Raw genomic sequence first — 45,167 nt, forward strand, 5'->3', positions numbered from 1 at the left:
CAAATTAGCGGGACTTGCCCTCCCTTTTTTTATTGCCCTCGTGAATAATTCAGGTTAAGATGTTTTTTCAGGTTCCCCTGTAAAAAAGCGCCCAAAAGCTGTGGCGATACAACAAAATTATACACCGGGGCACCCAGGATAACAATATCAAACTCCTTGACAAAACTGTAATCCGCAGTAGCTATGCACTTCGCTTTTTCAACATAAAGACCGGATTCGGCAAGGAGCTGACCGATGGAATCAATCAACACTTCAGTTGAACCCCCTTGGGTTTTACTGTCGTACAAGATAACGGCTTTCATTATTTCCGGATTAAGATACGATTTTAAGTAAATAAAAAGTATTTTTTACCTATAAAAGGAGTAATACTCCCGGCAAGAGTTACAGTCATTGAACGAATAATAACAGACTCCTCCCGTAAATCAAATAAAACCAGCATAAAAGAATAACCTGCTGATACCTGGCGACTGTGCCTGAGTATCTTTTTCCATTTGTTCAGCAGCAGAAAATGTATTAAATTATAAAAAATAAAAAATCCCGTAAAAGAGGGTTAAACTGTTTCAGTTATATAACTTCTCAATAAACCTAAATCATAACCCACTATGTCAAACGGAACAAGCAACGATTTGTCTGGAGCTATCACCAATCTGATGGATACGCTCGGCAAACTTGGCCAGCAGCAGGTTGAAATGCTCAACAGCGGCATCAAAACCTCATCCCAAATGATTGAGCCACTTGGCAAAACAGCTACCGATCTTGCCGGTAACGTGCTGAACACAGTCAATCAGGTACTGCAGAGCGTCTCTTCAGCTCTTGCTCCGAAAAAGTAAGCACCTTTTCTTTTCTGAAGCACCTTATACCTCAAGGGATAAGGTGCTTTTTTTTTGTCCTGCTGCAGGGTGCGCCTGTTCAGGTATCCGGTTTTTGCCGACCCTTGCCGGCACAAGACATTCTTATACGCTCCAGAATGAATACCGAGCACCATATACGGGGCTTTTACAGCCCGGAAGATCGAAATCAGCTTCATATCACCCCGATACAGGGCGATGCCTCCACCCGGCGCTATTACCGGGTCTCGGGTCCGAAAGGCAGCGCAATCGCCTGCTGCGACCCCCTGCTTCGCGAAACGAACCCTGACGACTACCCGTTCCTGATTGTGTACGACCTCCTGCGCCGCAATGACCTGCCGGTTCCGGAAGTCATTGCCGTCAATGCCGGAGAGGGCCTTCTGCTGATCGAGGACTGCGGAACGGTGCAGCTGCAGGACCTCGTCGCCATGGACAGAGAGCGCCTCTCCGCGGAGATATACCGGGAGGTGATCGATACGCTTGCCGGAATTCAGTCCATAACCGGCGATCCCCGTCGGCTGCCATTCAGGCTCAGCTTCGACAGGGAAAAACTGATGTTTGAATTCGATTTTTTCATCGAACACGCCCTGTTCGGTTATTTCGGGGCGGATTTCGACAGCAGCAAAGCCGGAGAGCTTCGCTGCGAGTTCGAATCCATAACTGAAATCCTCGTCCAGCCGGAGCATTTCGTACTCAATCATCGCGACTTTCACAGCCGCAACATCATGGTCCGTAACGGAATGCCCGTTATCATAGATTTTCAGGATGCACGCATGGGGCTGCCGCAGTACGATGCCGTCTCGCTCATCCGCGACTCCTATGTCGTACTCGAACAGTCCCTTGCCGACGAACTGTTTCAATCCACGCGCCCGCGCGGGGCGCGACAGCACCCGCGAAACACACTCCAGATTGTCTGGAGTTTCAATCCACGCGCCCGCGCGGGGCGCGACCCGCCATGCTCTCCCTCGATCTCTCCGATATCCTGTTTCAATCCACGCGCCCGCGCGGGGCGCGACGGTGATAGCTGAAGCCGAATTCTTCATGCTTTTGTTTCAATCCACGCGCCCGCGCGGGGCGCGACGGAGGGTCAAAAGAGGCAATTGGTGAGGTAATCCGTTTCAATCCACGCGCCCGCGCGGGGCGCGACTGAGGAGTTGGAGAATGCAATTGCTCGCAAAATTGTTTCAATCCACGCGCCCGCGCGGGGCGCGACAGAGCTTGGACTCTTGAAGATCGACATTCTTGGTTTGTTTCAATCCACGCGCCCGCGCGGGGCGCGACCCAATTCGGCATTTCCACGTACAACTGTCAAAGAGTTTCAATCCACGCGCCCGCGCGGGGCGCGACAAGAGGAAAACGCTCTTGATCTTCTTCGTGAGTTGTTTCAATCCACGCGCCCGCGCGGGGCGCGACTAGCATGATCAAATACACTGCACGGGTTTTTGCCGTTTCAATCCACGCGCCCGCGCGGGGCGCGACATTGCCAAGTCCGGTTTCCACTTTGATAAACAGGGGTTTCAATCCACGCGCCCGCGCGGGGCGCGACAATAAAAGCAAATTAATTTTTCACTTTTTCAAAGTTTCAATCCACGCGCCCGCGCGGGGCGCGACATACCGTGAGAAAAGAGTTTACTACAACTACACGTTTCAATCCACGCGCCCGCGCGGGGCGCGACGTTTCGCTTCAGGTGTACAAATTGTTGTACACCTGTTTCAATCCACGCGCCCGCGCGGGGCGCGACATGGGTGGACGGCAAGCAAGAACTCAGCGCATATGTTTCAATCCACGCGCCCGCGCGGGGCGCGACGCGCAAAATGCGACCGTCTTTTTGCCTTTTGCGCGTTTCAATCCACGCGCCCGCGCGGGGCGCGACAAAGGATCATGTACACCCCTGTATCAAAATCACGGTTTCAATCCACGCGCCCGCGCGGGGCGCGACGCTGAAACCGGTTGTCGTAATCAAGCTGCTCAAGTTTCAATCCACGCGCCCGCGCGGGGCGCGACCAACCGGAGAGTGATGGTAACCGACAAGGAAACTGTTTCAATCCACGCGCCCGCGCGGGGCGCGACCACTCCTTTTCTTACCGCATGCTTTTCACGGTCTGTTTCAATCCACGCGCCCGCGCGGGGCGCGACACTGTCGGGAGCCCAAGCGATGCGTTTCTCGGGTCGTTTCAATCCACGCGCCCGCGCGGGGCGCGACCGCCATAGGTTGCGGTCTCACCGGTGTACTCGAGTTTCAATCCACGCGCCCGCGCGGGGCGCGACAGCGCTGCTTTTGCTGCTACTGTCGTAACGTTTGTTTCAATCCACGCGCCCGCGCGGGGCGCGACAGCAATGGCGATTAAGCTTGCCCGCTTGACCGGCGTTTCAATCCACGCGCCCGCGCGGGGCGCGAAACTTTATTAGAGGACTATCTGACAATATTGAAAGTTTCAATCCACGCGCCCGCGCGGGGCGCGATTGTAGTTGCAGATTCACAGACAATTAAACCCCAGTTTCAATCCACGCGCCCGCGCGGGGCGCGAACCGCTCCCCCGCGCTTCAGGTACATCCCCATCGGTTTCAATCCACGCGCCCGCGCGGGGCGCGAAGTCTATCTTTGTAATCAGGTATTTCGTGGTCTCAACGTCGAATAAACGCGAACCACTCTTTATGTCAAACAACATTTTACGAAAACCTGACAAGAGAATCTATAAGTTTATAATTATTTGATAGTTACATCAATCGCGAACGAGGGCGTTTTTTAGGTACAGCTTTACGTTCGCGCATTACAAAATCAACGGACCTTCGAGATCACGGGGCTCTTTTGCTCCTTCGTGTTCAATATGATTCTGCCAGTTTGACCCAAGAAAGTAAAAGCGAAGGCTATCGAATTTATGATCCATCTCATGAACCAGCTTTCCCCGTAATTTTGTCCATTGTGCCGGATCGACATTACATTCAAAAACAGAAAACTGAACCCGTTGGCCATAGTTCTGACAGGTCTTTGCAATGCGCCGCAATCTTCGTCGTCCTGCCGGAGTTTCAGTATTGACATCATAGGTTACAAGCACAAGCATAGTTTACCTCCAGACAAATGGCGGATAGGCTTCGATATCTCCCCGGATGTGCCGGGCAAGAAGCATGGCCTGCATATGCCACAGTAAACCAATGGCCATTTTTTCCTTGACGAATGGATGCTCTATCTCTTCCTGCTTCCGGTTTTGATAAGCCGTTAAAACTGTTTTCCGGGCATCATCTTTCAGAAGCACTGCTCCGGTTTCAGAGACTGTAAAATCTTTTGATTGAATCTGACCTCGATTGATAAGCGACAGAACCAGACGATCTGCAATGTAGGATCGGAACTCTTCAAGCAAGTCAAGAGCAAGGCTTGGTCGTCCTGGCCTGTCTTTATGTAAAAATCCGGCGGCAGGGTCAAGCCCGCATGACTCAAGCGCCGAGCGGATATCATGGGTAAGCAGTGTATAGAGAAAGGAGAGCAGGCAATTAACCCTGTCAAGGGGCGGACGACGGTTCCGACCGGTAAAACGAAGTAACGGGTCAGGAGATGTGATACACTCGTTGAATACCTCAAAATATATCCTGGCTGCATCCCCTTCAATCCCCCTGATCCGCTCCTGATCGGTTTCATTCTGTAACCGCTTTATGCAACCGGCAAGAAGATGCTGGGCATTTTTGAGAAGTGCACCATCTACTTTTTCTGGATGATCTCTCAGGGTTCGAGCCAGGGTTACCCGAGCATTGCCGATTTTTCCGATTACAAATGAACGGGCAAGAGCAGCAGTCTGCATGTAGTTATCAGCCATCCGGTACTGGGTTCTGCGCAGCAAAATATTACCGCGTATCGGCCCCTGCATCTGGCAAAGAAATCTTCCATATTCGGTCAAAAATGTGACAGTTACTCCTATCTCTGCGCAGTGACCCATTAAAAACGGACTGCATGAAACCTGACCGAAACACATAATGCCATCAAGCATATGCAACGGCAACCTTACTTTTTCATCCCTGTCAACTTTTATAACAGCACACTCCCCTTCTTTTGAGAGGTATGTGCCCTGTGTTGTGACAAACAGTGTGTTGAGATGTTTTTTCAAATCTCCTCCTCAGAGAGTGTCTGTACCAGTTTATTCAGGTATATCTTTGCTGACCGGCCATGGACAATCACATCCGGCATGCACTCTTCCCTGAGCGAACAGAGTTTGCATTTTGGCCCCGGATCAGGTGGAGGCGTTACTCCATTCCGAAAAAGTTCATGCACTCCGGTCGCCGCAAGCATTGTTTTTTCTCGCAAATCCGCATCGAACTCAACATCATACCGGTGTTTTGTCTGACCATAAAAGAGTGCACCGGCAGGAATCAGAATACCAAGCATCTCTTCAAGGCAGACTGCCTGGGCACAAAGCTGGATTTTATCAGCATCGTGCTTTTTCGGTTTTCCCCGCTTGTACTCAACCGGAAACGGCTCTTCGTGATCATTCCGCTTATGCCACTCGACAACGTCAGCCATACCGGAAACCCCAAGTACAGAGCTGCGTAACGCCTCGCTTCTCGTGATACGCACACCGGTTCGGTACGAAGTTTTGCCATCGTCTACCCGTTCATGCATCTCCCGACCTTCGGCAGTGTAGCCATTCTCACTCCAAATCTGCTCCAGATGGATCAACGCACACTGCCGGGGGCAATAGACAAAATGCTGCAATGCCGACAGCATCACGAAATCGGATTCGGAGTACAGGACTTCTATGTTATCCTTCTCAGCCAAGTTTTCGTATCAAATTGACTTCGCCAAGATTATCAGCATTTACCTTGACTTCATAATCCTCAAATGAACGGGCAGGGCCAGTCATTGTATTTTTACGATCCACAGTAATCCTGTCAAACAAACTGTACGCAGGTGCGTTGCCAAGTGCCGTACTATGCTCAAAAACATACAAACCACGAGTTGCCATCATTCCTCGTGCTGCAGAACGATCATGCTCAAACATGTTAAGAAGTGAGTCCCAGAAAAGATTAAGATCATCTTCAGAAAATCCGGTCTGGTTTGCCAGATGAGCAGAAACAAAACCATGTGACCTGTAAAGGCCATAAGGAACGGTATATTTACGACCCATCGTCCTGTTGTCACCGCTTTGTTTTTCTGCCTCGGCTTCCGTCGCGACAGCCATTCTGGTAATGCTGTGCTCCAAGGCAACTATCGGGTCAATAGAACGAGCAAAAGTTATCTGAACTGGCCCGCGAACCTGCCCCGCATTTTTACCAGTACTCATCACGGCACCAAATGTCCGAATGTCATAATATTTTGAACACATCCATTTTCGAGCCGCCTCTGTCTTCTCTCCCTTCTCTTTCGATTTGACAGCTTCTTGTTCGTGGGCTTCATCAATCAGCGTATTGAGTACCCCCTTTTCTTTGATAAAGATATCTTGACCCGAAAGCTGCACATAATTCCGAACTTTTCTTTTCAGGCATACGTCAGTCACCAGACCCATCCCTGTCTCAGCATCCATACGAGGGAGATTACCGGCATCAGGGTCTCCGTTGGGGTTGCCGTCTTTTACATCAAACAACAGAACGAAGTCATACCTTTTAGTGAGATTACTCATAGTGATCACCCCTCTTGTTTGTTTTCATTGTTTGAAGAACTTGAAAATAATGCCTGCCGCTGATGGTAATACCCGATGGCAAATCGCGATTGATCTTCCATAGCTAAATGAGAAGGCATTACAGATCCGATACCATCAAAAATCTCCGTCAGCATTCGCTCAAAATTGATCTTTCTGCCTACATTCTCAAGTTTTGCAAGATGATGGTTTTTAAGCTTCAATAACTGAGGAAAAACCGTAACCGGTGATGAAGAAGCTGCACCATAGAAGCGATCACGAATCGTTGCATTCAAACCTGGATTTGCCTCTTCCTGAATCTTTTCAAGCACGGCAAAGAGACGTCCGAGACGATAACCCGGATTATTATTGGCAGTATCAAGAGCCACAATGATCTCCTTTTCTTTGGTTGTATGAATTCGATAATAACGATTGAGATAAGCTTTCAGAATACCAGCTTGCATTCTGGAAACATCCCTTGTAGCACGAATACGACGAATAGTTTGCTGAAGCATACTTGTAGGATAGAGTGAACCTGTCAGTACAGCCTGAACGATTTGACCCGATAGATTAGGTGGAACATTATCGACCTTGTTTTCCAAAGCCATAGCCGAAAGAATCCAGAACAAAGCGTAACGTCCGGTATCCTTTGGTGAACGAATGATGTTAAGGTCATCAAAATGTCGCCGAATTTTTTCCGCAAAGTCTTGCACTTCGCCTTCATTCCAGAATCTTACAGAAATACGGGCCGCGTTTGGAGCGAGCCCGAGAACATAAAATCTCGTTTGAGAATCACTGCCTGTGCGCCCTGTAAACACACCGTCATAAAGTGCTTTGACAGCACGAACATCAGCATCAGGATCATCTTTTGGCGGGAGTGCAAAAAATGACTGGAATATGTCCTCAAACCCTGTTTTCTTTTGCGCCCAAAATACTGTTGTCGCATCACCAACTTGCACCTTGTTCTTCGAATCTTTGGCGAGTAACACATTTAAGGCTGTGGTATAAGCAAAAGCTCCAGACTCGCCGATCGGTGCATTGTAATTCTGGGTTTTTCCATATGACTCAAAAGCTTTCAGATTAAATGACACCAAAGCGGCTCCTGATGATTGTGCATCACGAACGCCTTTTATTGATGCATTAAGTCGTGCTATTGGTTCTTTTTCCCCTGACACAAGGCAAATTCCCCCACGTTCAACTTCAGATTTCTTTGTGGTGTAGCGCTTCATTGTCTCGCAAAGACTTGCATCCGGCGACCCCAAATACCTGAATATGATATTGGCATTATTTTCAAACGCTTCTTCCCAAATCGCTTTTGATACCCCTTTAGACGTAATCTGTGCTATGGGATCGTTTTGAAGGAAAGTCAAAAGAGGAACAACAAGCAAAGTTGAGGCTTCATCTGCAAAAGCCTCTTTTATTCGGGTTAAAAAGGCCTCTTGTCGAGTAACGATATCATTTCGGTTGCGGGGATTCGCACCGAGTGAATATTCGACATTATCCCAAAGCAAGTTTGCTTTTACTCCTACTGTTTTTTTCTCTGCTGCAGGTACTAAAAACGGTTTTGCCTTTTTCTTTTTCCCATCACTTTCACGAGTATCTTCAAGCGTCACAAAATGCCCATCTTCATCGATGACAATCACAAAAGGAATTTCTTTCCACTCAAATCCTTCCGGAGCAATGTTACTTTCCGGGTCAGCGGCCTTGCGCTGATAGTATTCGTAGAGAGCTTGCAGGATCATTTTCTCACCTCTTCACTTCCCCATGCGGGCACAGTTATTATCCCCTTTTCCATGAAAACCCTGAAAAATGCCGGTGTTGGATTTTCCTGATCGTTGAAGTCATGATCATAGAGCATGAATCCAAGATCGCGGGTCTCATGAACAGAATCAGGCTCATTTTGCAGGTCATCAATCAGTCGAAAATCACAACTGAATTCACGACAACCGAGATAGGGCTGGTTAAAGCACTGACCCTTGCGAGCCCGACGCTCAAACATGGCGTTGTATTTTCCGGGGTTCTCATCTTTTTGCCATAAATCCTGTTCGTCTTCCTCGTACAAGTATTCAGGTAATGGCCGGATAACTTTCGTTCTTGCTGGAGGAGGAATAAACTCAAGCTCGGCATGAATGCGATATGCAACATCCTTCAGAAAAAGTCCTGCTCGTTGTTGGCGGTTATCTTCTATAAAAATACCGGAACTCCTTTCGCTGGCTACGGAACCAACTTCGTTGCGACGAACTGAAACCCATTTGATTGGATTTAAAACCTCAATTTTCAGAATATTCCATTTGATTGCAGGTTTCCAGAAAATCGCCTCAAAGATGGCACGTGCTGCCGATGGAGTAATCACATCATAGCTGACTCGCTCAACCTTCATCTCCGGTCTTGTAAAACAGGCATAATCGCCTTTGACTTCAAGACAAAATATTTTATTGATGTATTCCATTGTATCAATGCCTTTTTATTCAGTTACCAGTACAAATTCGGCGTTGCCTTGACATCAAGGCCGAATACCGGGTCATACAAATTCTTGTCAGTCTGCACCCAGATGCCATTTACGTCTTCAATCATCCCGTTTTTTCGCAATTCCTGTAAATCACGGTCATAGACGTTGACTGAAAAGCGCTGCAATTTCCTCATTAAACCTCTACTTGGTCCGGCAAAACGCAGTTGATCGATCAATTTTTCGTTATTGATGGCGCCTGATTGATATCGGACAACAAGACCGTGTTGTTGAGCATCATCAATGAGCTTGAAGTGAAGCGCTGCCGTACGAAACTGAATCTTGAAATGCCTGGAATCAGGCCCGGCAAGAAGATCCACGATGTGCTTTTTGTCAAAATCATTCAACCTGTTAAAGTACAAGTGAAAATACTTTCGAAAGGCTTCCGGCATCAATGAAGCGGCAAGTTCGGGATAAACGCGGAACATCTCCTGACCTGCCTGCTCTGCTTTCAGCATCATTCCTGCGGGTGGTGGTTTTGGCGGATTAAAAATAAAAACCTGGCCTTTATCCAGGCGGCCTTCGCGGTTGCACCGACCGGCAGCCTGTGCTATGCTGTCGAGCCCGGTAAATGCCCTGAAAACAATAGGGAAGTCAATATCTACACCTGCTTCGAGCAGTTGAGTACTGATAACACGAACAGGTATGTTCTCTTTTAGTTTAAATTTTATTTCCGCAATAATCAGACTGCGATGTTCAGGGCACATCAAGGCAGATAGATGAACCGTTCCTTCCGGCATAAGAGCATGCAACTCACGACAGTCATTCCGGGTATTGACAATACACAACACCTGTTGATATCGGTGGAGCTGTTCAGCAACAGTTGGCCACTCCTGACGTTCATCTGAACTGCCAAGCATCTGAATATCTACCCGCTGAAAAACCCTGAACAGATTTTCAGGATCAGTCATCAATTCCCTAACGCTGCCTTCACTGAATCCTTTTAACACATTCTGCCCTGAGCCGATTCTGCCTGATAGCACCGGCTGTGTTGCCGTACAAAGCACGACAGAGGTTTTAAAGTAATCTGCCAATACTTTTATAACTGATACGATTGGCTGAAGATATTCTGTAGGTAGCATCTGTGCTTCGTCAAGCACAATGACAGAATTAACAATATTATGCAGTTTTCGGCAGGCTGAGCTCTTGGAAGCAAAAAGGGACTCAAACAACTGGACATTAGTTGTAACTATAATCGGTGCATCCCAATTATCAACAGCATGATTTGCTTTTGAATTTTCTTTTTCAGGATCAAAATTACTGTGATGCTCAAGTACCGCGTCATTACCAAACACTTTTCGGTAAATCGCTGCCGTCTGTTCGATAATACTTGTGTAGGGTATGGCAATAATAATGCGCTTTTTGCCGTACCTTATTGCATGATTAAGGGCAAAAGCCATAGATGAAAGGGTTTTGCCTCCACCGGTCGGAACGGTAAGCGAAAACAAACCCGATTCCAGCTCTGCCTTGTTTCGACAATCATCAAGAATCGCTTTCCTTGCTTCATTAACCGGACTCGTTTGCGCCTTTTCCTGCATCTCCTTCATAAAAAGGTCAAAAACATCCTTGAGACCCTCAAGCGTGCATGCACTTGTACGACTGTCGGTCTTGTCCGGATTCATAAATGCTTCGGTATCAAGAAAATCAGCATCAACCAGACAGGAATAGAGCATTCTCAACCACACATGCACAGCATCATAGTCTTTGAAGGCAGTGTTGCATGGTCTCGAAGATGGTAATGATACATCAAGAATTTCCTGAGGTGGATTTCCATTCAATGCTTTCTGAAGATTCTCGACAGAACTTAAGCGGTCTGAAAGAGCTCCACCAACACCCGCTTCGTGTTCCCAATCCGGTAATCCCGCATGATGGCCCGCAATGAGGTAAGCAAGAATTTTCCCAACCCCTGCGTTTTTCTGGACAGCATGAATGGCGCCAGCCGCAGAGTGATCAATCTTGCCCATTTTCCTCCTCGGAATAGTCCCCGTTGCTTCTGCGAATATATTCCTGCCACTGAGGATTGTATTTCCCGAGATCATGTAAAAGACCGGCAGCCCTTAGCCAATCACCATTACCGAATTCATCAGCAAATCGGGCGGCTCGTTCGGCAACATGGATGAGATGATCTTTCAGGTCATGGACCTCCCATGAACCATCTGGATTTGGCCGAAGATGGGCAACTGCTTTATGGTGAAGTGAAGGCATAAGAATGATCGTCGTGAATCAATGATGCCAGTTTGAACCGCAGAACAGAATCAAATTGTGCAAAAGGGATAAAAAATCACCTGCTCGCAATTCAGGCTGATCACACTTCCTATTTACAAAATATTCACACCAAGCGCAAGAAATGGCTTGCGTTACCGGCTTGCATGGCTTGCCCACCGGCTTTCGACCCTTCACGATGCCGTGTGTGTTAGGGGACGTTCACAACAAACCACACAAAAACGCCAACAGCAATCATCCGTGGAATCAAATGAGGGGACGGTATTCACCGGTAACAGTTACAGAAGCACTAACCGCATAGCACAGAGATGCCTCCCTTCGGTTCGGCATGACACCCTGAGGTGATTTTGCATGCTGAATGCCGGATTTTGAGTATAGCCCCTCAGGGACGATCATGATTTTCTGTATTTACCCGACAATTCCCGAGCCGAATCGAGTTGATGTTGGGAGCAGAGGGCGGGACGGTATTCAGGCCGCCTTCCGGGACGACATTCATTCCTTTCAGAAACCAGTGCACTCCCACCTATACTCCATCCTGTGAATGTTGCGGGATATATCATTATTTTATCCGGATCGAACAAACTGCCGTTTCAAATACAGTAATCACTCTTCTCTTTCATGACGGAATCTCCCGGAATCTTTGAACCTGCGCATATCGGAAAGATGAACTGCTTCCTTCACGGCATTGAGGATTTCCGCATAGAACGCGACGATACGCTTGCCAATCCGCCCTGCTCCATCAAGCAGTGGGATCGAAGCGCCTGGGCTACTTATCCATTTGAGCGGAACATTTATGGTACCCCGTCACAGGGACGTGCTGATTATGCTTTCTGGAAGCACATTTTCAAGCGTATGAACACCAGCTCAGGTCGTTGTACCATTCTTTTTCCCCACGGCATTCTCTTCCGCAACGAAGAGTCAGTCATGCGCGAAAAGCTGATAGCTCATGATGTCAATGCGCATATTGAGCGCATTGACGAAGCCTGTCAGATATTTTCCGATGAAGATGGTTTTTCGCATGTGGCAAGAAATGATGAAATTCGTAAGAGAGAAAGCAATCTCAGTATTCCCCTCTATATACGAACGACAAATATTCAACAGATGACGCTATCTGAAGCTCCTGACACTTACGCTCATGAGACTCTGAATCATGCAGCGACTGCATGGCAGGAAAGTTCGATGGCTTTGCGAAAGTCAATGGATAGTCTTTTTGGTATATTTGAAAGCAATAACAGGAGTGGAAGATGAAGGGAAAGAAAAAACTCATCATCATGGTCTCTTCAACGGTGTATGGCATTGAAGAGCTTCTTGATCGCATCTATACCCTTCTGACCAGTTACGGTTACGAAGTCTGGATGTCTCATAAAGGCACCGTACCTGTTTTATCCAGCCGCACAGCTTTTGACAACTGCCTTGCTGCTGTTGAAAAATGTAACCTCTTTTTGGGTATTATTACCACACGCTACGGAAGTGGTCAGGATGAGCAAGATCCACAAAGCCTTTCCATTACCCATCAGGAGATTCGCAAAGCCATTGAAATGAACAAAAACCGCTGGCTTTTGGCTCATGACCATGTTGTTTTTGCATGGTCACTGTTAAAAAACCTCCAGTATAATGGAAAAGCTGGCAGGGAAATACTTACGCTCAGAAAAAGTGATATCATGGATGACCTTAGAGTGCTTGACCTTTATGAGGAAGCTATAGCTCATGGTATTCCCTTGCCAGAACGGCAAGGCAACTGGGTTCAGAAATATCGGAACGTTGAAGAGAGTTCGCTCTTTGTCACCTCACAGTTTTCCCGATATCAGGAGGTGGAGATGTTTATTGAGGAGAACTTCAAAAATGGATTTTCCCTGTTTGATGAAGGAGGTCAATCATGAATCAGCACAAGATTCGGAAACTGCTGCTTCTTGGTGAAAGTCAGCGTATCGAATACAAAGCATCGGCAAAAAGCTCTCTTGTAGGACGGGATGTCTGCGGCTTTCTCAACTCGGGAGGAGGCTATGTGGTATGCGGTGTTGATGATAATGGCAATATTAGCGGTGTTGATAACGATAGCCTTGAGATGCTGGAAAAACAGATTCATGAGAAACTGTCACCAAAAGCTCTTGTATCTGTTGAAATGTACATACTGGAAAATAAACCGGTTTTTGTGCTCGAAGTACCATCCGGAAAAGATCTGCCTTACGCATTCCAGGACACGATATATGTTCGTTCCGGTTCAACCACAAAAAAAGCCGATGTTGAAACCATCCGTGACATGGTAATGCGCCGTCAAATTGAACCCGAACGATGGGAACGACGCTTTTCAATGGCCGAACTAAACTCCGATCTTGACCGAGCAGAGGTTTCGGCAACCATACGTGATGCCCAAAAGGTTCATCGGGCTTTTTTCCGAAATACTGAAAATCTGGTTGACGTGCTTGAAGATCTTTCTTTGGCGCGCTATGGTCGCCTTACGCAAGGAGGCGATGTGCTTTTTGCCAGCAATCCGGCTCTTCGTTTTCCTCAGCTCCGTGTTCGTGCAATCTGTTACCAGTCAGATAAAACCGGGGATACCTTTTCTGACATGAAATCGCTGGAAGGCCCACTGCACAAGGTATTTGAGCAAGCTTTTGCATTTATTGTCCGTAATACACAAACACGATCTCATTTCAGAAAAGGAACCACGCAACGGGAAGACATTCCCGTTTATCCTGAATTTGCTGTTCGTGAAGCACTCATCAACGCATTTGCACATCGTGATTACAGCGCGCCGTCGGGAGGAATAGATATCCATGTTTATCCTCATCACATGGATATCCGGAACTCAGGAACTCTGCCCGATGGAGTAACGATAGAATCGCTTTCCAAACCCCACATCTCGGTGCTCAGAAACCCGGATATCGCACATGTGCTTTATTTGCGAGGCTTTATGGAAAAAGCTGGCCGTGGAATTAGTCAGATCATCAAGGAGTGCAATGAAGCCGGGCTGCCCGCTCCAACATGGATATCAAGTGACAACATCGGCGTAACGATTACCTTTACAGCCCCCCAGGCTACCACCCAAGCTACCCCCCAGGCTACCCCCCAGGCTACCCCCCAGGCTTTGAGACTTGTAGCGCTGCTTGATCATGAAAAGAGTGCCACTGAACTGATGGAAGCCTTGCATATCAAAGACCGCAAACACTTCCGAGATGCGTTCCTGCAACCATCTCTGAATGGTAACTTTGTAGAGATGACAATTCCCGAAAAACCGAGCAGCCCTCTCCAAAAATACCGCATGACTGAAACGGGGCGGATAGCGTTCAAAATAAGCCGTGCGCAGCAGCAAGGCTGATGCGAAAGCTGCGCAAATGAGGGGGCCGGTAACAGTTACACAAGCACTAACCGCATTGCACAGAGATGCCTCCTTGCAGTTCGGCATGACACCTTGAGGTGATTTTGCATACTGAATGCCGGATTTTGAATGGAACAATAGAAAAAGAGTAAACGATCAGGTTACTGTACCCAGTTCTCTATCTGCAGAGCAGGAACACGGATAAACTCTTTGCTGTTGTTGGTAACCAGAATCAGGCCTTCGCTGCGGGCGTGAGCGGCGATATGAAGATCATTAACCCCGATTGTCTGACCCGTTTTTGCAAGGGTTGCACGTATAGCTCCATAATGCCATGATGCATCAGGGCCATATGGCAAAACCTCAAGCCTGCTACAAAAATCTTCAATCACCGAAAGATTCGCACTCACATTGCTGCTCTTTTCCGCACCATAACAGAGTTCGGACAATGTAATTGCCGAGATGGCCATTCGCTCTGCGTTTCTGTTGAACACCTCCAATACTTCGATTGGACGACGCTTAAGAGTATAAATGACTATGTTGGTATCAAGAAGATAGCGCAGCATTACAATGCTTCCCGTTCTGATTGTTCCTGATCGTCACGTTCCTCCATAAAATCATCCGTCACCTTTTGCGTGCCCAGGAAAAAACTCTCCCACGACTGGCCGGCAGGAGCTATTATCCGTTCATTGCCTTTTACCCTGATCGTTACCTTTTTAACATTTTCCGGTAATCGAACATCAACAGGTAATCGGACTGCCTGAGAGCGATTATTGATAAATACGGTAGTTGTAGTCATTTTTGCCTCATGAGTCAATGGATATACTCAGAGTATATAGCAAATAATCACCACAAAGGCAATCGTCATTCAAACGAGCTCGGCGGTCCAGGTTATTTTGCATCCGGAGCCGCGAAGCATGGAGGCGACGCTGCAGTACTTCTCCATGGAGGGCCGCATTCCGGAACAACATTCATTCCTTTCAGAAACCAGTGCACTCCCACCTATGCTCCATCCTGTGAATGTTGCGGGATATATCATTATTTTACCCGGACAAAACAGAATGTCTCCTTCAAAAGCAATCTTCACTCTTCTCTTTCATGACGGAATCTCCCGGAATCTTTGAACCTGCGCATATCGGCGGCATAGCCCTTCGCAACCGTTTTATCCGTTCGGCGACGCATGAGGGCATGGCCGATGCTGAGGGTGCTCCGCTGGAGTCGCTTGAAAAGCTCTACCTCCGCCTCGCACGGGGCGGCGCCGGCGCTATTGTGACCGGATATGCGGGAGTAAATCCGCAGGGCAGGTGCAGTTTCCCCGGAATGCTGATGATGCATAGCGATGCGCTGGTCCCCGCTTACCGGAGGCTCGTTGAGGCGGTGCATCGTGAAGGGGTGCCGATAATCATGCAGCTTGCCCATTGCGGTGCTCAAACCCGTTCGGCTGTCACCGGTACGAGAACAGTTGCTCCCTCGCCGGTACGGGACCGGTATTTCAGCGAAGAGCTGCCTATGGAGCTGACAGAGGATGGAATCAGGGAGATCATCAATGCATTTATTAATGCTGCTGTGAGAGCGCAGACCACAGGTTTCGACGGGGTGCAGTTGCATCTGGCGCACGGGTATCTGCTCGCGCAGTTTCTCTCCGGCTACACCAACCGACGGAGGGACCGCTGGGGCGGCTCTCCTGAGAACCGCTTCAGGATCGTTTCGGAGATTATGGCGGGCATCCGCCAAAAACTCGGAAATTATCCGGTGCTGGCAAAGATAAACGGTTATGACGACATGCCCGGCGGGATGAGACCGGAAGAGGCTGTAAAGGTCGCCTTGATGCTTGAGGCTTCCGGGTGCTGTGCTGTGGAAATCTCTTCCGGCACCATTGGCGAAGGACTGGCGATCATGAGAGGCCCCCGGATACCGACTGAGGCGCTCTTTGCTGCAAATTTCAGGCTGACATCCCTGCCTAAGCTGTTGCGGCCTGTGATTGCCCGAATCCTGCCGCTGATCACTCCGGCAAGCCCGAAACCATACCGTAACTACAACCTTGAGGCCGCCTCAACTATCAGAAAGGGTGTTTCGATACCGGTCATCGCCGTCGGTGGCATTCACACCCTCGAAGATGCCTCAAAGGCTATCGCGGATGGAGCCGCAGATTTCGTATCGATGTCGCGCCCCTTCATCAATGATCCCTCTATCGTGAAAAAGTTTGAGGATGGAAGCTGGAGTGCCTCGCGATGCACCATGTGCAACTATTGCGCAATCATGATCGAAAAAGAGCCCCTCCGTTGCTGGCATGGCCGGATACCCCAGAGGGTGTAACTTCAAACAGACTTCAGGGTTTTCGCTACAGGCTTTTTCACAGCGGTTTTTTGGGGCACATTGGCGGTTTTGGAAGGTTTATCACCGGTGATCTCGCCTGACGGTGGCAGCGTCAAAAGCACAACATCAAGGGCCGTTTCAAGCTTTGCAATGGTTTCAAGCGTGAGGTTTTCCCTGCCTTTAACAATTTTATTAACCTGCTGGGGTGAAACGCCGATTTTTTCAGCCAGCTCTTTCTGTGAGATGTTTTTTGCGCGCAACGTTCTCAAAATCCGCAGAGCTATAGCCTGTGAATGTTTTAACCACGCCCTGTTTTCAACTCGCCACTCTGCATCTTTCAACCAACCGGAGAGTTCTTTTGAGGCTATGGCTGCAATTTTTTCATGAATGTTGTCAACGGCCATAATTGATAGTTATTATGTTTTCAGGTATTCAAAATCATCTTTATCCAAAAGCCCCTGATCAAATAAATAATTCTTGACAAGATCAAGCTTGCAGAGTTCTTGTTGGGTATGTTCCCGCTCTTCCATCAACTTTGTAAGTTTTATCGCGCCACCGGTAATGACAAACAGGTCAGAAGCAATACGAACTGCATATAAACGAAGCCAAGGGCTCTTTTTGTACTTCGCCTTGCTCTTCTGCATACTCACAAGATGTGTTTCGTGACTGTTCAGTGGTTGGAAAAGCGTCTGCAAACTGAAAGGATCTCTGAATGAACGTGCTGCAAGGTACAGCAAATAATCCTCAAGAGATTCAGCGTCGTTAATGGTTTTTTCAACTGCTGCGTCAACAGATTGGTACCGGTAGTAACCTTTTGAAAGATCTTCCGGATTGTCCTGAAAAAACCTTTCAAGGTACTCGACGTCACTCCACAGATCGAATATCCGGTGGTATTCGTCTGCTGATTCCCCATCATATTTAACCGCAAATAATCTTGGGTTTTCTTTTGGAAATATAGGATCAGCTCCATCACAATCAACCTATAAGCTTATTATCCGGATTTTATCGAGCAATCGGGTTCTGATAACTCTAATATCGTTGGCTATCGCAATGAAGTGCCAACGACCAAATCCGTACTTTTCATGCACGGCACTAACTGATACTCATTATTTACATATTTTTTACATCTCACACAAAAAAACAGCTTGCGTTACAGGCTTCTGGCCCTTAACGTTTATTCAAATGAGGGGACGGTATTCTCCGGTAACAGTTACATAACACTAACCGCATTGCACAGAGATGCCTCCTTGCAGTTCGGCATGACACCTTGAGGAGATATGGAATGCTGAATGCCGGATTTTGAGTAAATTTGCTATCAATCACACGCTATCTGAATTGCCCTGCGACCTGCCCCGTCAGGAAGCAAATTTTCCGTTGTGTAACAACAATCCTGACCGTGAGGGTTAAAATCCGGCTCACTCAATACGTCGTTATAGCGCCAGGTGAATGTGTGGCCTTTTCACGCTGTGTGCTACCGCAAATTCAATTGCCTTCCGATTATCTTGATTATGAAACGATTTCATGCAACACTAAAGTTGAACTTTAATATTGCATGAAATGTTTGCATGTCAGCTCTTGGCTACCCTGCAGAACAGGGCTACACAATATCCTGTTGTTACGCTTACCGGTCCAAGGCAATCAGGTAAAACGACTCTTTGCAGAACAGCTTTTCCTGAAACACCTTACCGTAATCTGGAACGACCCGATATTCGTAATTTTGCACAGCATGATCCGGCAGGATTTTTGGTAAAGTTTCCGGATGGCGCCATTCTTGATAAAGCGCAGCGTGTGCCTGAATTACTTTCATGGACCTGGTACGTGCCGATGAACACAAAACCGCTGGCGAATTCATACTGACCGGAAGCCATCAATTTGAACTGAACCGCCAGATCAGCCAGTCACTTGCAGGAAGATCCGCACTGCTGAAGCTTCTGCCGTTATCAATTGCAGAACTCTGCGACGCAGGACACCTCTCCCCGGCTGCTATTACAGGACTCATTGCAACGACATCAGGATTTTATATTTTATGCGGAAGAACGCAGATAACCGCAAACCCATGCAAAACAAAATGAACGTCATAGCGATCAACGGCAGTCCGAAACAGGATGGCAACACCTTTCATGCGCTCGCCGGTGTCGGCAGCGAGTTGCAGAAAAACGGCATCGGGTTTGAAATTATCCATGTCGGCAACAAGCCGGTCAGAGGGTGCATGGCCTGCGGAGCATGCGCCAGAAATCGGGATGAGAAGTGCAGTATCACCACCGATCCGCTGAATGAATGGATCCAGCAGCTCAAAAACGCTGACGGAATTATTCTTGGTTCGCCGGTCTATTTTGCCGGTGTCGCCGGAACCATGAAATGCTTTCTCGACAGGGCATTCTATATTGCAGCATGCAATGGCGGTCTCTTTCGTCAGAAAGTAGCCGCTTCAGTTGTAGCTGTTCGGCGTACGGGCGGCTCATCCACATTTGACTGCCTCAACCACTATCTCACCTTTGCGGAGATGATTCAGGCCACTTCAAACTACTGGAACATCACCCACGGAAGGACACCGGGAGAGGTGTTGCAGGATAGTGAGGGTGTGCAGATTATGGAGGTGCTCGGTCGCAATATGGCGTGGCTGCTCAGGATGCGTGAAGCAACAAAAAACACGCTTCCGGGGCCGGAACCGGTCAGCAAAATTATGACCAGCTTCATCAGGTAGAAGAGGGCGTACGTCATTCATCCACTATGCAATCATGACCAAAGTAAACACCCCAGGAGAGGAACACTCCGGCTGTTCGGATTGCGGGCTCCTGAACTGCTATCGGCAGGATCGCCATTTTCCGGATTTCTGCCCGACTGAAGCTGTCGGGAGTGAAGAGCTTGACTCGGTAACCGGGCAGTACCGGGGAGAAACGCTTGATGCTAAAATAGCACGCGCCTCCGCCGAGGTTGAAGGCACTTACTACGGCAAGCTGACCCGTGTGGAAGAGATTATTGCCTTTGCCAACCGGATAGGGGCAAAAAAGATCGGCCTTGCAACATGCATTGGCTTATCGGAGGAGTCACGGATTTTTGCCAGGGTACTTGAAATCAACGATCTCGAACCCTTCTCGGTTATCTGCAAGGTCGGCTCTGTCGATAAATGCGAGATTGGAATCGACGAGAATCTGAAAATCCAGAAGGGATCGCATGAATCCCTTTGCAATCCGATCCTGCAGGCGAAGCTGCTGAATGAACAGAAAACAGAGCTGAATGTAATCATCGGCCTCTGTGTCGGCCACGATTCGCTCTTTATGAAGCATTCCGACGCTCCCGTCACTACACTGATTACCAAGGATCGGTTGCTCGGCCACAACCCGGCGGCAGCGCTCTACACCAGCGGATTTTACTATAAACGATTGTTTGCTGAAGGGCGGAAGTTGTAAGCATCGCTCAGGCGTTGCCTGCAATCTCATGAACAGGCAATAGTGGCTACCCCCCCTTGGAGCGCTCTACCGCTTCCGGGAAATTTTGCCACGCTCTCCCCATCCGGAAGAGATGAACAAAGCAACTTTTGCCGTCAGCTCGGGTTGCTTTGTTCATGCTTTCAACATCAATCCATAGCGGTTGTCAGGAGTGTCCGCCAGCAACAATGCGAAGCATCTTCACATTCAGAATAACAAAGCGAACCAGCTGCCAGAGCAGGTTTTTCCTCCAGTAGAGGGTGTTTGCTGACGGGACCGGAGGATAGGCTTCGTCGTAATAGGCTTTGACTTTATTGGTGCCCATGGCTTTTGAGGTTTTAAGATTATTATAAAAGAACGCCGTTATTCAGGAATCAGCCACCAGAAGGGATAGCCCTTTGCTTTATGAAAGAACAGGTAGTGCAGGATTACTTTTATCCAGTGGCCTGCCAGACCCGCCTCTCCAACCGAGTAGTTCATGTCGCGTCCCCATTCAGGGTACTTTTCCCAGTCAGGCACAACCGGAAAGAGAGTCATGGATGCACCAAGTCCATCAAACGAACCAAACCCTGCCGATACAATACAGGCTGCACCCATTTTGCTCATTGACGCTTTATGGCGATGCTCTGTTGCACCCTGAATCTTTTCGGCAATATTAAGCGCCACAATTTTGCCCATAACACCGGATGGCATCCCTGTACGAGGCGGCGTCGGAAAAATCTGCCGTCCATTCGGGCTTGCCATAGGTTTCGAAATCGGATGCGGAGGAGCAAAGGCAATGCCCGGAGCATAGATATTTTTAAACAGAGGGTTTTGATATATTGATGGCCAATCCTCTGCTTTCCAATCCTCAAACGCTTTCGCCGTATAGTTGGCATCAACCTTCATAAACTTGTTCGGAGCGAACATCTGGTCGGTAATGTCAGTACCTGCCTTGTCGAATACGGTCAGCCCGACACCTGAAAATGAGGGGATAAGCATCGCAAAATCAAACTCCTGTATCCGCTCTTCACCTGCAAGCGTTTCATAATAGGCCTTGCCGGGCTCAACCTTGTAGACTCCGGCGCGCCGTATCCAGTTGATACCGTACTCGGCCATAATGGATTCCGTAAAAACCTTGGTCGGGGTTGAGTAGCCGCCTCTGTTAATAAATGCGCCGCCCATGCCAAAATCTCCCGGTTCATACTCATTGGACAACCAGGTGATTTGAGCCATGTCAGTGAGCCCGCGCTTTTTAATTTCATAGGCCACATTCAGGATATATTCAAAAGCCGCGCCCTGGCATGTTGCCATAGCATGGCCGGTGCCGATCAGGATACGCTGCTTCTGCCCCGCCTGCATCTTTTTGAATATCTCCTGCAGGTTCTCCCATGCATGGGCCGCATGGCTGTAAGTACAAACCGAAAAGCTGTTTTTATCAGGTCCAAGCCCCTCTGTAGCCTCAAAATTCAGCTTTGGCCCGGTTGCATTGACCAGATAATCATAGTCAACTTTTTCGATCTCTCCGTTTCGCACTCCATCGGTATACTCAATCGTCACATACCCTTTCTCTGTTTCTCCGTCGCCTTCAGGATGGATCTCCACCGCTTTGGCCTGTTTAAGGATAATGCCCCAGCGGTTATAAACTTTTTTCAGTTCAAAGCGGACATCATCAATCGTCATCTGACCCACACCTACCCAGATATTTGAGGGTATCCACTGATAGTAGCTGTTCGGGGTAACAACGACAACTTCATGATGTTTGCCAAGTTTCTTTTTAAGAAACGAGGCTGCGGTATGCCCAGCCACACCGGCTCCTAAAACCACAACTTTTGCCATAGTGATGTAATGTTTTCAATGGTTTGGAATGAAGCTGCCCAATCCTGAAAGAGTGAGCATATTAATTACTCAACTGCCGGAAGGTCATTTGAACGCGTGACCGGGTACAACACCAACCGCCTTAAGGATTTTGGCCAGGGGGCAGAAGCCTGTAAATGCCGCCTGAAAGAGGTTTGCCCCCACAAAACCGGTGAACCAGAGCCAGTTCTGGTTGTGATAGATGGAGAGCAAAACAGATGCAAGAATGAAAACCCCCGCAATGGCGAAGACAAGCCTGTCGATATTCATGGAAAGAGGTAGTTAATGGTTAGGTAAAACGAATGTTAATTCTCTGTATATGCTTACTTCCCTGACTCGCTGGCACTGTGCCGTGCAATAAGCCCTGCTCGTTATCAGAGCCAGAGTTTGGAGAGTTTATAGTAGTGACCCCAGCTTTTTTTCAGCCAGTGTCCAACAACCGGCAAAGGAATGAAGAGCTCTCTTTTGCTGTTTTTGTAGACAAATCCGGCGCCGTCCCCCGTATCCATCACGCAGAGAATATTCAAATGCTCCTGATACCCTCTCATCTCTTCCTTTCTCCCGAAATGCTCTACTGAAGCATTAACGGCGGCATTGTGTGCCATTATTTCAGCCAGATGCCCCTGCTTTGCTTTCCACTCCGGGCCTTCAAGAGCTGCTGCATCACCGACTGCATACCATCCGCTGACCCCCTCTATCCGGCAGTAATCGTCGATGCGAATGAACCCTGCACTGTTTTGGGGCAGGTTTGATCTCCTGACGGCCTCATGCCCGTCACTGGCAGGAATAAACATGCAGAGATCGCTCTTCAGCCTGCTCTGATCCTCAAACACAATACCATCCGCTTCAAAACAGCTGATTTTTTTCCCGTAACGGGTAGTAAAATTGTCAGCTTCAAACATGGCCGCCATTGCCGAAAACGCCCTCTTTCCCATTCGTGCACCCGGTTCGGCCATGGGTGCAAAGAAGGTCATCTCAAACCGCTCTCTGATACCGAGTTTTGTAAGGTGATGATGCAGGTTAAAAAAGAGCTCAAATCCCGGACCGCCACGAACTGCGCTTGGATCGTTTGGATTGCCGCCAAATCCGAATGCAATGCTGCCGCTTCCCCGTTCGATCAGCGCTTCAATCTTTGCTTTGAGCACCAGTGAATCTTCCGGCTTGCCGCAAATTGACGTGGTATGCTCAATGCCATCGTGTTTCATTTTGGATGCACCAAGAGCGATCACAACAAAAGCAGCCGAATCACGAACACCTGTTTTTTCAAGAGTGACGGTTTTCCGTTCGCTATCGAGAGCGATGACCTTGTCAATGGTGAGCGAAAACCCGTGCTTTCTGGCCAGTTTTGATAACGGAATCCCGATATCCCTGAACTGTGCTCCTCCTGTTGGTATCCAGATCGCCAATGGATAGATAAAGAGATAGTCCCGCTCGGAAACCAGCTCAACCGCAACACTCTGTTTACGAAGTGCGATGGCAGCAGCAACTCCGCCAATACCTCCACCCAGAATCAGCACCTTATGCATTGATACGCTCTTTTTATGCAATGAACGTTACCGCGTAACCGCAGTAACGACAAATTCAGGCGGCTCCATGATGTGCCGTTTTACCGCACAGAGATTGGCTGCACTGATAACGGCATCCCTGTATTTCTCAGGGAAATCTTCAGGCAGTTCAATGGCGATTTCGATTTTCCCTATACCGCGTCCCGACTCTTTGACAACATGAGTCTGAACAATCCGGATCTTATCCGTGGCTATACCCCTGCTCTGGCAGAAGGATAAAACGAATATCCCGGCACAGGTGCCGATTGAGGCAAGAAAAAGGGAAAAAGGCTCGGGTGCGGAACCCTCTCCGCCGGCATATTCAGCCTGATCGGTGTGAATGGTAAACCCGTTAAACTCGGCATCAACCTTTTTGCCGCCGCCGAATGTTACAATCATTTCGCTTTTCATGATAGAGTACAATGTGGTTGCAATAAAAACGCTCTGATTTAGTGAGGAACTAATGGAGAGCAAACAGTTAATGGCTAACGGCGACTATCCTCTGACAGTCAACCACATGTGGAAGTCGTCAGTGTAAACCGTCGACTTCCATTCGTTCATGTGGCCACCCCGAAAACAGTGCTTACAATCCGGATCGCATGGTAGTAATCCGGTGGACAACGGCGCTCCTGCAACCGTCCGGTGAGTCGCTTATACAGTTTTCTCAACATGCATAAGAAACGCCCGTGCAGGGAAATCCTTCTCAACAGCTATCGGATTCTTTTCGAGCTCAAGCATGATTGCATCAGCCTTCTCGTCATCCAGAATGGCAAAGCAGAGTGATGAGTAGGCTCCGGGCATGGCATCGGTCGGCCACCAGGAGTGCTGTTCGGCACCATGGCTTTCGCAGTTGCACCCCATAATATCAAAGCTGCTGAACATCATCACCTGATGTTCCTTGAAGAGAGCCCGCACTTTCGGGCGGCTCTCTTCGTGTCCCATAACGGCAAGAAATTTCATTTACTTTTATTCTTTACAGTTACTGTAGCCTTCTTTTCCGCCATATAGTAGACAAGCGGCACCACAACAAGCGTCAGGATGGTTGAAAGCACACCGCCCCAGATCAGCGAGATGGCCAGACCCTGGAAAATCGGATCAAAAAGCATGACAACCGAACCGATAACCACGGCTCCGGAGGTCAGAATGATCGGGCGGGTTCTTACCGCAGCCGACTCAATAACCGCCTGCTTGAGATCAGCTCCCTCCGCTCTGCGGATCTGGATGAAATCAATGAGCAGTACCGAGTTTCTCACCATAATGCCGGCAAGCGCAATCATGCCGATCATGCTCGTAGCGGTAAAAAATGCACCATGCAGCCAGTGACCCGGAATAATTCCTACAAGGCTCAACGGTATGGCAATCATCATGATCAGCGGCGTCTTGAAGGACTGGAACCAGCCGATAATCAGCAGATAGATGATGACCAGCACGACGGCAAACGCCGTACCGAGATCCCTGAAGACCTCAAAGGTAATCTGCCACTCTCCGTCCCACTTCATCGAGAGTTTATCATCCGACACACCCGATCCCGTGTAGAGCGGACTGATGGAGTAACCGCCGGGAAGCTTGAGCTTCGCTATCTTTTTATCCATATCAAGCATCGCATAGACCGGGCTCTCGGTCGCACCGGCAACATCGGCGGTCACATAGACAACCCTGCGCAGATCCTTGCGATAGATACTCTTGTCCTGAATTTTCTCTTGAACCGTTACCAGTTCCGAAAGCGGAATCATCTGACCGGCACGAAGACGGGTTGTCAGGGTTCCCATACCCTGTGACTGCACAAATATCCCCGAGAGATCCTGCAGGGAGGTTCTTCCGGACTGCGGAAGCCTTACCTGAATGGCAACCGGATCAATCTGCTTGTCGGTATGCAGCACTCCGACGTCCATACCGGCCAGCGACATACGCAGCGTCTGGGCGATCTGTTCGGCACTGACACCACGGAACGCTGCACGCTCCTTGTTCACCACCAGGTTATAGACCTTCTGGTCCTCTTCAACCAGGAAGTCCACATCCACAACACCGGGGGTCTCTTCAAAGACCTTCTTCACCTGTTTTGCCAGTGCTATCTGCTGCTCCTGTGAGGGGCCGTAAATTTCAGCAACAAGGGTCGAGAGCACAGGAGGTCCTGGAGGAATCTCGACAATCTTGGCGTTGCCGTTATAGCGAAGGGCAATCTTCTGGACATCAGCCCTGACCCGTTTGGCTATATCATGGCTCTGGGCCTTGCGATCTCCCTTATGGACAAGGTTAACCTGTATGTCAGCCATATTTGCCTTCTGACGAAGGTAGTAGTGGCGGACAAGACCGTTGAAATTGATCGGCGCATTGGTTCCGACATAGTACTGGTAGCTCTCTACCTCCGGAACCGTTTTCAGGTAGGATGCTGCCTCCTTGGCAACTCTTGCAGTCTGCTCAAGAGAGGTTCCGTCAGGCATATCGATAACCACCTGAAACTCGTTCTTGTTGTCAAACGGAAGCATCTTCATCTGTACAGCCTTCAGCGGCACCAGCGCAATGGCACCGACCAGCATCAAAGCAACCACACCGAAAGCGAGCCATCTCTTGAAACTGCTCTCGATAAAGGGGGAGATGATGTTGTTGAAGAGCTTGTAGTAACCAGTTTTGGTAATATCGTACTCTTCATGATGGCCCTCTTCGGTTTTCAGAAGACGATAGGAGAGCCACGGGGTAGCGATAAGGGCTACGAGCAGCGAGAAGATCATGGCCAGCGAAGCTCCGATCGGCATCGGGCTCATATAGGGGCCCATGAGGCCTGAAACAAAGACCATCGGAAGCACTGCGGCAATAACCGTAAAGGTTGCCAGAATGGTCGGGTTGCCGACCTCATTGATGGCGGTAATGGCGGCCTGCAGCTTCGGCTGCCGCTTCATGGCGAAGTGGCGGTGAATGTTCTCGGCAATGATGATCGAGTCATCCACAACAATACCGGTAACAAAGATCAGCGCAAAGAGGGTTACCCTGTTGAGCGAATAATCAAGCAGGTAGTAGATCAGAAGCGTCAGGGCAAAGGTGATCGGCACTGAAGCGAGCACCACAAGTGCGCCCCGCCATCCAAGGAAAAAGCCGACAACAATTGTAACCGCTACAACCGCCATGAGCAGGTGCTCAAGAAGGGTGAATACCTTTTCGGAAGCCGTTGCGCCGTAGTTGCGTGTTTCAGTCACCGTTATACCTGAAGGAATAACACTCTTTCTGAGCCCGTCGACCCTCGACATAACCTTGTCGGCAAGTACCGAGGCATCTCCGCCCTTGCGCTTGGCTACGGTAAGCGTCACCGCAGGATACTCTCCGGAAACCGAGCCTTTCGGAGCAGCTGCTGCCCAACCGAAAAAGTTATAGTTATTGACCTCTTCAGGGCCGTCAACTATGGTAGCGACATCACGCAGATAGACCGGAGCGGATCCGTAAATGCCGACAACAATATTGGAGACCTCTTCAGCGCTTTCAAGAAATTTCCCCGAGCGGACAACGAGCTCCTCGTTCATCTGCTTGAAATCACCGGAGGTCATCTGGCTGTTGCCCTGCTGAATCTGGCGGGCAATCTGCATCGGACTGACATTGAACTGCTGAAGTTTGGCTTTGTTGAGCTCAATCTTCACCTGGCGCTTCAATCCGCCTTTTATCTCCACATCACCGATGTTGCTTATTTTTTTGAGTTCATCAGCCACGGTTACGGCACTCTGACGAAGCTCATAGGGACTCTTCGTCTTGCTCCAGAAGGTGAGATTAAGCACCGGAACATCGTCGATAGAGACCTTTTTCATGAGCGGGAACTGGACACCGGGAGGCATCTTGTCCATATTTTTCATCAGGGTAGACCAGAGCTTTACCATACTGCGCTCGGCATCTTCGCCAACCTTGTAGCGAACCGTCACCAGAGCAAAGTCGGGCATTGAGGTGGAGTAGACATAATCGACTCCGGGAATTTCTGTCAGCGTCCTCTCAATCGGCTTTGCCACACGGGCTTCAACCTCTGCAGGCGCTGCACCGGGATAGGGTATATAGAGATCAACCATCGGCACCACAATCTGCGGCTCCTCCTCTCGCGGCGTCATAAACGTCGCCATAATGCCCACCAGAAGCGATGCCACCATCAAAAGCGGCGTTATTTTTGAATTGATAAACTGTTTTGCAAGTTTACCGGCAATACCTTCATTCATTTGCTCTCAGCCTCCTCAGTCACTTTCGGACTCTTTATTACAGTTACTCCGTCACCAAGCTCCGGGTTATACTCTCCCACCACAAGCTCTCCCTTATCTACTCCCCCGAGGACTACAACATCACCTTTTACGATGCGTCCAATCCTGATCCAGCGCCGGGTAATCCGCTGATCGTTGCCAACAACAAGAACACCTGCAAGATCTCCATTACGGAAAACCGAAGAGGCCGGTACAAGCAGCACCTCACGCCCTCCCGCCTCCCCGCTGGTTCGCACAGGTACAAGCGTTCCGACCGCAACCGGTGCGGGCTCCCGTTCTTTTACTGCATGAGTCCCGGCTTGATTGCCGCACCCCGACACAAGCAGGGCAAAGGCAACCGGAAGCAGAAACCGCATCTCTCTTTTATTCGTACTCCTCATGTTGATTGCCGTTTAGTTTCCCCTGTAGTATGCCAGTTCACTTTTGGCCATGCAATAGTCAAACTTCGCCTGATTGAGCCTCATTTTCGCATAGGTATGGGCTTGCTCACGCATCAGGAGTTCAAAGGTCATGGCCATACCGGTCTTGAACTGTGAACTGATATAATCAAGACTTACCCTGGCCTCTTCGAGCGATTTCTCGGCAACGGCGATTCTGGCTCTCGATGTTTTCAGCGAGCGCATCGACTTTTCAACTTCAGCAATACTGCCGCTCTTTGCCGCTTCATAGTTATACATCGCCTCCCGCTCCTGTGCTTTCGCCTCCTGAATACGACCTGCGGTTGCCATACCGTCAAAAATGGTCCACTGCATATTCATACCGAGCGCCCAGCTTGAACCTCCACTGAAAACAGTATCGCTGTGCAGGTTGGTCTGAAGGAATGCATTCAAACGGGGACGTTTCGAAGCCCGGATCATCTCCTCCTGCAAGCGTGCTACCTGCTGCCAGGTTTCGTAAGCCTTGAGATCGGAACGGTTCTCCGAAACGCTCTTTTCATTTCCGGACGGAAGAGCCCTGTCAATAACCAGATCACCGGTAGGCAGAATGGTCACTCCTGAATCAAGGTGCAGCATCACCTTCAGCGCATCCGTTGCATTTTTTATCTCATCATGCATCATCATTTTCTGCTCAAGCAGCTCGGAGAGGCGCACGTCCGTGGAGAGCTTGTCTGATTTGGGCAGCAAACCGGCACTGAACCCTTTGGCAGCCTCATTGCTGTGCACCTGCATGGTCCGGATCGACTGCTCGATGGCATCAATATTCTTGCGGGCAAGAATAAGACCGTAATAGACTCTGGTAACCTGAAGTCCGATAGACTCCTCGGTTCGGGCGGTCATATGCTCCTGGGCTGTTTTGGCTGTAAAAGCCATCTTCCTGCCTATTGCCGCATCGGCATTGTAAACCGGCTGCATGACCTGAATGGAGGTATTGAAGTCGTTGATGACATCGGCATTGTTGAGCCTGGCCGGATCAAAATCAGATTGCTGCACAATATTCTGCTGAAGCTTCAGAACCAGCGCAGCACCGGGATCGTTGGTAACAACAAAAGTCTCCGACAAGGTTACTTTAGGCAGATATGACTGACGACTCTGAACAATCCTTGCCTCAGCCTGATCAACCTTGCTGCGCGCGGCTTTGATGGCGTAATTGTTTTCACGAGCCATCGTAAGGGCTTCGGATAAAGAGAGTTTCATTGTTTTATCGCCGGCTGCTGCCTGTTGCGGAGAGCCGAGAGCGCCCGCAACACAACAAGCGATCAACGCCTTGTAGACCTTCATGATGATTACTGTTTTGAAATAAGTTTTAAAATCTTTTCTACACTCTCCGAGTCACCTTCACTCAGACACCCCTTGAGGTTACGGTGAAGTACCAGCGAAAAGGTATTGTCAAGAGCTGCCTTCGCGGCCTGGAACTGCGTGATGATCTGACTGCACTCCTCTTCGCGTTCAATCATCCTTGTCAATCCCTCAATCTGACCGGCAACCCTTTTCAGTCTCATAATCACATCTTTCATAGACTCCCCGTCTGTAACCATGATCGTATATGTTTAAACTCAATATACCCATACCCCGTACTGGTATATTACACAAAAATGTCTATCATATGCAAGAGATTTTATTTCAATCAAAGCCGACTGAATAGTTCGATACCGTTGACAGACAGAACGTTCTTTCGATTCCCCTGTTGACTTTTAAAAACAAAGTCTTTTATCAGAACGTTTCCATAAGCTATCCAAACCGGAAAACACAAAACCAGCAAAAAACAGATGATGAAAAACAGTCAGGAAATCAGCCCCGCTAAAGCTCTTGCCTTGATTAAAAAAGGGGCACTGCTTGTCGATGTCCGTGAGCCGAAGGAGGTTTCAAAAAAATCTTTTGACGTTTCCAATATCTTGCAGATTCCATTACGCGAGCTGAAAACGAGGTTTCAGGAGATACCTGTTGACCGCAAGGTCGTGATCGCATGTCATGTAGGGAATCGCGGCATGGTAGCGACCCGTTTTCTGGTGAACAACGGCTACTCCAAAGCGGTTAATATGCAGCATGGAATTGCCGGTTGGGAAAAAGAGGGGCTTCCGGTCAGAAAAGAGCTGAAACCGGCAACCGGGTCATGGTTCAGAAAGCTTTTCAGCAGGATGTCATAACAGCGGTGAAGCGGGATAACCTCATCAGAAAATGGATGTTGTTTATCTCAAACATATCGGTCTGAACGTATCAAGGGAACTCTTTTTCCGCTGATTTTATTATTTTCAGGCAGCTTCATTCCCATTTCAACACAACAACCAATATGAGCAAGAATAAAGAACTACTCTGGCAGAGCCGATTTTCAGAACCCTTTGACCGGGGCGCTCTCCTCTTCTCTTCCTCGGTTCATGTTGACAAGAAGCTCTATCGTGAGGATATCAGAGGCTCCGTTGCCCATGTCACCATGCTTGCTGAAGAGGGTATCGTCAGTGACACAGATGCTGCACAGATCATTGCCGGACTCGGCGAAATTGAAGTGGAGCTGAGCAGCGGTTCACTGGTTCCGGAGTGGGAAGATGAGGATATCCATACGGTTATTGAAAACCGGCTCAAGGAGAAAATAGGGGCCGTAGCCGGCAAACTCCACTCGGGGAGAAGCCGTAACGACCAGGTCGCAACCGATACCCGTCTCTATATGCGCCGCCAGATTGAGGAGCTTCAGGGTGCCATCAGCGGACTTTTGAAGGTACTTGTCGAAAAGGCGAAAACCCATCGCGACACCATCATATTCGGCTATACTCACCTGCAGCGGGCCCAGCCGATATCAGCCGGTCACTACTACCTTGCTTATTTCAATATGTTCCTCCGTGATCGTGACCGCCTCGGTGACCTCATGAAACGGGTGAATATCTCTCCTCTCGGTGCTGCGGCCTTTGCCGGCAGCACCCTGCCGCTCAACGTAAAGCGCAGTGCCGAGCTGCTTGGCTTTGACGACCTCTTTGCAAACAGTATCGATGCCGTCAGCGATCGCGACACGGTCATCGAGTTCATCTCCGCCTGTTCGGTCATCATGATGCACCTCTCCCGGTTTGCTGAGGATCTGATTCTCTGGAGCTCCTACGAGTTCGGCTATCTTGAGATCAGCGATGCCTTTGCAACCGGCTCCTCCATTATGCCGCAAAAGAAAAACGCCGATATCGCCGAACTGGTCAGAGGAAAAACCGGCCGGGTCTATGGCAATCTCATGGCTATGCTGACCATCATGAAGGGACTGCCGCTCTCCTATAACCGTGACATGCAGGAGGACAAACAGCCTCTGTTTGACAGTGCCGAAACCACGGTCGGCAGTGTTGAAATTTTTGCACGACTGCTCGAACATACCCGACTCAAGGAGGAGAAGCTGGCCAAACTGACCAATGAGGATCTCAGCCTTGCCACAGAAATCGCTGAATACCTTGTCCGCAAGCAGATTCCCTTCCGTGATGCACACCGGATAACCGGAAAGATTGTTACCTGGAGCATTGCCTCCGGCGTCACCCTGCCGAATATCCCGCTTGAACAGTACAGGGAGTTCTCCGAGGCAATTGAATCGGATATCTATCCGGCGCTTAAAGCTGATGCAAGCGTCAACTCCAAAAAATCACACGGGAGCTGCTCATTCAACTCGGTGGCCGAGCAGATCATTGAGGCCCGAAAAAAGCTTTAACCGGAAATCGCTCTGTAAGAAGAACTTGTAATATGTTCAACAGTGCATCTCCCCATCCAGAGAGATGCACATCGCCCGCCGGTAATGAAATTGTATGTTTTACTGAAACACACAACGCAACGTAGACGGAGAGAACTCTATGGATCAGTCAGCAGAAAATACCGGAAGGGGAATGGGATGGCTTCCGGACTATCCCGATTTCAGGGACTACACGGCCGAGCACAATAACGTCTCAAACGATCTCAGGAAATTGGGTCAGAAAAACTCCGTCAAGAGCATGCTTTCACAGGTCGGTGTAGCAAAACCTGCTTCCGCTCCTGCTTCTTCCGCAGATTTACGGCCATGGTGCTCCCCTGTTGAAAACCAGCTTACCATTGGTTCCTGCACCGCACACGCCGGCATTGGAATCGTCGAGTATTTTGAACGACGGGCCTTTGGCAAGCATACCGATGCCTCCAGGCTTTTCCTCTACAAGACCACTCGAAACCTGCTCCGATGGCGTGGAGATTCCGGGGCGTTTATCCGTTCCACCATGGGCGCACTGGTCCTCTTCGGTGTACCGCCGGAAGAGTACTTTCCCTATGTTGTTGCTGATTTCGATAAAGAGCCCTCAGCGTTCTGCTACGCCTATGCCCAGAGTTTTCAGGCAATAAGCTACTACCGAATGGACTCGCCCGGAATCGGGGAAAAAGAGCTGCTGAAAATGATCAAATCAAATCTTTCGGCCGGACTCCCCTCAATGTTCGGCTTCACGGTATTCAGCTCTGTTGCACAGGCAGCAAAATCCGGAATGATACCGTTTCCTGCAGCCGGTGAAAAAGTTGTCGGAGGCCATGCCGTTGTTGCTGTCGGCTATGATGACTCCATCAGGATTAAAAACAGCTCCATCGAAGCAAAAGAGACAAAAGGAGCCCTGCTGATCAGAAACTCCTGGGGCAGCGGCTGGGGCATGGAGGGGTACGGCTGGCTCCCCTATGAATATGTGCTGAAAGGGGTAGCTATTGACTGGTGGTCGCTTTTGAAAAACGAGTGGATCGACACGGGCATCTTCAAGGCATAGGGGTGCCCGTAACTAAAAAAAACAGGACGACCTGAACCTCCAGCTATAGTAAATCTGACCTTAAACGCTATGAATGGTAACTGGAACAGCACTGAAAAATTCAATACCGAAGCTTCAATGTGGGATAGTGATCCCCGCCGAAGGGCGCTGGCCGGAGCCGTTGCGGAGGCAATCATCGCAAGATGTTCTCCCGTAAAAACCATGCAGGTCCTTGAAGCCGGATGCGGAACCGGGCTTGTTTCCATGGCAATAGCCCCACTCGTCAAGCAGTTGACTGCCATTGACACCTCACAGGAGATGCTGCATGTTCTTCAGGAAAAAATCCGTTCGCTCGGCCTCCTGAATGTTGAGACCGCCCTGCTTGACCTCTCCTCCCCTTCTGCATCGGTTGAGCGGGCACAATCATTCGACCTGATCTACAGCAGCATGACGCTCCACCATATCAGAGATACGGCCGGTTTTCTCTGCCGTATCGCGACGCTGCTTGCTCCGGGCGGCTCCATTGCCATTGCCGATCTTGAGCGTGAGGACGATCACTTTCATGACGACCCGAACGAAGAGGTTCATCACGGGTTTGATCGCACTGAACTGACGGCCATGATGGAAGCTGCGGGTTTACAAGGCATTTCGTACAACACGATTTACACCGTGAACAAGAAAAGCAGTGAGGGAAAAACAACAGTGTATCCCGTATTTCTCTGCACAGCAACAAAAGGATAAAAGGTAATACTCCATCCCGGCATCACACTCCATAAACAGAAAACAACGTATGTTCAAGGCGGTTATATTCGATCTCGACGGCACCCTCCTCGACACCCTCGCGGATCTGCTCACAACACTCAACTCGGTGCTTGCCCGGCACAACTACCCCACCCACTCAATCGACGAGTGTCGCTACCTGGTCGGTCACGGCATGAGAGAGCTGGTCAGAAAGGCACTGCCTGAAGATGAAGGCACCGTGGATATTATTGACCGACTGCTACCCGAATTTATGGAAGAGTATACACTCAACTGGAACATCAATTCACGACCATATCCCGGCATAGCCGAAATGCTTGACTCCCTGAAAAAGAGGGGAATAAAAACAGCGATTCTTTCAAACAAGGCTGATCAATTCACCCTGCTTTGTGCGGAGGAACTCCTCGGGAACTGGAAGTTTGATGTGGTGATGGGTCAGCGAAACGGCATACCCTCAAAACCGGACCCGACAAGCGCCCTTTCTGTCGCAGCAGAGCTCGAAGCAACCCCTTCAGAGATTCTCTACGTCGGCGACAGCGGCATTGACATGCAGACCGCTACAAGGGCCGGATTTTACCCCCTCGGCGTCCTCTGGGGCTTCCGGCCCGAAAGCGAGTTACTCGAGCTCGGCGCCAAAAGCCTCGCCGCGCACCCGGACGATATCATCACCCTGATTGAAAAGTGACTGGAAGCAGTAGGAGGCGTTCAGGGCACCGCTATTACTTGTCGTGAGCAGTTAGAGAGCGAGCGAACGGAGCGCAGTAACCGGAATGTACATGCAGTACATGAGGATTTCGAGCACCGCCCAACGAAGCTATCGAATTGCGGAACCGATTGATAGCGGTCTCCCTCAGGCGAGCAGGTGGAGGCGGGAGAATACATAGTCCAGCGAGTCCTCATTCAGAACAACCCGTGAAAAACCGGTCGAACCGAGCTCAACGGGCCGGTTATCGCGATCACTGGTAAATCTCCGGCTCTGCTTGCCGTTGTACCAGTAGACCAGCCTGATCTTGCTCCTTTCGATTTCAAGCGCAGTGATTCCCCGTTTTCCGATAGCGCATCCGGAGTTGAAGACACTGGGAATCGTGAGATTATTATAGAGACCGCTCCGGAGACCTATTTTTTTACCCTCCTTGTAACAGGCTGCAAGCTCTGTTTTCAGGGCTGCAATTTTTCTTTCGATAGTCGCACGGGTTTCACTCCCGGCTGTCGAGTAGGCCCGGCAGAGCTCCTCAATACGAAAGTTCAGAAAATCCACTTTCGAGAGCGATTCAAAGAGGGGACGATGGGTATGGCCGATGATAGAGACAATCTTGGCCTGGTTTGAAAACTCGTAGATTGACTTCTCTATGGCAAACCTCCGGCGGCTGTTGTAGGCGCTTGAAAAATTCCGTATACCCACAGGTTTGGCTATATAGCGAAGGAAAAAAATGATTGAGCGGCTGACAATCGGGTAGGTCTCCCAAAAGAGTACCGAAGCCTGATGGCCGTGAAAGAGCAGGAGTGTTTCATCGCCGTAATGAAATTTCAACGATTCAATCATCGATGAAGCAAGCGGGTAATCGGGCTCCTCAATCAGACCCGAATCATGGTTTCCATAGATTTTCCAGAAAAAACCGTTTTGCTGAAACTTCAGAAAGAGATCGTACAACGCACTCCACTCTGAAACGATGCTGTCAAGAGGAAACTTCAGCAGCTCCTCGATATCACCGTTAAGCACCAGATTATATTTTTCAGGAAGGTAATAAGTGGAAAGCATGGTCCTGACCAGTTCGGCATTTCGGCGAAACTCGTCACGCCTGCCACCATTGCCCATATGCAAGTCACTCAGTATAAGCACCCTTGATGATGGATCAAGAGTTACCGGCGTTGCTTTCTTGAGAAGCCGGTCAAGGTGGGGATGTTTTTTATCATGAATACTCATAGTATTACAGGCAGATCCTTGCGGCGCGAAACTGAACACTTCACCCGCCGGCCAACCCGACGCTCTCCTTCATACGGTTCCGAAAGAGGGATGATGCTGATGGCTATCCCCCTGTTATTATTGTTTGAAATTTACTAACCATTCCCTTTAAAACACTTACTATTGATATAGTTATTTTTTTTTACCCTCGCAACCGGCCCCGTCGGATCGGGTACTGTCACCCCCCGGCCGGGAACTGAAGCGTATCCATGAAAGTGAAGCAACACAAAAAAACGGGTTGCTTGTTCTTCATTACCTATTTCAATCATGATCTCTCCTGATCGATTCCGCAAAATCCGTCATATGCTGCTTCATCGGCAGCCGGACCTGACCGTTGTCATGGACAATGTCAACAAGGCACACAACCTCTCGGCCATTATCAGGAGCTGCGATACGGTCGGTATCGGCGAGCTTCATGCGGTTTCATACCGTAAATCGATCTATACAGAGCAGGATGCAGCGGCAGGGGCAAGCAAATGGACTACCCTCCACCTCTACCATGAGATGGCAACGGTGTATAAAAAGCTCTCCGACCAGAATATGCAGATCCTTGTTGCATCCAGCAGTGCCGGGTGCATGGACTTCAGAAACATCGACTATACGATGCCGACCGCCCTTGTTGTCGGTGCCGAATGGGACGGGATTTCCGAAGCTGCACTTCAGGGTGCGGACCAGACGATTGCAATTCCCATGTTCGGGATGGTGGAATCCCTCAATGTCTCGGTAGCCACAGCTCTTATTCTTTTTGAAGCCCAGCGTCAAAGAAGCGCAAAAGGGATGTATGACTCCTTGCAGATGGAACCCGGATTATTCCACCGGACTCTTTTTGAACTGGCATATCCGCGTCTGAGCCGTGAACTCCGGCAGGAAGGGGCGCCGTATCCCCGGCTTGATGAAGAGGGCAGAATTTGCTGATCAAGATTAAATAACTGTATCTCCATGAAACACACCGGTGCCAGTATCATCTTCCATAACAGCAAGCAACAGGTTCTGCTCATGCTCCGCGATAACATCCCCACCATTCCCTACCCCGGGATGTGGGATCTGCCCGGTGGTCATGTAGAGCCGGATGAAACTCCTGCCGGGTGCATTGCAAGGGAGATGATGGAAGAGATTGAGATCAATGTTCAGGGTTGTACACTCTTTCGCTCCTATGATTTTTCAGACCGGACAGAGCATGTCTTTCTTCAACAACGAGAGCTTCAGATTGAGCAGATAGTTCAGCATGAAGGAGAGATGCTCCGGTGGTTCAGCCAAAGTGAAGTAGAAAATACCGAACTTGCCTACGGATTCAACCAGGTGGTGTCGGACTTTTACGCCGCATTAAACCCTTGACTCCACAGCGAAATCACCTGAATAATCCCTTGCGCAAAAACCATTTGAGGAGTTCAATGACAGACACAACCGTCGCGGCCGAAGAGATCACAATGAGCCAGTCTTCGCCGGTGAGCGGGAAGGTGCCAAAGGGTTTGCGGAGTACCGGAATGAAAATGATGGCAGCAAGCATCACCAGCTCCCAGAGGATGGCGATGTTGAGCCATTTGTTGGCGAAGGGGCGATGCAGGATCGATTTTGTTTCGGAACGGAAGTTATAGGCCTTGAAAAACTGGATCAGGACAAGGGAGACAAAGGTCATGGTCATAGCCTCCTGAAGCGATCGACCGGAAACCAGCGCCCACTGGAAGAGCGAGATATTGACTATGGTTGACCAGATGCCGCCCGTGAGCATCAGGGCAAGCACCGGGCGGGTAAATATCCCCTTTTTGGGATCGGTAGGCCGACGGAGCATGATACCCTCTTCAGCCGGGTCAACGGCAAGAGCAAGGGCCGGCAAGCCGTCAGTGGCAAGATTGACATAGAGAATCTGCACGGCGGTCAGGGGGAGAGGAATACCCATCAGGGTGGCAAAGGCCATCAGGCCGAGCTCGCCGATATTGGAGGAGAGCAGATAGGTCAGATACTTCTTGATGTTGTCGTAAATCCCCCGCCCCTCTTCAACGGCGGCAACAATGGAGGCAAAGTTGTCATCAGTGAGCATCATGGCCGATGCCTCCTTTGAAACATCGGTACCGGTAATGCCCATGGAGATGCCGATATCGGCTCTCTTGAGGGCGGGTGCATCGTTCACCCCGTCACCGGTCATGGCCACAACCTCTCCGTTTTTCTGCAAAGCTTCAACAATGCGGAGTTTGTGTTCGGGCGCAACACGCGCAAAGACCGAAATCGAACCGGACGAACGGGAGAGCTCTTCGTCACTCATCCCCTGAAGCATCATGCCGGTCACTACCCTGCCGTCGGCGAGAATCCCGAGTTCACCGGCAATAGCTTCGGCTGTCAGCGGGTGGTCTCCGGTAATCATGACCGGACGGATACCCGCGGCAATACACTGCCGGACGGCTTCGGCAGCTTCAGCTCTCGGTGGATCGATCATGCCTGCAAAACCAAGAAAGGTCATCCCTGTGGCAGCACCATCGAGTGCAGCTCCGGGTTTGACAGCAAGCGCAAGCACCCGAAGCGCCTTTCTGCCAAGCCCGTCCGCTTCAAGCAGGAGTGCCGATTTTGTCACCTCATCCAGCTCCTGAACACCATCTGCGATACGAACATGAGTGCAAAGATCGAGCAGTACCTCCGGCGCCCCCTTGACAAAGGTTTTGACTGAATCGCCGTCCCGATTGGTGGTCATCATCCGTTTGGTTTCTGAAGAGAAAGGCTGCTCATTGAGCCGATCATGCTCGATTTGAAGCTGATCCTCCTGCAATCCGGCCTTCCGGGCAAGCACAAGCAGTGCACCCTCGGTCGGATCACCAGCGACCGTCCACCCCCCTTCACTCACTTTCACGATCCGGGCATCGTTGCAGAGCACACCCGCTACAAGCAGCTCATGCAGGCTTTCAGGCAGGGGTTTACCTCCGGGAACCGTGAAGGAGCCCTTCGTATGATAACCTGAACCGCTGACCTCAATGCGGGTACCGGAGGTATAGAGCACGCGTACCGTCATCTCGTCACGGGTGAGGGTGCCGGTTTTATCGGAACAGATAACGGTTGTACTGCCAAGGGTTTCAACCGCAGAGAGGCGGCGCATGAGGGCATGTCGATTCACCATCCGCTGTACGCCGAGGGCAAGGGATATGGTGACAACAGCAGGGAGCGCCTCGGGCACAACGGCTACGGCAAGGGCAATGCCGAAAATAAGCATCTCGATAAATGACTGGCCACGAAAGACACCGAGCACAACAATCACCAGCACAATAACAAAGGCAGCACGGGCAAGCGCCGAACCGACCCTGTCAAGATTTTTCTGAAGGGGCGTTTTTTCGCTCTCAACCTGTTGCAGCATGGCGGCAATCCTGCCGAACTCGGTCTGCATACCGGTTGAGACTACGACGGCGGTGGCACGCCCGTAGCTGATTGAGGTGCCGGCAAAAACCATGTTGCGCCGGTCACCGGGGCCCGCTGCTTCAGGGAGAATAGCGGCGGACTCTTTTTCAGAGGGGAGTGACTCCCCTGTCAGTGAAGCCTCCTCGGCACGCAGGTTGAGCGCTTGCAACAGCCTCGCGTCTGCCGGAACCCGGTCACCGGCAGCAAGCATAAGAAGATCACCGGGAACCAGATCGACAGCATTGACCGTAACCTCCTTTCCGTCACGTCGAACTCTGGCCAGCGGAGCCGCCATTTGCCGGAGTGCCTCAATGGCTTTCTCTGCTTTGAACTCCTGTATAAAGCCGAGCAGCACGGCAAAAAGAACAATAACAGCAATGGCTACAGCCTCAAGCGTGTGACCGAGAAAGGCGGAGAGAAGTGTTGCAATGAGAAGGGTGATAATCAGCACATTGCGGAACTGATCCAGAAGGAGCTTCCAGGCTCCTGCCCTGCGCTCGGCCTCAATCCGGTTCGGTCCGTATCTGCCGAGCCGTGAAACCACCTCAATGGAGCTGAGCCCCTCCGAAGTGGATGCAAGTTTGTTTTGCGTCTCTTCAGCAGAGAGTGAATGCCAGGCCATAACAATCATCTTCAGCTCCGGAAAGTGGATCTCTATCTGTTTGTTCCGAACCCCCGATTACGGCGTCGGGTGATGCCCGATAAGAACCGATGCTGTCACGTTCTGTTAAAACGTCACCCTGGAGGCTTTGGAGGCCTGGTTCAGCATAAGATCACGCCAACCCGTACCGGATAGTTTTTCGGCCAGTGCAACCACAATATGGAGCGGCTCTATTCCAAGGTCAAGATTCCGGCCAAGCCCCTGCACACAGGAGGGACAGTTGGTCAGAATAACCCTGCTCTCAGTGTGCTTGCGTGATTCTTCAATGGCATCCCTCTTCCGGTGCAGCATGGAATCGGTAATGTCGGGTCGTGAGAGCGAGAGCGTACCTGCCTCAGAACAGCAGTGCGGTATCGGGGTCACTCTGCTGAAACCACCAATGGCCTGAAGGGTCTCTGCTGCCTTGCCGGTGAGCGAGTCATGACAGGGCGAATGGTAGAGATACTCTCCCTCTGTATCAAGTTTCAACCCTTTTTCAAGGCCGTAGGCGGCAACATCAATAATTTTGCCGCCGAAGAGCTTGCCGGTTTCAATAGCATCAAGCCCCTCCATACAGGTGCCGCAGGTAACCACACAGGCATCAAAGTCAAGGTAGGAGAACATCTCCCGGATCTGGCTGAAGAGAACGGTGTTGCGAAGTACCATACTCGAATACTGGTCGCTCTTGGCATTGACATGCGAAGGAAAACCGCAGCAGAGGAATGGAGGAGGAAGCACCACCCTTGTGCCGAGCTCAAGCAAAAGATGGATGGCCGCCATCGAGATGGTGGAGTTCAGACGTTCGGAACCGCATCCCGGAAAGTAGAATATATTGCCTTTCACCTCACCAGCCGGCTCAAAAACAAGTACCTGGTCCGGGCCGCACTCAGGAAGAAGGTCACGCAGGGTATCTTCCGGCACAGGAGGCACAGCAGAACGCAGAAGCCTGAGCGGGTAGAGTGCCGGTGGGTCATTTTCCGGCTGAAACGACGCCGAGAGCCGATGCCCTGCACGCTGTGCCATTCCGCCTGCGCGGAGTACCGTTTTGCGGAAGAGCGAGTTAAATGCCGGTGAACGGCTGTCAAGATAGCTCAGGGTCAATTCCGTGACCGGTGAGGAGTGTTTGAAACCCCACTCCGAAAGAATTTCCCGTTCGAGCACAGAAACCTCGCCGGTATCGATATCCACCGGACAGGGTTTGAGGCATTTATGACAGATCGTGCAGTGATCGGCAATCTCTTCAAGCCATTTAAGCAGATCAAAATCGGTTGTACGCTCGCGCTGGACGTCAAAAAGCAGCGCTTCGATAAGCGAACCTATCGCCAGATTCTTGTTGCGCGGATGATAGAACATCCCCCTTGCCGGATAGTAGACGCAGCAGTCGGTCTTGCACTTGCCGCACCGGATACAGTAGTTGACCTTCTTTGAAAGCTCCTCGATCTGTGCCCGTTTGAGAATATGCGCCTCAAGTTCAAGCAGATTGAAGGAGGGGGTAAAAATGTGCTCAAGTGCCTCAAAATCGTCAAGTTTACCGGGGTTCATCATCCCCTTCGGATCAACCTTGAGACGATACGCTCTAAGCTCCTCAACAATAGCCTTGTCAAGGTATTTAAGCTTGGTAACACCGATACCGTGCTCGCCGGAGACAACGCCTCCCAGCGCAACCACTTTTTCCATAACCCGGTCAATCACCTGGTCCGCCCGCTCAAGCATGGAGCGATCGTTGGAGAGAACCGGCACATTGACGTGAACATTGCCGTCACCGGCATGCATGTGTGTAGCCAGCACAATACGGCGGTCCCGCACCTGATGGTATGCTCCATCCAGAGCGGATTCAATATCAGGATAGCCCTGTACCAGCTCGCCGAGCTCCCTGCGGTGCTCATCGATGATCGTATGCATGCGCAGGGCTTCAGGCGAAAGTGAGCCAATCTTTTCGTCAAACAACCCGCAGAGTTCCACTCCTGCCGGAATCTTGGAGGCAAACCGGCTATCATCATCCTTGACCTTCGACGTCGAAAGAATTTCAGCGGCCCGTTTGACAAACCGTTGTTGTGCATACCGCTCTTCGGCAATATTGAGCTCATCGATAAATCGTGAAAATTCCGCAAGCGCTTCAAGCGGAATAACAATGTCCTCGTTGAGCTTGAAGGCGTTGGTCCGCCGGGCAATGGCTCCGAGCTTTTTGCGATCCGCCCAGAACCGGACTGCTTCGGCACTGTCACCGGCTTCAAACATAAGGGTATTGGGATGGTGCTCAAGCAGACTCTCCACCCGCGAAACACCGCTCTTCACCTCTTCGGGGCTGTTGCCGGCAATATCAATGAGCAGCACCGCTTTGGGCGTCTGTGCTCTCGGGGCCTTGACCTTGTAGTCGATAGCACGGATATACTCATCATCAAAATGCTCAAGGGCAAGCAGAGCTTCGCGATTCTCGGAAAGCAGCGGGAAAATTTTCGAAAGCTCAACAATAACCCGGCTGGCTTCATCCATATCAGGCCCGAAAAACTCCAGGCAGAGCGTCTGTTTTTCGGGATACCTGGGGTAAAGCACAAAAACAGCAGAGGTGATGATGCCATCGGTTCCCTCTTTCTGAAGACCGGGAACACCACCGAGCGCCTTGTTGGTAATATCCTTCCACAACCCTTTTTTACGGATATCGGTACCAAGCAGTTCAATACATTCAAGCCGTTTGCCCGAATCGCTCCATACCTCAAAAGTCACACGATCTTCATGCAGAATTTTACGCAGCCGGTGATCTACCCGCTTTACCGTCCAGTTCTCGCCTGAGGGCATGGCCATCCGCCACTCAAGCAGATTGTCGATGCAGGTTCCCCAGCGAACAGCCATCTTGCCGCCGGCATTTTCCGCAATGTTGCCGCCCACCGTACAGGACCACTCGCTGGTCGGGTCGGTAGCAAAAACAAGGCCATGCTCATCAGCCTCCTCCATCGCTTTTTCAGTAACCACACCGGCCTCGACCTCAATTACCGAAGCCTCTGCCGACATACCGTTGTCAAGCGTAAAGTCGCGAACCGAAATCCCCTTGATCCGGTTAAGTTTTTCCATATTGATAATCACGCAGCGGGAGCGGAGCGGTACAGCCCCGCCGGTCAGGCCTGTCCCGGCCCCCCTGGGGATAATGTTGAGTCCCATACCGGCAATAGCAGTAATCAGCGGAGCAACCTGTGACTCCTCGTCAGGAGTCACAACCGCTGAGGGCAGATGAAGTCGCCAGTCCGTGGCATCAGTTGCATGGGCAGCAAGGGAGAAGGGATCAAAAAGCACATTTCCGGGACCGACAACCGCGCCGAGTTCGCGCTTCAGGCGGCGGCGAAGCTCCGGAGTTTTTTTGACAGCCGAACGGAATCGCTCAAGCTGCTCCCTTACTGCGGCAACAATAACCGTCACCCTTGTCTCGCCGTTGGCAGAGCCGGCAATCGTGTCGAGCTCCTGGAATGCCCGTTCAAAAAGCCTCCGACGACGGGTTGGAGAGTCTACCAGCTCCTGAAAAAGAAAGGGGTTGCGCCGGTGAATAAGAATTTCGCCGATAATGCCCATCATCAACCGTGCAGAGCGCCCGGTCACCCTCCGTTCGCGCAGTTCATCAAGCAGTCGTACAATCTCCGGACCCATAAGAAAGGAGATCGCCTGCCGGTCACCGGCAGAGGTATAGTTGAACGGGATTTCACGCGGGGCAGTTATGGCGGCAATCACTGATTCAGGGCCTGTCATTAAGGTCATGGATAGAAAGAAAAAATGTTCCCCTGCATCTGCTGATCCCGAAACCCGATCATGGTTTCCGGATTTTCTTCCATGCAGATTTCAGGCAGAAAGAGGTGACGCAGCATAACAGGGGTTGAAATCTCAATAAAACCGATAGTTCAATTGATCATCACTCGCGACAATCAACAGCAGTCCCTTAAGGTAATAAACCGGATTCAAAGGTTGAACATTCCGAAAAAAATATCTCCTGGGCAGTAGCGAATGCTCAAGTGGATGAACGGAAACAAAACGCCCGGAACACTTCTCCTGTTCCGGGCGAATAAAGGGCGCATTCTTCGCTATGAAAGCGCTGAACGGTTACGGCTTGCAGCGGGTGGACTTGCCTGCATAATCGATATATCCCCCGCCATTCATTGGCAGCAGATTGAGGCTGCCAAAGGGATTTTCACGGTTAAGCCATTGAATGCAGTCGCTCTTGATCCAGTCGCAGAACTCCCCCTGAAAGCCGCCTTCCGAAGGATAGATGTTGATGAACTCCTTCAGCAGGGCATTGACAAAGAGACTCTCCTCTCCGCATGACTTGTAGGTATCTTTTCCAACACCGGCAGGACAGTTTTTCGGAGAGTCAGCCAAAGCGCACAACTCGCTGTTTTCAGTCAGGTAGCCACTGTGACTGCCGCGAGCAACATTGGCAACCACTGCCCAGGAGTTGCTCCCCTCTGGTGCAAGCTGAGCGAACTGGGTATTGGTGTCACCCGGAGTAGCAGACCATGCCGGAGGGTTGGAGTTTTTACTGTTGAGGCAGGCACAGTCATACTGGCCGACAATCATCAGAATCGGGAGCTTTTTTGCAGCAAGAGCTTCGCGGTATGGCTGCATACCGGGAATCAACGGAGGAAGGATTTTCTGGTCAACCGGCGAAAGCTGCAAAAGCCCTACCGGATTAGCCCTCTCGTGCGGCTGCCATTTTGACATCCGTTCCGTGTATTCCGGTAAAAACTCACGATCAAAGATCACCGGATCGAATAACCGGTAAGATTTTCTTCCAAGCTCCTGCAGTGTCTCAAAGCCGCAAGCTGCTGCCTGTGCATGCGCACCGCCTACTGAGTGACCGGCAAAAATCACATTATTACATCCCGGCTTCATGAACCGGTTTTTTTCGGCCGCATTTGGATCAAAAATTTCAAGCCCCCGGTTTTTCTCTTCCTGCCGGAAGAAAAAATCGGTAGCACCATACTTGATGAGATAGGAGGCTGCGGCATAGGCCTCCTGTCCGACTCTCGGATTGCCGCCTATATCAATCCAGGGAACCCCTTCAAACTGCATATGCGAGGTGGTAACAAAGGCCATGGCCCAGTTTTTTTCAACAATTGCCGAGGAGTAATTGTAGAAAGCTGAAGGATTGATACCGAAAAGCGGATTGTCATCAGTGAAGGCACCGATAATTTTTTTTGGATAAAAGAGCAGGTCGTTGCCGATCAGGAAGCCGTGGTTGAACATGACAAGGCCTTCTGCATTGCGGTTTTCAGGATAAAAAACTTCGATGACCACCTCCATGAACTGGGGAATCTGCCAGTCATACTGTATCCAGGCATGGATACGGTCAAAACAGTAGTTATTAATGCGAATCGGCTTCATGACTGATGCCTAAACTGAGCGATTTGTATCCGTAGACCTCTGTCTTAGGTACCCGATTGGGAAATAA

At 50.1% G+C, this 45,167-nt stretch carries 41 protein-coding genes, 3 pseudogenes and 1 CRISPR repeat array; of the genes and pseudogenes, 16 read left to right on the forward strand and 28 right to left on the reverse strand.

Annotated elements, in window-relative coordinates:
- Positions 1-56: 56 nt before the first annotated feature.
- A pseudogene (locus BOO20_RS02205) lies at positions 57-302 on the reverse strand (protochlorophyllide oxidoreductase); the annotation flags it as partial.
- Between the two features lie 300 nt (positions 303-602).
- Here BOO20_RS02205 and BOO20_RS02210 point away from each other — a divergent pair.
- Together BOO20_RS02210 and BOO20_RS13305 are read left to right on the forward strand one after the other, a co-directional pair.
- Complete coding sequence (locus BOO20_RS02210; RefSeq protein WP_076790109.1) at positions 603-830, forward strand: chlorosome envelope protein B; 228 nt, start codon at positions 603-605, stop codon at positions 828-830.
- 137 nt (positions 831-967) lie between these two features.
- Positions 968-1,648, forward strand: a pseudogene (locus BOO20_RS13305) (aminoglycoside phosphotransferase family protein); the annotation flags it as partial.
- A 53-nt stretch (positions 1,649-1,701) separates the two neighbouring features.
- A CRISPR array of direct repeats spans positions 1,702-3,443; the repeat unit is 31 nt; unit sequence GTTTCAATCCACGCGCCCGCGCGGGGCGCGA.
- Between the two features lie 177 nt (positions 3,444-3,620).
- Here the strand turns inward: BOO20_RS13305 and cas2 are convergent.
- The 8 genes from cas2 to BOO20_RS02255 are packed head-to-tail and all read right to left on the reverse strand — an operon-like array spanning position 3,621 to position 11,163.
- A complete protein-coding gene (cas2, locus tag BOO20_RS02220; RefSeq protein ID WP_076790112.1) occupies positions 3,621-3,911 on the reverse strand; it encodes a CRISPR-associated endonuclease Cas2 in 291 nt (96 codons plus the stop codon).
- A gap of 3 nt (positions 3,912-3,914) precedes the next feature.
- On the reverse strand, positions 3,915-4,946 hold the full coding sequence (gene cas1c / locus BOO20_RS02225) for a type I-C CRISPR-associated endonuclease Cas1c (RefSeq protein WP_076790114.1): 1,032 nt from the start codon (positions 4,944-4,946) through the stop codon (positions 3,915-3,917).
- Positions 4,943-5,587 (reverse strand): CRISPR-associated protein Cas4, encoded by a 645-nt coding sequence (gene cas4, locus BOO20_RS02230; protein WP_076790197.1) that lies wholly within the window; start codon positions 5,585-5,587, stop codon positions 4,943-4,945. Before cas4 ends, cas1c begins: the two co-directional genes overlap by 4 nt.
- Before the next feature lie 19 nt (positions 5,588-5,606).
- Positions 5,607-6,455 carry a type I-C CRISPR-associated protein Cas7/Csd2 gene (gene cas7c, locus BOO20_RS02235; protein WP_076790118.1) on the reverse strand — a complete coding sequence of 283 codons (849 nt, stop codon included), beginning with the start codon at positions 6,453-6,455 and terminating at the stop codon, positions 5,607-5,609.
- A 5-nt stretch (positions 6,456-6,460) separates the two neighbouring features.
- Entirely contained in the window at positions 6,461-8,194 is a 1,734-nt protein-coding gene (cas8c, locus tag BOO20_RS02240) for a type I-C CRISPR-associated protein Cas8c/Csd1 (protein WP_076790121.1), read from the reverse strand.
- A complete protein-coding gene (gene cas5c / locus BOO20_RS02245; protein WP_076790124.1) occupies positions 8,191-8,901 on the reverse strand; it encodes a type I-C CRISPR-associated protein Cas5c in 711 nt (236 codons plus the stop codon). The genes cas8c and cas5c overlap by 4 nt, the downstream gene beginning before the upstream one ends.
- 23 nt (positions 8,902-8,924) lie before the next feature.
- On the reverse strand, positions 8,925-10,997 hold the full coding sequence (cas3, locus tag BOO20_RS02250; protein WP_368665416.1) for a CRISPR-associated helicase Cas3': 2,073 nt from the start codon (positions 10,995-10,997) through the stop codon (positions 8,925-8,927).
- Positions 10,909-11,163 (reverse strand): CRISPR-associated endonuclease Cas3'', encoded by a 255-nt coding sequence (locus BOO20_RS02255; RefSeq protein WP_076790129.1) that lies wholly within the window; start codon positions 11,161-11,163, stop codon positions 10,909-10,911. The genes cas3 and BOO20_RS02255 overlap by 89 nt, the downstream gene beginning before the upstream one ends.
- A gap of 636 nt (positions 11,164-11,799) precedes the next feature.
- Here BOO20_RS02255 and BOO20_RS02260 point away from each other — a divergent pair.
- Genes BOO20_RS02260 through BOO20_RS02270 form a run of 3 tightly spaced genes read left to right on the forward strand, consistent with a single transcriptional unit; the run spans position 11,800 to position 14,500 of the window.
- Positions 11,800-12,429 (forward strand): class I SAM-dependent DNA methyltransferase, encoded by a 630-nt coding sequence (locus BOO20_RS02260; RefSeq protein ID WP_076790132.1) that lies wholly within the window; start codon positions 11,800-11,802, stop codon positions 12,427-12,429.
- Positions 12,426-13,061, forward strand: a complete 636-nt coding sequence (locus tag BOO20_RS02265) for a DUF4062 domain-containing protein (RefSeq protein WP_076790136.1) — start codon at positions 12,426-12,428, stop codon at positions 13,059-13,061. Before BOO20_RS02260 ends, BOO20_RS02265 begins: the two co-directional genes overlap by 4 nt.
- Entirely contained in the window at positions 13,058-14,500 is a 1,443-nt protein-coding gene (locus BOO20_RS02270; protein ID WP_076790139.1) for an RNA-binding domain-containing protein, read from the forward strand. The genes BOO20_RS02265 and BOO20_RS02270 overlap by 4 nt, the downstream gene beginning before the upstream one ends.
- A gap of 161 nt (positions 14,501-14,661) precedes the next feature.
- On the opposite strand, the gene vapC is transcribed toward BOO20_RS02270, so the two are convergent.
- Both vapC and BOO20_RS02280 read right to left on the reverse strand, forming a co-directional pair.
- Positions 14,662-15,063 (reverse strand): tRNA(fMet)-specific endonuclease VapC, encoded by a 402-nt coding sequence (gene vapC, locus BOO20_RS02275; RefSeq protein ID WP_076790141.1) that lies wholly within the window; start codon positions 15,061-15,063, stop codon positions 14,662-14,664.
- A complete protein-coding gene (locus BOO20_RS02280; protein ID WP_006365985.1) occupies positions 15,063-15,296 on the reverse strand; it encodes a type II toxin-antitoxin system VapB family antitoxin in 234 nt (77 codons plus the stop codon). Before BOO20_RS02280 ends, vapC begins: the two co-directional genes overlap by 1 nt.
- Positions 15,297-15,595: 299 nt before the next feature.
- Between BOO20_RS02280 and BOO20_RS02290 the strand changes: the two genes are divergently transcribed.
- Positions 15,596-16,813, forward strand: a complete 1,218-nt coding sequence (locus tag BOO20_RS02290; protein WP_076790143.1) for an NADH:flavin oxidoreductase — start codon at positions 15,596-15,598, stop codon at positions 16,811-16,813.
- Between the two features lie 2 nt (positions 16,814-16,815).
- On the opposite strand, the gene BOO20_RS02295 is transcribed toward BOO20_RS02290, so the two are convergent.
- Positions 16,816-17,217 (reverse strand): helix-turn-helix domain-containing protein, encoded by a 402-nt coding sequence (locus tag BOO20_RS02295; RefSeq protein WP_006365983.1) that lies wholly within the window; start codon positions 17,215-17,217, stop codon positions 16,816-16,818.
- Between the two features lie 12 nt (positions 17,218-17,229).
- Positions 17,230-17,457, reverse strand: a complete 228-nt coding sequence (locus BOO20_RS12900; RefSeq protein WP_198935400.1) for a hypothetical protein — start codon at positions 17,455-17,457, stop codon at positions 17,230-17,232.
- Positions 17,458-18,370: 913 nt separating this feature from the next.
- Here BOO20_RS12900 and BOO20_RS13230 point away from each other — a divergent pair.
- From BOO20_RS13230 to BOO20_RS02315, 3 genes and pseudogenes are all read left to right on the forward strand, one after another.
- Positions 18,371-18,780, forward strand: a pseudogene (locus tag BOO20_RS13230) (AAA family ATPase); the annotation flags it as partial.
- Positions 18,781-18,881: 101 nt separating this feature from the next.
- Positions 18,882-19,517, forward strand: a complete 636-nt coding sequence (locus BOO20_RS02310) for a flavodoxin family protein (RefSeq protein WP_076790146.1) — start codon at positions 18,882-18,884, stop codon at positions 19,515-19,517.
- A 34-nt stretch (positions 19,518-19,551) separates the two neighbouring features.
- Positions 19,552-20,223 (forward strand): DUF1847 domain-containing protein, encoded by a 672-nt coding sequence (locus BOO20_RS02315; protein ID WP_076790148.1) that lies wholly within the window; start codon positions 19,552-19,554, stop codon positions 20,221-20,223.
- Between the two features lie 184 nt (positions 20,224-20,407).
- Here BOO20_RS02315 and BOO20_RS12905 read toward each other — a convergent pair whose 3' ends face one another.
- The 10 genes from BOO20_RS12905 to BOO20_RS02360 all read right to left on the reverse strand — a co-directional run bounded on the left by BOO20_RS12905 (position 20,408) and on the right by BOO20_RS02360 (position 29,801).
- Entirely contained in the window at positions 20,408-20,566 is a 159-nt protein-coding gene (locus BOO20_RS12905; RefSeq protein ID WP_198935401.1) for a hypothetical protein, read from the reverse strand.
- Positions 20,567-20,604: 38 nt separating this feature from the next.
- Complete coding sequence (locus tag BOO20_RS02320) at positions 20,605-22,059, reverse strand: NAD(P)/FAD-dependent oxidoreductase (RefSeq protein WP_076790150.1); 1,455 nt, start codon at positions 22,057-22,059, stop codon at positions 20,605-20,607.
- 84 nt (positions 22,060-22,143) lie between these two features.
- Positions 22,144-22,347: a DUF2892 domain-containing protein gene (locus BOO20_RS02325; protein ID WP_006365978.1), complete on the reverse strand. Its 204-nt coding sequence runs from the start codon at positions 22,345-22,347 to the stop codon at positions 22,144-22,146.
- 104 nt (positions 22,348-22,451) lie between these two features.
- Positions 22,452-23,603 (reverse strand): NAD(P)/FAD-dependent oxidoreductase, encoded by a 1,152-nt coding sequence (locus tag BOO20_RS02330; RefSeq protein ID WP_076790153.1) that lies wholly within the window; start codon positions 23,601-23,603, stop codon positions 22,452-22,454.
- A gap of 27 nt (positions 23,604-23,630) precedes the next feature.
- Positions 23,631-24,032, reverse strand: a complete 402-nt coding sequence (locus BOO20_RS02335; protein ID WP_040433125.1) for an OsmC family protein — start codon at positions 24,030-24,032, stop codon at positions 23,631-23,633.
- Between the two features lie 240 nt (positions 24,033-24,272).
- A complete protein-coding gene (locus BOO20_RS02340; RefSeq protein WP_076790157.1) occupies positions 24,273-24,581 on the reverse strand; it encodes a hypothetical protein in 309 nt (102 codons plus the stop codon).
- Entirely contained in the window at positions 24,578-27,808 is a 3,231-nt protein-coding gene (locus tag BOO20_RS02345; protein ID WP_076790159.1) for an efflux RND transporter permease subunit, read from the reverse strand. The genes BOO20_RS02340 and BOO20_RS02345 overlap by 4 nt, the downstream gene beginning before the upstream one ends.
- Positions 27,805-28,227, reverse strand: a complete 423-nt coding sequence (locus BOO20_RS02350) for an efflux RND transporter periplasmic adaptor subunit (RefSeq protein ID WP_144277104.1) — start codon at positions 28,225-28,227, stop codon at positions 27,805-27,807. Before BOO20_RS02350 ends, BOO20_RS02345 begins: the two co-directional genes overlap by 4 nt.
- A 12-nt stretch (positions 28,228-28,239) precedes the next feature.
- Positions 28,240-29,565 carry a TolC family protein gene (locus BOO20_RS02355; RefSeq protein ID WP_076790165.1) on the reverse strand — a complete coding sequence of 442 codons (1,326 nt, stop codon included), beginning with the start codon at positions 29,563-29,565 and terminating at the stop codon, positions 28,240-28,242.
- Positions 29,566-29,570: 5 nt separating this feature from the next.
- Positions 29,571-29,801: a metal-sensitive transcriptional regulator gene (locus BOO20_RS02360; RefSeq protein ID WP_076790168.1), complete on the reverse strand. Its 231-nt coding sequence runs from the start codon at positions 29,799-29,801 to the stop codon at positions 29,571-29,573.
- Between the two features lie 252 nt (positions 29,802-30,053).
- Here BOO20_RS02360 and BOO20_RS02365 point away from each other — a divergent pair, with 252 nt between their 5' ends.
- The 5 genes from BOO20_RS02365 to BOO20_RS02385 all read left to right on the forward strand — a co-directional run bounded on the left by BOO20_RS02365 (position 30,054) and on the right by BOO20_RS02385 (position 34,440).
- A complete protein-coding gene (locus BOO20_RS02365) occupies positions 30,054-30,431 on the forward strand; it encodes a rhodanese-like domain-containing protein (protein ID WP_083694490.1) in 378 nt (125 codons plus the stop codon).
- Between the two features lie 143 nt (positions 30,432-30,574).
- Positions 30,575-31,957 carry an argininosuccinate lyase gene (gene argH, locus BOO20_RS02370; protein ID WP_076790171.1) on the forward strand — a complete coding sequence of 461 codons (1,383 nt, stop codon included), beginning with the start codon at positions 30,575-30,577 and terminating at the stop codon, positions 31,955-31,957.
- Between the two features lie 139 nt (positions 31,958-32,096).
- A complete protein-coding gene (locus tag BOO20_RS02375) occupies positions 32,097-33,017 on the forward strand; it encodes a C1 family peptidase (RefSeq protein WP_076790173.1) in 921 nt (306 codons plus the stop codon).
- 69 nt (positions 33,018-33,086) lie between these two features.
- A complete protein-coding gene (locus tag BOO20_RS02380) occupies positions 33,087-33,737 on the forward strand; it encodes a class I SAM-dependent methyltransferase (protein ID WP_076790176.1) in 651 nt (216 codons plus the stop codon).
- 49 nt (positions 33,738-33,786) lie between these two features.
- The gene (locus tag BOO20_RS02385; RefSeq protein ID WP_076790179.1) at positions 33,787-34,440 is read left to right on the forward strand and encodes an HAD family hydrolase; all 654 of its coding nucleotides are present in this window, start codon (positions 33,787-33,789) and stop codon (positions 34,438-34,440) included.
- Between the two features lie 165 nt (positions 34,441-34,605).
- Here the strand turns inward: BOO20_RS02385 and BOO20_RS02390 are convergent, their stop codons facing one another.
- Positions 34,606-35,679, reverse strand: a complete 1,074-nt coding sequence (locus BOO20_RS02390) for a metallophosphoesterase (protein WP_076790182.1) — start codon at positions 35,677-35,679, stop codon at positions 34,606-34,608.
- A 134-nt stretch (positions 35,680-35,813) separates the two neighbouring features.
- Positions 35,814-35,987, reverse strand: coding sequence for a hypothetical protein (locus BOO20_RS12830; protein ID WP_158068723.1), 174 nt, complete (start codon positions 35,985-35,987; stop codon positions 35,814-35,816).
- On the opposite strand from BOO20_RS12830, the gene trmH reads away from it, so the two are divergent.
- Complete coding sequence (gene trmH / locus BOO20_RS02395; protein WP_076790184.1) at positions 35,986-36,633, forward strand: tRNA (guanosine(18)-2'-O)-methyltransferase TrmH; 648 nt, start codon at positions 35,986-35,988, stop codon at positions 36,631-36,633. The genes BOO20_RS12830 and trmH overlap by 2 nt on opposite strands.
- A 24-nt stretch (positions 36,634-36,657) precedes the next feature.
- Positions 36,658-37,053 carry an NUDIX hydrolase gene (locus BOO20_RS02400; RefSeq protein ID WP_076790187.1) on the forward strand — a complete coding sequence of 132 codons (396 nt, stop codon included), beginning with the start codon at positions 36,658-36,660 and terminating at the stop codon, positions 37,051-37,053.
- Positions 37,054-37,066: 13 nt separating this feature from the next.
- Here BOO20_RS02400 and BOO20_RS02405 read toward each other — a convergent pair whose 3' ends face one another.
- The 3 genes from BOO20_RS02405 to BOO20_RS02415 all read right to left on the reverse strand — a co-directional run bounded on the left by BOO20_RS02405 (position 37,067) and on the right by BOO20_RS02415 (position 45,100).
- Positions 37,067-39,727 (reverse strand): cation-translocating P-type ATPase, encoded by a 2,661-nt coding sequence (locus tag BOO20_RS02405; RefSeq protein ID WP_076790189.1) that lies wholly within the window; start codon positions 39,725-39,727, stop codon positions 37,067-37,069.
- 96 nt (positions 39,728-39,823) lie between these two features.
- The gene (locus BOO20_RS02410; RefSeq protein WP_076790192.1) at positions 39,824-43,480 is read right to left on the reverse strand and encodes a DUF3683 domain-containing protein; all 3,657 of its coding nucleotides are present in this window, start codon (positions 43,478-43,480) and stop codon (positions 39,824-39,826) included.
- A gap of 339 nt (positions 43,481-43,819) precedes the next feature.
- On the reverse strand, positions 43,820-45,100 hold the full coding sequence (locus BOO20_RS02415; RefSeq protein ID WP_076790195.1) for a hypothetical protein: 1,281 nt from the start codon (positions 45,098-45,100) through the stop codon (positions 43,820-43,822).
- Positions 45,101-45,167 lie beyond the last annotated feature (67 nt).

Source organism: Chlorobium sp. KB01 (assembly GCF_001975465.1).
In the GTDB taxonomy this organism is placed as follows: domain Bacteria; phylum Bacteroidota; class Chlorobiia; order Chlorobiales; family Chlorobiaceae; genus Chlorobium.

What these genes read in the sequence shown, in the direction of transcription:
- BOO20_RS02260 (WP_076790132.1), top strand. Translation starts at nt 11,800, where the DNA reads ATGACGGAATCTCCCGGAATCTTTGAACCTGCGCATATCGGAAAGATG.
- BOO20_RS02390 (WP_076790182.1), bottom strand. Translation starts at nt 35,679, where the DNA reads ATGAGTATTCATGATAAAAAACATCCCCACCTTGACCGGCTTCTCAAG.
- BOO20_RS02325 (WP_006365978.1), bottom strand. Translation starts at nt 22,347, where the DNA reads ATGAATATCGACAGGCTTGTCTTCGCCATTGCGGGGGTTTTCATTCTT.
- BOO20_RS02310 (WP_076790146.1), top strand. Translation starts at nt 18,882, where the DNA reads ATGAACGTCATAGCGATCAACGGCAGTCCGAAACAGGATGGCAACACC.
- cas3 (WP_368665416.1), bottom strand. Translation starts at nt 10,997, where the DNA reads ATGATCTCGGGAAATACAATCCTCAGTGGCAGGAATATATTCGCAGAA.
- vapC (WP_076790141.1), bottom strand. Translation starts at nt 15,063, where the DNA reads ATGCTGCGCTATCTTCTTGATACCAACATAGTCATTTATACTCTTAAG.
- BOO20_RS02330 (WP_076790153.1), bottom strand. Translation starts at nt 23,603, where the DNA reads ATGCATAAGGTGCTGATTCTGGGTGGAGGTATTGGCGGAGTTGCTGCT.
- BOO20_RS02415 (WP_076790195.1), bottom strand. Translation starts at nt 45,100, where the DNA reads ATGAAGCCGATTCGCATTAATAACTACTGTTTTGACCGTATCCATGCC.
- BOO20_RS02350 (WP_144277104.1), bottom strand. Translation starts at nt 28,227, where the DNA reads ATGAGGAGTACGAATAAAAGAGAGATGCGGTTTCTGCTTCCGGTTGCC.
- BOO20_RS02410 (WP_076790192.1), bottom strand. Translation starts at nt 43,480, where the DNA reads ATGACCTTAATGACAGGCCCTGAATCAGTGATTGCCGCCATAACTGCC.
- BOO20_RS02335 (WP_040433125.1), bottom strand. Translation starts at nt 24,032, where the DNA reads ATGAAAAGCGAAATGATTGTAACATTCGGCGGCGGCAAAAAGGTTGAT.
- cas2 (WP_076790112.1), bottom strand. Translation starts at nt 3,911, where the DNA reads ATGCTTGTGCTTGTAACCTATGATGTCAATACTGAAACTCCGGCAGGA.
- BOO20_RS02380 (WP_076790176.1), top strand. Translation starts at nt 33,087, where the DNA reads ATGAATGGTAACTGGAACAGCACTGAAAAATTCAATACCGAAGCTTCA.
- BOO20_RS12830 (WP_158068723.1), bottom strand. Translation starts at nt 35,987, where the DNA reads ATGATTGAAATAGGTAATGAAGAACAAGCAACCCGTTTTTTTGTGTTG.
- BOO20_RS02355 (WP_076790165.1), bottom strand. Translation starts at nt 29,565, where the DNA reads ATGAAGGTCTACAAGGCGTTGATCGCTTGTTGTGTTGCGGGCGCTCTC.
- BOO20_RS02270 (WP_076790139.1), top strand. Translation starts at nt 13,058, where the DNA reads ATGAATCAGCACAAGATTCGGAAACTGCTGCTTCTTGGTGAAAGTCAG.
- BOO20_RS02345 (WP_076790159.1), bottom strand. Translation starts at nt 27,808, where the DNA reads ATGAATGAAGGTATTGCCGGTAAACTTGCAAAACAGTTTATCAATTCA.
- BOO20_RS02255 (WP_076790129.1), bottom strand. Translation starts at nt 11,163, where the DNA reads ATGCCTTCACTTCACCATAAAGCAGTTGCCCATCTTCGGCCAAATCCA.
- BOO20_RS02265 (WP_076790136.1), top strand. Translation starts at nt 12,426, where the DNA reads ATGAAGGGAAAGAAAAAACTCATCATCATGGTCTCTTCAACGGTGTAT.
- BOO20_RS02365 (WP_083694490.1), top strand. Translation starts at nt 30,054, where the DNA reads ATGATGAAAAACAGTCAGGAAATCAGCCCCGCTAAAGCTCTTGCCTTG.
- BOO20_RS02280 (WP_006365985.1), bottom strand. Translation starts at nt 15,296, where the DNA reads ATGACTACAACTACCGTATTTATCAATAATCGCTCTCAGGCAGTCCGA.
- BOO20_RS12905 (WP_198935401.1), bottom strand. Translation starts at nt 20,566, where the DNA reads ATGGGCACCAATAAAGTCAAAGCCTATTACGACGAAGCCTATCCTCCG.
- BOO20_RS02400 (WP_076790187.1), top strand. Translation starts at nt 36,658, where the DNA reads ATGAAACACACCGGTGCCAGTATCATCTTCCATAACAGCAAGCAACAG.
- BOO20_RS02320 (WP_076790150.1), bottom strand. Translation starts at nt 22,059, where the DNA reads ATGGCAAAAGTTGTGGTTTTAGGAGCCGGTGTGGCTGGGCATACCGCA.
- BOO20_RS02360 (WP_076790168.1), bottom strand. Translation starts at nt 29,801, where the DNA reads ATGAAAGATGTGATTATGAGACTGAAAAGGGTTGCCGGTCAGATTGAG.
- cas5c (WP_076790124.1), bottom strand. Translation starts at nt 8,901, where the DNA reads ATGGAATACATCAATAAAATATTTTGTCTTGAAGTCAAAGGCGATTAT.
- BOO20_RS02295 (WP_006365983.1), bottom strand. Translation starts at nt 17,217, where the DNA reads ATGGCCGTTGACAACATTCATGAAAAAATTGCAGCCATAGCCTCAAAA.
- BOO20_RS02290 (WP_076790143.1), top strand. Translation starts at nt 15,596, where the DNA reads ATGACGGAATCTCCCGGAATCTTTGAACCTGCGCATATCGGCGGCATA.
- BOO20_RS02405 (WP_076790189.1), bottom strand. Translation starts at nt 39,727, where the DNA reads ATGATTGTTATGGCCTGGCATTCACTCTCTGCTGAAGAGACGCAAAAC.
- argH (WP_076790171.1), top strand. Translation starts at nt 30,575, where the DNA reads ATGAGCAAGAATAAAGAACTACTCTGGCAGAGCCGATTTTCAGAACCC.
- BOO20_RS02210 (WP_076790109.1), top strand. Translation starts at nt 603, where the DNA reads ATGTCAAACGGAACAAGCAACGATTTGTCTGGAGCTATCACCAATCTG.
- BOO20_RS02375 (WP_076790173.1), top strand. Translation starts at nt 32,097, where the DNA reads ATGGATCAGTCAGCAGAAAATACCGGAAGGGGAATGGGATGGCTTCCG.
- trmH (WP_076790184.1), top strand. Translation starts at nt 35,986, where the DNA reads ATGATCTCTCCTGATCGATTCCGCAAAATCCGTCATATGCTGCTTCAT.
- BOO20_RS02385 (WP_076790179.1), top strand. Translation starts at nt 33,787, where the DNA reads ATGTTCAAGGCGGTTATATTCGATCTCGACGGCACCCTCCTCGACACC.
- BOO20_RS02340 (WP_076790157.1), bottom strand. Translation starts at nt 24,581, where the DNA reads ATGAAATTTCTTGCCGTTATGGGACACGAAGAGAGCCGCCCGAAAGTG.
- BOO20_RS12900 (WP_198935400.1), bottom strand. Translation starts at nt 17,457, where the DNA reads ATGCAGAAGAGCAAGGCGAAGTACAAAAAGAGCCCTTGGCTTCGTTTA.
- cas7c (WP_076790118.1), bottom strand. Translation starts at nt 6,455, where the DNA reads ATGAGTAATCTCACTAAAAGGTATGACTTCGTTCTGTTGTTTGATGTA.
- BOO20_RS02315 (WP_076790148.1), top strand. Translation starts at nt 19,552, where the DNA reads ATGACCAAAGTAAACACCCCAGGAGAGGAACACTCCGGCTGTTCGGAT.
- cas8c (WP_076790121.1), bottom strand. Translation starts at nt 8,194, where the DNA reads ATGATCCTGCAAGCTCTCTACGAATACTATCAGCGCAAGGCCGCTGAC.